The sequence below is a fragment of the Sandaracinus amylolyticus genome, assembly GCF_000737325.1.
Taxonomy (GTDB): Bacteria; Myxococcota_A; Polyangia; order Polyangiales; family Sandaracinaceae; genus Sandaracinus; species Sandaracinus amylolyticus.
The window spans coordinates 5,108,142-5,165,812 of the sequence record NZ_CP011125.1 but is presented as its reverse complement, the minus strand read 5'-3'; the positions used below and the strand labels follow the sequence as shown (position 1 = coordinate 5,165,812).

The following is a 57,671-nucleotide window of genomic DNA, read 5'->3' as shown; positions in this document are numbered from 1 at the left end:
CCAGCGAGGCGGCAGAACCGCGGTACCGGGCGTGTGGTGGTGGGTCCGACGCGCTCGTGCGACGGGGGCTCGCAGACGTCGACCACGGAGTGTTCGAAGCATCGCGGCAGAGCGCGAAGCGCGCGCCGCGATGCGATCACCGACTCCCGACGCTCACGCCCTCTCGAACGGCAGCCCGCGAGCACCCGCGCGGCGGACCCACCACCACGCGCCTCTCGCCGAAGCCTTCTCAGTCGGAGGAGTTCGACAAGACGCCGCGCACCGAGCCCATCACGTGGCGGAACGCGTCCTTGACGTCTTCACCGCCGTCGATGCGCTCTCGGATGCGCTGGGCGAGCAGCACGTGCGTGAGCTTCTCGCCGTGATCCTCGCCCTCGACGCGGAACGGTGGATCCTGCTCCTCCGCCAGCGCCTCCGCCGCGTGCCCGAGGTCGACCATCGTGTGCTCGACCGCGAGCCTTCGCGCCTCTGCGGGCTTCATTCGATGCCGCCGCCCTCGGGGCCCTTGCCGAAGTGCTGCTCGAGGCGCTCGCGGAAGCCCGCTTCCTTCGCCGTCGTGAAGCCGTCGATCAGCTTCCCGTTCTTGTAGATCCCGAAGAACGGCAGCCCGGGGATCTCGACCGTCTTGCGCGACTCCGGCGCCTTCTCTCCGTCGCACACGAAGAACTTCACGTGCGGGTACTCGTCGCTCAGCCGCGCGAACTTCGGCTTGAACATCATGCAGGGCCCACACCAGCCCGCGTAGAAGTCCACCACCGCCATGTCGGAGCCCGCGAGCTTCTGTGCGAACGTCGTGTCGTCCAGATCTTCGACCGCCATGGCCACGTTCCTGCACCCAGCACGCGGCCACGTCAACGAAGCGCACATCACGCGTGGTGATTCGCCACGTGGCGGCGGAGCACTCTCTGCTCCGCGGAACATCGCGTGAGCCGTTCTCTCGACGTCGCGGTACGAACGATGACGAAACCCGGCCCGGAGAGCCGCTACGATGCCGCCGTGCCCGACGACGTACGTCAGCGCGCCCGCGAGACCCGCGACACTTCCGACGGGGCGTCTTCGCCCCGCACGAAGTCCGGCTCGGGCCCCTCGGACGCCGCGCTCGTGGTCGCTGCGCGTGCCGGCGAAGCATGGGCTCAGGAAGCCCTCTACCGGCGGTACGCGCGCATGGTGAACGGCCTCGCGTGGCGGCTCATGCCCGGTGATCCCGACGTCGAGGATCTCGTGCAGGACGTGTTCATCCAGGCGCTCGACGCGCTCGACCGGCTCACCGAGCCCGCTGCGTTCGGGAGCTGGATCGGATCGATCACGATCCGCACCGCGCACAAGCGGCTGCGCCGCAAGCGCTTGAAGCTGCGGCTCGGCCTCGCGCGGCGCGAGCCGGTCGACGTCGACGCGGTGATCTCGTCGTCGGCGCCGCCCGACGTGCAGTCGGAGCTGCGCGCGATGTATCGATTGCTCGACGAGCTGCCGACCGAGTCGCGCATCGCGCTGGTGCTGCGGCGCGTCGAGGGGCTGCAGCTCGCGGAGATCGCGGAGCAGATGGGGCTCTCGCTGGCGACGGTGAAGCGGCGACTGGACGCCGCGGAGACGAAGCTCGGCGAGAGGCTCGCAGTGGGAGGGGAGCGATGAGCGCGCCGGAGCCGTTGCCGCCGCCGAGATCGCTGGCGAAGTGGGTCGAGCCACCGCTCGACGACGTGGTGCTCGAGAAGCAGTGGTCCGCCATCCGCGAGCGACGCGGACATCGCCGCGGGGGCCTCTGGGGTTGGTGGATCGGTGGCACGTCGGTGATCGCGATCGCCGCGGCGATCGCGGTGCTCGTGACGACGCGCGAGGCGCCGCTCGCGCCGCTGCCGAGCGTCGCGGGCGCGACCGTGTCGTCGACCCCAGGCGCGGTGATCGAGAGCGGTCCCGCGCCGATCGACGTGCGGCTCGCGGACGGCTCGCAGATCGCGCTCGATCCGTCGACGCGGCTCGAGGCGACCGAAGCCGAGGGACGCGACGTGCGGTTCGCGCTGCGCCACGGCCGCGCGACGTTCGAGGTCGCGCGCGACGAGGGGCGTCGCTTCGTGGTCGCGGCGGGCGACGTCGAGGTCGTCGTCGTCGGGACGCGGTTCTCGGTGGCGAGCGAAGCCTCGCGCGTCGCGGTGCACGTCACGCGCGGTCGCGTCGACGTGCACACCGGGCGTGCGGTGCACCAGCTCGCGGCGGGCGAGACGTGGTCCGGGGATGCCGTCGCGCGCGACGAGGACGTCGCGGTGCCGAGCGAGGACGCGGTCGAGGAGAGCCCGGATCGTGATCGCCCGCGCCGCGAAGGCCCGAGCGCGAGCGATCTGTTCGAGTCGGCGCGCGCGGCGCGTCGTGACGGGCGCGACGGCGAGGCGGCGAGCGCGTACGAGCAGCTCCTCCGCCGTCATCCGCGCGATGGCCACGCCGGGCTCGCGGCGTTCGAGCTCGCGCGCATCCGCATGGACTCGCTGGGCGACGAGCGCGGCGCGATCGAGCCGCTCGAGCGCGCGATCTCCGCGGGCGTGTTCCGCGAGGACGCGATGGCGAGGCTGGTCCGCGCGTACGACGAGACCGGTCAGGACGCGCGCTGTCGCGCGGCGCGCGAGCGCTACCTGCGCGCGTACCCCGAGGGCGTGCACCGCGCGCAGGTCGAGGGTCGCTGCGCCGAGTAGCGTGCCGGCGCGCTCGCTCATCGTGGCCACGGCGCTGGCGATCCATGCGATCGCCGGCGCGGTCGCGTCTGCGCAGGATGCGCCGCTGGAGCCGGCGCCGCGCGTCGAGCTCGGCCTCGAGGGCGAGTGGCCCGACGCGCTGCGGCTCGCGGTGCGCGCCGATCTCGACGCGGCGCTGCGCGCGCAAGGGCTCGAGCTGGTGCACGCCGAGGACGGCGCCGAGCGCGTGGTCGCGACGGTGCGCGTGACCGCGCCGAGCGACGGCGCGCCCGCGTGCCTCGTGCGCATCGACGACGTGATCACCGGCAAGCACGTCGAGCGCGCGATCGATCTCACGCGCGTGCCGAGCGACGGATGGAGCGTCGCGATCGCGGCGGGCGCCGACGAGCTCCTGCGCGCGAGCTGGGCCGAGCTCGCGATCGCCGACGCGCCGCCGCCGGCGATCGAGCCGCCGCCCGCGGTCGAGGCGTACGTCGAGCAGCGTGTCGTCGCGCCGATCGTCGACGAGCGCCTCGCGGCCGCGCTCTCTCCGACGCTCCCGCGTCCCGCCCTCTCGCTCGGCGCGCGCGGGGCGGTCGAGGGCTACCTCGGCGGGCTCACGCTCGTCGGCGGCGATCTCACGGTGCGGCTCTATCTCGCGGAGCGCGTCGGGCTCGAGCTCGGTCTCGGCGCGCGCGTCGGGCTCGACGAGGAGAGCGCGCGTGGCGTGGTGCGCAGCTGGATGCTCGGCGGCGAGCTCGGTCCGGTGTTCTTGCTCGTGTCCGCACCGAGCCCGGTGCGGCTCGAGGCGTTCGTCGTCGCGCGCGCCGGATGGCTGAGCTTCGAGGCCGACGCGAACGGCGGATCGCTCGCACGGGACGACGCCGGCGCGGTGGTGATGGCGCGCGCGGGGCTGCGCGCGGCGCTCGCGATCGATCGCAGCGAGCTCGGCGTCGCGCTCGGGCTCGGCGTGCCGATCCTCGGTCGCGAGGCGCGCGACGATCGCGGGGTCGTCGTCGGGCTCACCGGGCTCGAGATCCACGCCGCCCTGAGCTTCGCGCTGGAGGTGCTGCCGTGAGGTGGTACGCGCTCGTGCTGCTGCTCGTCGGGTGCGTCGAGTCCGCGCAGGTGCTCGGGCCCGACGACGCCGGCATCGTCCCGCCCGAGAGCGACGCGCAGATCGACGCGCAGGTGCCGCGCGACGACGGGCGCATGCCGATGCCGGGCGTCAGCGACGTCTCGGCGGGCGGCGCGCACTCGTGCGCGATCGTGGGGGGCGCGCTCTCGTGCTGGGGCGACGGCACCGAAGGCGCGCTCGGCACCGGCCCGAGCGGCGATCGCCTGGTGCCCGCGCGCGTCGGCACGGCGAGCGACTGGCGCGCGATCGAGGCCGGGCAGGGCATGACCTGCGGGCTGCGCGACGGCGCGGTGTGGTGCTGGGGCACGAACGAGCTCGGCCAGCTCGGGCTCGGCGATCGCGAGCCGCGTCGCTCGCCCGCCGAGGTCACGCTGCCCGGCGCGGCGACGCTGGTGCGCGCGTCGCGCGAGTTCGTCTGCGCGATCCTCGAGGGCGGCGAGCTGCTCTGCTGGGGCGCGAACATCGAGGGTCAGCTCGCGCGCGCCGATGCGTATCCGGGCGCCGACGGGCTCACGCCGCAGCGCATCGCGTCGGAGCTGCGCTTCCGCGACGTGTGCACCGGCCAGGGCCACGGCTGCGCGATCGCGACCGACGGATCGCTCTGGTGCTGGGGCCGCAACACCGAGGGCCAGCTCGGGCTCGGCCCCGACGTGCCGCGGCAGCTGCGCGAGCCGATGCGCGTCGGCACCGACGTCGACTGGGCCTCGCTCGCGTGCGGCATGAGCCACACCTGCGGGCTCCGGCAGGACGGCACGCTGTGGTGCTGGGGTGACGACTTCTCGGGTCAGATCGGCATCACGCGCGGCTCGCGCTTCGACGTGCCCACGCGCGTCGGCGAGGACGCGGGATGGAGCGAGATCGCGACCTACGTCTTCCACACCTGCGGCGTGAAGGACGACGGAACGCTCTGGTGCTGGGGCCGCGGCATCGAGGGCCAGCTCGGCCTCGGCGACATCGACGATCGCAACCGCCCGACGCGCGTCGACGATCGCACCGACTGGGCGCGCGTGTCGGTCGGTTGGTTCCACACGTGCGCGCAGCGCACCGACGGCAGCGTGTGGTGCACCGGCGAGAACGGCGACGGACGCCTCGGCGTGGGCGATCCCGATCGCCGCGACGTCTTCACCGAGGTGCAGGGCATCGGCGTGGAGTGAGTGCTTGCCGGAGTGCTCGTCCCGCCGGTCCCGGACGGGAGCGCGCGCAGCGCGCGGACGGCAGGGCCCGGCGGGCGAGCCGATTTCGTCGCTCGTGAGCCCTCGCTCTTGAGCGCAGGATCGCGGCTCGATACCGTCCGCGCGTGCCGGACGTCATCCATCCCGCTTCGCTCGCGCCGCCGCGCGGGTACTCCAACGGCCTGCTCTTTCCCGCGAACGGCCGCGTGCTCTTCGTCGCGGGGCAGATCGGCTGGGATCGCGAAGGTCGCTTCCCGAGCGACGAGCTCGCGGCCCAATTCGATCTCGCGCTCGCGAACGTGCTCGACGTGGTGCGCGAAGCCGGCGGCGCGCCCGAGCACGTCGGGCGCCTCACGATCTACGTGACCGACAAGCACGAGTACATCGCAGCGGCGAAGACGATCGGCGCGTCGTACCGTGCGCGCATGGGCAAGCACTACCCCGCGATGGCGCTCGTGCAGGTCGCCGCGCTGCTCGAGGATCGCGCGAAGGTCGAGATCGAAGCGACGGCGGTGATCCCGTGACGACCATCGATCAGCTGAAGCAAGAGGGCTTCCGCCTCGCGCTCGAGGACGGAGTGCTCACCGTCACCCTCGATCGTCCCGATCGCATCAACGCGCTCACCTTCGCGAGCTACGCCGCGCTGCGCGACGCGTTCCGCGCGTTCTCGGAGATGCGCGAGGTGCGCGCGATCCTCCTCCACGGCGAAGGCCCCCGCGGCTTCTGCTCGGGCGGCGACGTGCGCGACATCATCGGCGAGCTCTTCTCGCGCGACATGCGCGGCTTGCTCGAGTTCACGCGCATGACCGGCGCGCTCGTCGCCGCGATCCACCAGTGCCGCGCGCCCGTGATCGCCGCGCTCCACGGCGTCGTGTGCGGCGCCGGCGCCGTCATCGCGATCGCGTCCGACGTGCGCATCGCCGCGCCCGACGCGCGCATCGCGTTCCTCTTCCCGAAGGTCGGCCTCAGCGGCGCCGACATGGGCGCGTCGTGGCTGCTCCCGCGCATCGTCGGCTACGGCCGCGCGAGCGAGCTGCTCCTCACCGGCGAGTTCGTCGACGCCGAGCGCGCCGAGCGCATCGGGCTCTTCAACCGCGTCAGCACCGACGTGCTCGCCGACGCGAAGAAGCTCGCGCGCACCATCGCCGACGGCCCCGCCTTCGCCCACGCGATGACCAAGAAGATGCTCGACTACGAGGCCCACGTGGACTTCGCGACGGGCATCGAGGCCGAGGCGCAGGCCCAGGCGATCTGCATGCAGCACCCGGACTTCCGCGAGGCCTACGACGCGTGGGTCGAGAAGCGCGCGCCTCGGTTCGAAAGGTGAACGAACATGGTCCGCGTCCCGATCTGCAGTGACGAGGTCCTCGAGCGCGCGTTCGTCGACGCCGACGTCATCGCGCAGGCGTGGTCGAGCGCGGGCTCGCTGGTCGACGACGCGGTCGCGACCGAGCTCCGTGCGAAGGATCCCAGCACCGCGCTGGTCGCGATCGTGCGCCTGCTCGGCGCGCGTGGCCTGCTCGGGCTCACCGTGCCCGGCGACTTCGGCGGCACCTACGAGCGCGTGCGCTCCGACGCGCTCTGCCTCGCGCGCGAGCGCCTCGGTCACGCCTCGCCGCTCGTCGAGCTCGCGTTCGCGATGCAGGGCCTCGGCAGCTACCCGATCGTCGCGCGCGGCTCGGACGCGCTGCGCGCCGCGTGGCTCCCCAAGGTCGCCGCGGGCGAGGCCATCGCCGCGTTCGCGCTCACCGAGGAAGACGCGGGCTCGGACCTCGGCGGCATCGCCACCACCGCGCGCCTCGACGGCGACGCGTACGTGCTCGACGGCACGAAGGTCTTCATCTCGAACGCCGGGATCGCCGACTTCTACACGCTCTTCGCCGCCACCGCGCCGCCCGGCGCGAAGCGCCGCCTCAGCGCGTTCGTCGTGCCCGCCGCGATCCCCGGCGTGCAGACGCGCCCCATGCACGTGCTCGGCGGCCACCCGATCGGCGCGCTCGAGCTGCGCGGCGCGCGCATCCCCGTCGCGAGCCGCATCGGCGAGGAGGGCGACGGCCTCGCGGTCGCGCTCGAGACGCTCCACAAGTTCCGCCCCACCGTGGGCGCCGCCGCGCTCGGCTTCGCGCAGCGCGCGCTCGACGAGTCGGTCGCGCACGTGAAGACGCGCAAGCAGTTCGGCGCGCCGCTCGCCGAGCTCCAGGCGGTGCAGCTCCAGATCGCCGACATGGCGTGCGACCTCGAGCCCGCGCGCCTGCTCGTCTATCGCGCCGCCATCCAGTCCGATCTCGCCGCGCGCCTCAAGGCCGAGCTGGGCGTCGACGACGCGGATCAGCGCAGCCGCGTCGCGCGCACCGGCAGCATGGCGAAGCTCGCGGCGACCGAGGCCGCGTTCCGCGTGATCGATCGCGCGGTGCAGCTCCACGGCGGGCGCGGCGTGATGCACGGCTCGATCGTCACGCGCCTCTACGAGGACGTGCGCGCGCTGCGCATCTACGAGGGCGCCTCCGACGTGCAGCGCCTGCTCGTCGCGCGCGAGGTCCTGCGGTGAGCTGGATCCGCGCGGTGCGCGACGCGGGCCCCTTGCTCGCCGCGGCCGAGCGCTTCCTCGCGCGCGAGCGCGACCTCGCCGAGCCGCCACTTCCACGCGGCGCGGCCGCGCTCGCATGGCTCGCGCGCCGCGTCGATCGCTTCGCCGAGCGCGACGACGCGAGCGCGCGCGACGAGAGCGCGTTCGTCGAGGGCGCGGGCGCGCTCCTCGCGCTCGTCCTCCTCGACCACGTCGGCGAGGGCGGCCACGTCGCGCGCGACGGCTCCCACCGCGTGCGCGTCGGCGCGCGCGGCTTCTTCGATCCCTTCGCCGCGATCGAGGCCGCGCTCGACGCGCCCGCCGCGCGCGACGTGCTGATCGCCGAGGTCGCCCGCGCCGAGCGCGAGGCCCGCGGCGAGGACGGCGTCGGCCGCGCCGCGCTCGTCTTCGAGCGCCTGCTCGAGACCAAGCGCCCCGAGCTCCGGGTGCGCGATCGCTTCGATCGCCGGCTCTTCCTCTCCGACGACATCGAGGTCGATCTCGCGCGCGCGATCGACGCGACCGAAGGGCAGGGCGCTGCCGCGGTCGAGCAGTCGGTCGCGAAGCTCGTCTCGATGCTGCCCGGCGGCGAGGGCACGACCGTCGATCGCGAAGAGGCCGCCGCGCGCCTCCTGCCGCGCGTCGTCGCCCCCGATCTCGCCGCCGACGTGAGCGCCGCGCTCTTCTCGCGCGTGCTCCCCAACGACGTGCGCCTCTCGCTCGTGCTCGCGTACGAAGGGCGCTCGCGCTTCGTTCGCGCCCGCGAGATCGACGGCTGGGGCCTCGGCGACGACGACGCGGTGCGCCTCGCGCTCGAGAACCTCGCCGCGCGCTCCGCGTCCGCGCGCTTCGCGCGCGTCGACACCGCCGAGGGCGCGATGGTGATCGCGCGCACCGGCGACGGCCTCGACTCCGCGCGCCTGCTGCTGCCCACGCTGCACGACGTGCTCGCCCCCGAGCTCGGCTCGCCGTTCCTGGCCGCGATCCCCCACCGCGACGCGCTCTACGCCGCGACACCGAGCGCCCGCGCCGCGCTCGCCGCGCGCGCCGCCGACGAAGCCGCGCGCGCACCGCACCGCATCACCCCCGCGCTCTTCCTCGTCACCGCCCAGGGCCTCCGCGCCGCGCCGTGAATCGCGGGCACACGCCCCGCGCGAATCCCCACGAAATCGCGCGGGCACACGGCATGCTGAGCGCATCGCCGTGCGCCCCTCGTTGTGCATGCTCGTGCTGCTCTCCGGCTGCTACGCGTCGCACCAGCACGCCGGCGACGGCGGCACCACCACCTGCGATCCCGCGACGCGCCCGACCTGCGTGACCCGCGCCGCGCCCTGCGATCCGCTCCAGCTCGCGGCCCCGCTCTGCGACGCGCTCGCGTGGCGCTGCCCCGAGGGCGCGCGCGAGCACGTCGCGCCGTGGCCCGACGATCGCTGCCTCCCGCTCGAGGGCGACGCCGACATCGTCCACGAAGCGCCGATCGCGATCCCGCTCGACGATCGCTGCGCGTGGCTGCTCCCGGCGCTCGAGCACGACGGCGCGCCGCGCGCGCACGTGCGGGTCGACGTCGCGCGGACCTGCGACGCGCTCGCGCTGCCGGCGTCGCTCGAGCCGGTGATCACGACGCCCGACGGCGCCGACCTCGTCGGCGCGCAGGCCGCGGTCGACGGACGCGTGCTGGTGCGCGGCTGGGCCTTCGATCCCGACGCGGGCTTCGGCGTGCGCGCGCTCGGCGTCGGGCTCGCGCGCCGCGAGGGCGAGCGCTTCGTCGTCCCCGACTGGCTCTTCGACCCCGACACCGAGGACTTCGGCGACGCGGCGATCGTCTTCGAGGATCACCTCTACGCGTACGGCTGCCCCGGCCCGCCGGAGTGGCTCGAAGAGGACTGCTTCGTCGCGCGCGCGCCGCTCGACGCCGTCGACGATCGCGACGCGTGGCAGGTCCTCGGTGAGCGCGGATGGGGCGAGGGCGCGCCGCGCCGGGTGTTCGGCAGCGGCCCGCACCGCGGCCCGGTGGTGCGCGATCCCCGCGGGCCCGGCCTCCTGCACGTCTACGCGATCGGCTTCGGCGAGCGCCTCGAGATCCAGCGCGCCGATCGCCCCGAGGGCCCGTGGTCCGCGCCGCGCCCGCTGATCGACTGCGAGCTCCCCGAGGGCGACCCCGAGGCGTACTGCGCGGGCCCCGGCATCCACGTCGAGCTGTTCGACCCGCTGCGTCCCGACGCGCTCGTCGTGAGCTACTCGATCGGCACGCTCGCGCCCGACGGCCCGGAGCGCCGCGCGCGCGACCCCCGCGCGTATCACGCGCGCGTCGTCCGCGCGTCGCGGCCCTGACCCAGCGCGTCGCGGAGCGCGATCGAACGCTTCGAGTCGTCGCCCGTGACGCCCGCGGCGCCCGATCCACGCGCTCGAGCCGCCGTCCCGAGGGCCCGCGGAGCCCGATCGACGCGCTCGAGCCGGCTCCGGCGACGCCCCGGGCGCGCGATCCGGGCGTTCGAGCGCCCATCTCGACGGTCGCGGAGCCGGATCCACGCGCCGGATCCGGCTCCGCGGACGTCACGGCCGCACCTTCGAGGCGTTCGATCGCCCTCCGCGACGGCCACGACGCCTCGTGGGGGCCTCCCCGCGACGCCCGGCGACGTGAAAGGCGCCCATGTTCGCCGCGTCGGGCCCGCTCCAGGACGGGCACGGAGCCCTCGGGGGCCCGCGGCCGGCTCACTCCCGATACGCGGGATGCCTGGTCGCAGGCTCGGAGCGGTCAGCGGCCGCGCCGGCGGCCGCCGTCGAACAGGCTCGGATCGAGCGGCGCCGCGCCGAAGTCGGACTCGTTCGCGGTCTCGGCGAGGGTGTCGAGCTCCGCGAGGAAGTTCGGCGCGGGCGGCAGCACGGTCTTCGTCGGCTTCGGGGGCTCGGTCGCGAGCTGGAGCCCGACCACCAGCGCGACGTCCCGCGCCGACACCTTCGGGTCGAGCCACTGGATCAGCTCGTCGAGCGCGCTCGCGAGCGCGCCTGCGCCCGCCGTGCGCTTCGCGGGATCACGCGCGAGCACGCCGATCACCAGGCGATCGACCTCGCGCGGGATGCGCGGGTTGATCGCGGAGGGCCGCGGCACCTCGCACGCCGCGACCGCGCGCACCGTCGCGCCGTCGTCGTCGCGCTGGAAGAGCCGCCGCCCGCACAGCATCTCCCACAGCACGATCCCCGCGGCGAACACGTCGATCTGCGGCGTGGTCGGCTGCTGCTGGATGATCTCCGGCGCGAGGTAGCCGAGCTTGCCGCCCATCATCCCGCCGCCGAGCTGCGTCTCGTGCACGTTCGCGTCGGCGAGCCCGAAGTCCGCGAGCTTCACCGCGCCGTCCTTGCCGAGCAGCAGGTTGTGCGGCGAGACGTCGCGATGGACGATCTGCAGCGGGCGTCCCGTCGCGTCCTGCGCCTCGTGCGCATAAGCGAGCGCCCGCGCGAGCTCGCGCGTGATCCAGAGCGCGGTCGCGACCGGCATGCACGCGCCGCGTGCGTGCGCGCGATCGAGCACCGCCTTGAGCGTCGTCCCCTCGACGAGCTCCATCACCATGATCAGCGAGCCCTGCACCTCGCGCGCGTCGTAGACCCGCACGATGTTGCGGTGGCGCAGCTGCATGCCGAGGCGCGCCTCGTCCATGAACATCGAGCGGTAGAGCTCCTGCGCCGCGAGCTCGGGCAGGACGCGCTTGAGCGCGACGGGATACGAGTCGCCGCCCTCGAAGTGCGCGAGCCCCTTCCACACCTCGGCCATGCCGCCCGCGGCGATGCGCTGCGTCGGCACGTAGCGCGTGGGCGCGCGCCGCAGCTTCGTCGAGATGCGCGAGTTGTCGGCGGGCACGCGCCGAGCGTCACTCCGGCACCCTCGCGCGTCAATCCGCCCGGGCTGTGCTCATCGGTGTCATCGCAGTCCGAGGATCGCCACCGTGCCCTCCGCGCGTCGGCTGCTCGCGAAGGCGACCCGCTCCGAGCGCGGCGTCGATCCTCGGACTGCTGTGCTCCTCGGTGTCATCGCAGTCCGAGGATCGCCACCGTGCCCTCCGCGCGTCGGCTGCTCGCGAAGGCGACCCGCTCCGAGCGCGGCGTCGATCCTCGGACTGCTGTGCTCATCGGTGTCATCGCAGTCCGAGGATCGCCACCGTGCCCTCCGCGCGTCGGCTGCTCGCGAAGGCGACCCGCTCCGAGCGCGGCGTCGATCCTCGGACTGCTGTGCTCCTCGGTGTCATCGCAGTCCGAGGATCGCCACCGTGCCCTCCGCGCGTCGGCTGCTCGCGAAGGCGACCCGCTCCGAGCGCGGCGTCGATCCTCGGACTGCTATGCTGCGCGCCCCATGAGCGACCCCGTCTCCGCCGAGCACTTCCGCCGCGCCCAGGAGCGCTTCCCCGGTGGCGTGAATTCCCCCGTGCGCGCGTTCCGCGCGGTGGGTGGTACGCCCGTCTTCGTCGACCGCGCCGAGGGCGCGTACCTGTGGGGCGCGGACGGCAAGAAGTACGTCGACTACGTCGGCTCGTGGGGCCCGATGATCGTCGGGCACGCGCACCCCGACGTGGTGAGCGCGGTGCAGCACGCGATGACGCGCGGCGCGAGCTACGGCGCGCCGACTGCGCAGGAGACGGACCTCGCGGACCTGATCGCGAAGATGGTCCCGTCGATCTCGATGATGCGCTTCACGTCGAGCGGCACCGAGGCGGTGATGGGCGCGCTGCGGGTGGCGCGCGGGTTCACGGGGCGCGACCTCGTCGTGAAGTTCGAGGGCTGTTACCACGGCGGCGCGGACTACCTGCTGGTGAAGGCGGGCAGCGGGCTCGCGACGTTCGGCGTGCCGACGAGCGCGGGTGTGCCGGCGGCGATCGCGAGCACGTGCACGGTGCTCCCGTACAACGACGTGACGGCGCTGCACGAGCTCTTCGCGGCGCGCGGCAGCGAGATCGCGGCGGTGATCCTCGAGCCGGTGGTCGGGAACATGGGGACGGTGCCGCCGGACCGCGCGTTCCTCGACGCGCTGCGCGCGCTGACGACGAAGCACGGCGCGCTGCTGGTGTTCGACGAGGTGATGACGGGCTTCCGCCTCGCGAAGGGCGGCGCGCAGGAGCGCTTCGGGATCACGCCGGACCTCACGACGCTGGGCAAGATCGTCGGCGGTGGCCTGCCGGTCGGCGTGTACGGCGGGCGGCGCGAGATCATGGAGAAGGTCTCGCCGATCGGGCCGGTCTACCAGGCGGGCACGCTGAGCGGGAACCCGCTCGCGGTGGCGGCGGGCCTGGCGACGCTGCGCATCCTCGACGGCGACGCGGGCTTCTACGATCGCCTCGAGGCCGCGAGCGCCGAGCTCGAAGCGGTGCTGGTGGAGGCGTCGAAGGCGTCGAAGGTGCCGGTGCGGGTGCAGCGCACGGGCTCGATGATCACGCCGTTCTTCTGCGAGGGCGAGGTGCGCTCGTGGGAGGACGCGGCGCGCTGCGACACGGCGGCGTTCGGTCGATGGCACCACGCGATGCTGGACGCGGGCGTGATGTGGCCCCCTGCTCAGTACGAGGCCGGGTTCGTGAGCAGTGCCCACGACCAGGCCACCCTGCGGCACACCGCGGCGGCCGCTCGGGCTGCGTTCGCGGCGGTGTAACTGGCGGTTATCACAGCGCAAAATGGTCGGGTTGGCGCGCGCCTGACCATCCTTGCACCCCCGAAAACGCCATGCTACATGGCGCGCGCCGTCGGGCCTGAGGGAGTTTGTTGGGACCCGAGCAGCGCAAGCAGCTGAAGACGGCGGGGCGTGTCGGCTCCGTCGGGCTCGAGCTCGTGATCGCCACGATGCTCGGGTACTTCGGAGGCACCTGGCTCGACGGATACTTCGGAACCAGCCCCATTCTCACCTACGTCGGATTGGCCCTCGGCATCTTCGCCGGCTTCAAGGGCCTCTACGACCTCGCGAAGAGAACCAACCTCGACGAGCTCTGACGCTCGCAGCACCGGAACACATCCTTGGAACACCGCATCGTCGACACGATCACGCGCTGGGTGGGAGCGAGCACGCTTCCTCTCGTGGTGATCGCGTTCGTGGGCGGTGGGCTCGAGCGTGGTCTCGGTGCGATCGCGGGCGCGTCGCTCGCGATGCTCAACTGGCTGGTGATCCGCTGGGTCGTGATGGCGATCGTGCGTCGTGGTGATCGCGGCTTCGGCCTCACCTCGGTGCTCGTCGCGAAGATCGGCTTCGTCCTCGCGGGCGCGGCGATCCTGCTCCGCATCTTCGACGCCACGGGGTTGATCCTCGGCGTCAGTGCGCTCGTCACCGGCTTGTTCGGTGGGGCGCTGCATCTCCACTTCAACGGCTCGCTGAACGCGCAGGACGAAGGCGTCCTCGGCGCCGGCGAGAGGGACTGAGCGAGCGATGCCGCACGGCGAGTCGTGGTTCACGCTGGCGTTCCGAGGGACGACGCTCTGGGACAACGTCGTCAACCTCGTCATGGTCATCAACAACCTGATGACGGGCGAGAGTGACTCGATCCTCGCGAACGAGACCGGTCACGTCGGTCACGTGTTCGGCGCGCTCTTCATCCTCCTGCTCATCGCGGTGATCGCGTTCGTCGCGAACACGAAGGTGAAGGACACGAAGGCGGCCATCGTGCCGGAGGACCGGCTCACGCCGCGCACCTTCGTCGAGCTCTTCGTGGGCGCGGCCTACTCGATGATGTCGGACATCATGGGGCCGAAGCCGGCGCGCTACTTCCTGCCGCTGATCGGCACCTGCGCGTTCTTCATCCTCTTCTCGAACCTGCTCGGTCTCGTCCCCGGCTTCACGCCGCCGACCGACAACCTGAACACGACGCTCGCGATGGCGCTCGTCATCTTCCTCGCGACGCACGTCTACGGCATCAAGGAGAACGGCTTCAACCACGTGAAGCACCTCTTCGGGCCGATCGTCGCGTGGTACGCGCTGCCGCTGATGCTCCTGATGTTCTGCATCGAGGTCATCAGCCACATCGCGCGCCCCATCTCGCTCTCGATTCGTCTCATGGCGAACATGGTCGCCGACCACCTGGTCGTCGGCGCGTTCCTCACCGTGTTCGCGTTCCTCGTTCCCGTGCCCGTCATGGTGCTCGGAACGCTCGTCTGCATCGTGCAGACGCTGGTGTTCTGCATCCTCTCGACGGTCTACATCGGCCTCGCGATCCAGCACGACGAAGGCCACCACTGAAAGAGCTCGGCCGCTCTCCCGAGCGGCTCGTTCGGAGAGAAGCAAGGCAACCCGTTTTCCGGTCGGCTAGCCGCGGCTGTGCAGCCTCGTCATCGAGGCACGGTGCCCGCCGGGGTTCGCAGGAGGCACGTTCGTCATGAAGAAGAATCTGCTCGGTCTCACCACGTTCCTGTCCATCCTCGCGATCACCTCGACGGCGTTCGCGCAGGACGCGGGGACCAACCAGTACGACGTCCAGATGTGGAAGGCGATCGCGGCGGGCTTCGCGATCTCGATCGCGGCGCTCGGCGGCGCGCTCGGTCAGGGCCGCGCGGCGGCGGCGGCGCTCGAGGGCATCGCGCGCAACCCGAACGCGTCGGGCAAGCTGTTCGTCCCGATGATCCTCGGCCTCGCCCTCATCGAGTCGCTCGTGATCTACGCCCTCCTCATCGCGGGCGGCTTCATCGGGCCGCTCGGCGGGTGATCCTCGAGCGCCGGTGACGGCGCCCGAGCTCGCTCATCGAAGCTCGAACGACGGGCCGGCGCTCTTCGGAGCGTCGGCTCGTCGTGCTTCCGTCGTCCGCACTGTGCATGCGCGCGCGATGTTTCGGCTCGTCCACCGGGCCTTCCGTCCGCGCGCTTCGCGCCGTCTCTCCCGTCCGGGACCGGCGGGACGAACACTCCTGCAAAGTTTGACGTCGCGACGCGCATCTCGATATATTCGCGAGCGTTTCGGAGCTCGGGGGGGCGCCGAGCGCGAGCCGCCCCTGCATGCCCGAACAACGTCGCCAGCGTCGCTACGACCTCCGTCGCCGCCTTTGGTGCGAGGGGGAGCGCTACACCGTCGCGCTGCAGACGGTGAACGCGAGCGAGGGCGGCGTGCAGCTGCGGACGTCGATCCCCCCACCGCCGGGGACGAAGCTGCGCATCTCGCTCGAGGAGCCGGGACGCGGCCGCGTGGTGATCGACGCCGAGGTCGTGTGGGCGCAGGCGGGGCGCGGGCGCGGCGCGATGGGCCTGCGTTTCGTGCAGTTCTGCGAGGGACGCGACGTCTGGAGCGGGCTCCTCCACGACCTCGACGGCACGCCGAAGACGGCGGAGTAGCTGGCCGAGGCGCGAGCACCGCCACATACTCGGACTCGCATGGACGCCCGCGACGAGACCGAGGACCTGCTCGAGCGTGCGAAGGCCGGCGCCGATGCGCCCGTGGCGGTGTCTCCGCGCGGCGACGCACCCGGCGAGAAGCCGACGCCCGCGTGGGTGCGCGTCGTGGCGCTCGCCACGGTGTTCGCGGTCGGCGCGGGCGCGGTCGGGTGGCTGCTGAGCGGCGAGGACACGTTCGTGTACTCGGAGACGATCGAAGAGGTCGTCGCCGAGCCGAGCGAGCACCTGGGTCGCACGCTGCGCGTCGAGGGCGCCCTGACGAACGGCTCGGTGCAGTTCCGCGAGGAGCCGTGCGAGTGGCGCTTCGTGCTCGAGAGCGGCGAGCGCCGGATGCCCGTCGAGTTCCCGCAGTGCGTGGTGCCCGACACGTTCCGCGACGGCATGGGGATCTCGGTGACGGTCGAAGGGCGCCTGCGCGAGGACGGCTCGTTCCTCGCGAGCCAGGTGATCCCGAAGTGCCCGTCGCGCTACGAGATGGACCAGCGGCAGCAGGCCGGTGAGGCGATGCCGCACGCGGCGCCGCCGGAGACGTCGGCGGTCGGGATGCCGCGACCCCCGTCGTGAGCGATCTGCTCGAGACGCTCGCGTCGCGGATGACGCTGGGCGACCTGCTCGAGGCGGTGCGTCGTCTGTGCGGCGGGTACGATCTCGTGCAGCACCACACGCAGGGCGAGTTCCACCACGACGTGGTGCTGCGCGTCCACGACGCGCGGGCGCTGCCCGGCGCGTTCCTCGTGGTCTCGACGAACTGCAACGGCGGTGTGAAGGAAGTGCTGTGCACCGCCGAGGCGCCGGAGATCGAAGGCGTGTGGCGGTGGCGGTGCCCCGAGAACGACGAGTTCCGGGGCACGATGCCGGCGATCCTCGGGGTCGCGCGCACGCTGCACTGGTTCGATCCGTGTGAGCTGCTCGCCGAGGACGCGCGCAGCGAGCTGCGCCCCGAGCACCGCGAGCGCCAGCCCGGCGGCGGCTGGCGCATGTGCGGCAAGACCTCGCGCAGCTGACGCCCGCGCATTGACGACGCGGGATCCCCGCGCGTAGAACACGCCGCCGATGCAGCCGGGCGAGACCGTCATGGACGCGGAGTCGATCGCGCGGACGGTGCGTCGGCTCGCGCACGAGATCGTCGAGCGCGCCGGGGGAACCGAGCGGCTCGCGCTGGTCGGCGTGCGACGAGGCGGCGTGCCGATCGCGGAGCGCGTCGCGCGTGCGATCGAAGAGGCCGAGAAGCGCGTGGTGCCGGTGGGCAGCGTCGAGATCGCGCTCTATCGCGACGACGCCGCGACCGCGCTGCCCGACCCGAAGATCGGTCCGAGCCGGATCGACTTCGACGTGAACGCACGCGAGGTCGTGCTGATCGACGACGTGATGCAGACGGGCCGCACGATCCGCGCGGCGATCGACTGCCTGCTCGACTACGGAAGGCCGCGCCGGGTGTGGCTCGCGGTGCTGCTCGATCGCGGCGGGCGCGAGCTGCCGATCGCGCCCGACTTCGTGGGCCGCGTGGTCCAGGTGCCCGATGGCGCGCGCCTCGAGGTGAAGCTCGACGACGTCGGGTTCGAGCGTGCGATCTGCGTGAGGAGCGCGACGACGTGACGAGGCCGTTCAGGCACACGCATCTGCTGGGGATCGAAGGGCTCGAGGCGAGCGACGTCGCGCAGATCCTCGATGCGGCCGAGGTGTTCTACGAGGTGTCGCGGCGCCCGGTGCGCAAGGTTCCGACGCTGCGCGGCAAGAGCGTCATCAACCTGTTCTTCGAGGCGAGCACGCGGACGCGCACGAGCTTCGAGCTCGCGGGCAAGCGACTCAGCGCGGACGTCGTGAACATCTCGACGTCGACGTCGAGCGTGACGAAGGGCGAGACGCTGCTCGACACGGTGCAGACGCTGCAGGCGATGCACCCCGACGTCGTCGTGATCCGGCACTCCGCGTCGGGCGCGCCGCACTACGTCAGCGAGCGCGTCGGGTGCAGCATCGTCAACGCGGGCGACGGCGCGCACGAGCACCCCACGCAGGCGCTGCTCGACGCGTTCACGATCCGCCGCGCGAAGGGCACGCTGTCGAAGCTGGTCGTGACGATCTGCGGGGACGTCGCGCACTCGCGCGTCGCGCGCAGCAACGCGCTCCTCCTGCGGCTCTTCGGGAGCGAGGTGCGCGTGGTCGGGCCGCGCACGCTGATGCCCAGCGAGGTCGAATCGTTGGGGGTCAAAGTATTCGATCGGCTCGAGCCCGCGCTCGAAGGCGCCGACGTCGTGATGGTGCTCCGCATCCAGCGCGAGCGGCTCGAGGGCGCGCTCCTCCCGAGCATGCGCGAGTACAGCCGCACGTTCGGCATCTCGCCGCGCACGCTGGGCTACGCGAAGCCGGACGCGATCGTCATGCACCCCGGGCCGATGAACCGCGGCGTCGAGATCTCGCCGGAGGTCGCGGATCACGCGCGCAGCGCGATCCTCGATCAGGTCGAGGCCGGCGTCGCGGTGCGCATGGCGGTGCTCTATCTGCTCGCGGGTGAAGCGGGCGCCGGCCCGGGCACGCAGGGGTGACGCGCACCGGGCTGGAGCGCGTCGCGCGCGGAGAGGTGACGTCGCTGCGCGGGCGGCGCGTCGGGCTCGTCGCGCATCCGGCGAGCGTGACGTCGACGTTCGAGCATGCGTCGAGCGTGCTGACGCGCGCAGGCGCGGAGATCGTCGCGTACTTCGGGCCGGAGCACGGCTTCGGCGGCGAGGCGCAGGACATGATCGGCGTGGGTGATGCGCGCGCGCCGGACGGTGCGCCGATCCACACGCTCTACGGGGACAGCTTCGCGTCGCTCTCGCCGACGCCGGCGCAGCTCGCGGGCATCGACGCGCTCGTCATCGATCTGCAGGACGTCGGGAGTCGCTACTACACGTTCGTGTGGACCGCGGCGCTGTGTCTCGAGGCCGCGAGCGCGCTCGGGATCACGACGGTGATCCTCGATCGTCCCAACCCGCTCGGCGGCGTCGTGATGGAGGGCGCGCCGCAGCGCGCGGGATATCGCTCGTTCGTGGGCCTCCACGACGTGCCGGTGCGGCACGCGATGACGATCGGTGAGATCGTCACGATGGTCGCGTCGCTGCGCGGCATCGACGCGCTCGAGGTCGTGACGATGGACGGCTGGGACGCGACGCGCGGGTGGGAGCTGCCGTGGGTGCTGCCGTCGCCGAACATGCCGACGCTCGACACCGCGCGCGTGTATCCCGGTGGCTGTCTGATCGAGGGCACGAACCTCAGCGAAGGGCGCGGGACGACGCGGCCGTTCGAGATCTTCGGCGCGCCGTTCGTGGACGGGCGCGCGCTCGCGCGCGACGTGGTGATCGAGGGCGCGGTCCTGCGCCCGCTGACGTTCTCGCCGACGTTCCACAAGCACGCGAAGATGGTGTGCGGCGGCGTGCAGGTGCACGTGACCGACGAGGCGCGCTTCGCGCCGTACGCGGCGTACGTGCGGATGCTCGCCGCGATCGCGCGCGCCCATCGCGGGGACTTCGCGTGGCGCACCGAGCGCTACGAGTTCGTCGATCACGTGCCGGCGATCGATCTGCTGTGCGGTGGGCCCGAGGTGCGCGAGGCGATCGACGCGGGCGCCGATGTCGACGCGATCCTCGACGCGGAGCGCGATGCGGTGGCGCGCTTCGGCGAGGAGCGCCGCGCGTGGCTGCTGTACCCGAGGTGACGAAGCCCGCGCGCGTGCAGGGCATCGACGTCGCTCGCGGGATCGCGTCGATGTTGATGGTGCAGGGGCACGCTTTCGACGCATGGACCTCGCCCGAGGCGCGCGAGACGACGTGGTACGCGATCGAGCGCGTCTTCCTGCAGACCCTCGCGCTCCCGGCGTTCCTCGTGCTCGCGGGCGCGTCGCTCGCGCTGCGGGTCGAGGCCGCGGCCGTGAAGGGCGAGCGCGCCGCGGACGTGCGTCGCGCGGTGCTGTCGCGCGCGCTGCAGATCGTCGTGGTGGGCTACGCGCTCAATGCGTTCTCCGCGATCGTCGACGGCTCCGAAGGGATCGTCACGTGGCTGCGCGCGGACGTGCTCCACGTCATCGGGCTCTCGCTCGCGTCGCTCGCGCTCGCGATCCGCGGTGAGCGGGTGCGCGCGGAGGTGGTGACGCGCGTCGCGATCGGGATCGCGATCGTGCCGATCGTGATCTGTCCGTGGGTGACGCGGTGGTCGCGCACCGTCGAGGGGCCGATCGGCTGGGTGCTCGGGCTCTTCGCCGACGTGCCGGGGATCACGCGGATGCCGTGGATCCCGCTCGCGTCGTGGGCCGCGATCGGGTTCCTCGTCGCGCGCGCGATGATCGTGCGCAACCGCGACGTGAGGAGCGCCGCGGGGGCGCCGACATCCTTCGTGATCGCGATGGGCGTGACCGCGAGCGTCGTGATCGTCGCGGGGACGTGGGCGCAGCACGCGCTCGTCGACGCGCTCGGGGGACCGCTCGATCGCGCGCACGTCGCGGTGATCGCGAACGCGGTGCAGCTCGTCGCGCGCGGCATCCTGGTGCTCGCGGTCGGTGCGCTGATCGCGCCGCGCTTGCCCGAGCGTGTGCGCTGGGCCGTGGTGGTGATGGGGCAGGGGTCGCTGTGGGCGTACGCGTTCCACGTGCCGCTCTGCTACGGGCGCTTCGCCGAGGTCTCGCGGCTGCGCGAAGGGCTCTCGATCGGTGCGTGCGCGCTCGCCGCGACGCTCTTGGTGATCGCCAGCTGGGGCGCCGCAGGTCTCAAGCGAATCAAGGATCGACGGTGGGCGAATTCGTGAATCGTCGTCCGATGTTGCGCATGTCGCACCGACGCGTGAGCCGGGCCGGGGGTATCACGAGTTCCTTGTGATCGACCCGTCGTTCGTGCCGTGATCGCACGTCGATGAGCAAGGTGAAGATCATGATCGTCGATGACAGCCCGCTGATCATCGAGGTCGTGGGATCGGTGCTGCGCGGCGCAGGGTACGAGGTCGTCGCGCGATCGGTCGCGGTCGGAGCGAGCGCCGCGATCTTACGAGAGCGACCCGCGTTGGTGCTGATGGACGTCTCGATGCCGCTCGTGACGGGCACCGAGATATCGCAGTCACTCCGCGGTAGCCGCACGACACACGACAGCGTGATCGTGTTGCACTCGGATCGTCCGGCGGACGAGCTCGTCACGCTCGTGAAGGAGTGCGGGGCCGACGGCTTCGTGCGCAAGACGGGCAACCCGCGCGAGCTGCTCGCGGAGGTGTCGCGCTGGCTCGCGCACGGTGCGCGCAAGGCGCGCGGGCGCGCGGCCGGTGTGCTCGTCGCGGCGAGCAGCGCGACGCAGGCGCTGGTGCGTGACGCGATCGGCACGCGCGCGACGGTGCAGGCGACGGACTCGGGGACCGAGGCGCTGCGCGTGCTCTACGCGCGTGATGCGCTGCGCAGCGTCGTGCTCGGGAGCGCGCTGCGCGATCTCAGCGCGGCGACGTTGTGGCGCAAGGCGCTCGAGGTCGACGCGCGGCTGCGCGGGCGCATCGTCGTCGTCGACGAAGGAGGGCGCGAGGAGCGCGTGTGGCCGCCCGACGTGGTGTGGTGGACGCGCGCGGATCGTGTGGAGCGACTGGTCGAGGCGCTCGCGCTCGACGGCGTCGAGGGCTGACGCGTGGGGCAGCAGGTGGTGCGCTTCCGGGTGGCGACCGCGCAGCTCGCGATCGCCGCGGAGCACGTCGACGAGATCGTGCCGTGCGACGCGCCGACGATCGTGCCGGGCGTGCCCGCGCACGTCGCGGGGATCGTCGCGGTGCGCGGTGATGCGGTCCCGCTGCTCGATCTGCGGATCTTCCTCGGGCTCGGTGACGCGGTGCGGTCGGAGGATCGTGAGCCGCGCGTGCTCGTGGTGCGCGCCGCGGGCTATCGGGTCGGGCTGATCTGCGACGTCGTCGTGGGCGTCCGCGCGATCGACGAGGAGAGCCTCGCGCCGCCAGCGAGCGTGCAGCCGCCCGAGCTGCGCGAGCACGCGCAGGCGCAGCTCGATCTCGGCGACGCGATCGCGGTGGTGCTCGACGTCGAGCGGATGCTGGAGGCGGCGCGTGCGTGAGCTCGCGACGTCGGTCGTGGTGGTGCCGCTCGCGGCGGTGCGGCTCGTCGTCGACGCGCGGCGCGTGAGCGCGATCGAGGACGCATCGCGCGCGGAGGGCGTGACGCACGATCTCGCGGCGCGGATGGGCGTCGCGCTCGACGCGCAGAGCGTCGCCGAGCTCGGCCGGCGCGCGCTGCAGGTCGACGGAGGCGCGTGGCTCGTGGCGGCAGAGCGCGTGCTCGTGCGATCGCTGCGCGTCGAGGCGTTCCGGCCATTGCCGAGCTGGTTGGGATCGCTGCACGAGCGGCTCGGCATCGCCGCGCTGGTCGCGTTCGACGACGGCTTCGGGTTCGAGCTCGACGTCGATCGCGTCGCGGGAGGGAGCACGTGAGCTCGTTCCAGGCGCGCTTCCGCGTGCTCGCGCGCGAGAGGCTCGTCGTGATCCGCGCGCACCTCGCGGCGCTCGGTCGGGGAGACGACGTCGCGGAGCGTGGCGCGGAGCTGCGCCGCGAGGTCCACACGATGAAGGGCGAGGCGCGCATCGTCGGCGAGGGCGACGTCGCGAACGCGCTGCACGAGGTGGAAGAAGCGCTCGCGGCCGCAGGCGAGGGCGCGCTCTCGGGCGAGCAGGTCGCGTCGTTGCTCGCGCGCCTCGACGCGATCGAGGTCGCGGTCGACGACGACGCCCCGCGAGGCGAAGGCGGCGACGACTGGGCCGAGCGTCTCGCGCGGAGCGCGGGCGGTGCGGTGCTGCGCGTCGACGTCGGCGCGGTCTCGCGCATCGCGCGCACCGTCGGCGAGCTGCGGATCGGCGAGAGCGATCTCCAGCGCGCGATCGAAGGGCTCTCGGACATCGCCGATGCGATCCGGACGCGCGGCGACGACGCGACTGCGCGGGCGCGCGCCGCGGCCGATCTGCGTCGGCTCGTCGTCGCGATGAGGCAGCTCGCGTTCGATCAGCACGTGCGCATCGATCAGCTCGTCTCGCACGTGCGCGAGGTGCGGATGGTCCCGCTCGGAACGTTGTTCGAGCGCTTCCCGCGCGCGGCGCAGCAGCTCGCGAGGGAGCTCGGCAAGGAGCTGCGCGTCGAGGTGCGCGGCGCCGACGTGCAGGTCGATCGACAGGTGCTCGACGTGATCGCGGAGCCGATGCTGCACCTCGTGCGCAACGCGGTCGATCACGGGCTCGAGCCGCCCGACGTGCGGCGCGATCACGGCAAGAACCGCGAGGGCACGCTCGAGCTCGACGCGAGCACCGAGGGCTCGCTGGTGCGCATCGAGGTGCGCGACGACGGGCGCGGCGTCGACGTGCTCGCGCTCCAGGCCGCGCTCCGCGAGCGTGGCATCGGCGCAGCCGAGGACGTGACGACGCTCGACGACGAGGAGATCCTCGAGCGGCTGTGCCGTCGCGGGCTCAGCACGCGACGCACGGTCAGCGACGTGTCGGGGCGCGGTGTGGGCCTCGACGTGGTGAAGCGGCGCGTCGAGTCGGTGGGCGGGCGGCTCGGTCTGCGCACGATCGCGGGCGCGGGCGCGACGTTCTCGATCGAGGTGCCGATGTCGGCGCTGCTCGCGCCGATGCTCTGCGCGATGGCGGACGACGCGCGCTACGCGCTCGCTCCGCAGGACGTCGAGCGGCTCGAGGAGATGGTCGCGTCGAGCGTGGAGACGGTGGGTCGCGGGCTCGCGCTGCGCGTCGACGGCGCGCCGGTTCCGCTCTTCGATCTCGCGACGCTCCTCGGGCGCGCGCGGCGCGATCCGCGGGAGCGATCGAGCGCGCTCGTGATCGCGCACGGCGGGCGGCGCGTCGCGGTCGCGGTCGATCGCGTCGTGGGCACGCTGCCGGTGCTGCAGCACCGGCTCGATCCGTTCCTCGAGGGGGCGACGCTGGTGCGCAGCGTGGCCTTGCTCGCGAACGGCGAGCTCGCGGTGGCGCTCGACGTGGGCGAGCTGTTCCGTCGCGCGGACGCGGGGCGCGCGATCGCGGGCGCCGCGGACAGCGAGCGCGCGCGAGCGCGGAGCAAGCGCGTGCTGGTCGCGGACGACTCCGAGCTCACGCGCGATGTCGTGGTGTCCATCCTCCGCGAGATGCAGCTCGAGGTGATCGAGGCGGTCGACGGACGATCGGCGCTGGAGCTCATCGCGTCGTCGAAGCCCGACCTCGTGCTCACCGATCTCGACATGCCCGTCGTCGACGGGTTCGAGCTGCTGCGGCGCGTGCGCGCCGAGCCCGCTTGGTCGTCGCTGCCCGTGATCGTGCTCTCGACGCGATGGGCGCCCGCGGACCTGCAGCGCGCATCCGAGCTCGGCGCGGACGCGTACCTCGTGAAGAACCGGATCGAGCTCGACGAGGTCCGACGAGTGGTCGGCGCGCACCTGGCGACGCCGCGGCGAGAGGGCGAGCGCTCGTGACGGCACGCGCGATCCGGGTGCTCGTCGCCGACGACTCACCGCTCTGTGCGGAGGCGTTGCGCACGGTGATCGACGCGGATCCGCGGATGCGCGTGGTGGGGATCGCGCACGACGGGTTGCGCGCGATCGAGCTGGCGGCGGCGCTGCGTCCGACCGTGATCACGATGGACGTGCACATGCCGCGGCTCGACGGGCTCGCGGCGATCGCGCGCATCCGCGCGGCGCAGGCGGCGCGCATCCTCGTCGTGACCCGCGACGACGCGCGTGGGCTCGCGTTCGAGGCGATGCGGCGCGGCGCGGCCGACGTGGTGCGGCGGCCGCATCCGCGGCAGGGCTGGAGCGCGGGGGAGCACGACGACCTGCGGCGTCGGATCGTGGCGCTCGCGCAGGTGCCGATGATGACGTCGCCGAGCGCGCCGCCGCCGCGGCTGCGTCACGAGGTCGCGACGTCGGGCGCGCGCGTGGAGATCGTCGGCATCGCCGCGTCGACCGGAGGACCGGTCGCGATCGCGACGGTGCTCGCGTCGCTGCCGAAGACGTTCGCCGCGCCGATCGTGATCGTGCAGCACCTCGCGCCGGGGTTGGCCGAGGGGCTGGCGCGGTGGCTCGACGACGCGTGCGCGCTGCGGGTGCGGCTCGCGCGCGAGGGCGAGGTGCTGCGCGCCGGCGACGTGCGCATCGCGCCCGACGACGTGCACGTCGCCGTCGAGCGCGGCGCGCGGGTGCGCTTCGATCGCGACGCGGCGATCGAAGGGCATCGTCCCTCCGCGACGCGCTTGTTCTCGTCGCTCGCGTCGACCGGCGCGCGCGCCGCAGGCGTGGTGCTCAGCGGCATGGGGCGCGATGGAGCGAGCGGCCTGGTGTCGCTGCGGCGCGCCGGCGGCGTGGCCATCGCGCAGGACGAGGCGACGAGCACCGTGTTCGGGATGCCGCGTGCGGCGCGCGACGCGGGCGCGGAGACGCTGGCGATCGAGCGCATCGGCCCCCGGCTCGACGCGCTGGTCGCGGCGCGCGAGGTCGCGTCGTGAGCTTCGCGGAGCGGCTCGCGCCGGTGATCGCGCGGCGGCTCGGTCTGCGGCCTTCGCTGCGATCGAACGACGCGGAGCTCGCGACGCTCATCGAGGCGCGCCGTCGCACGCTCGGCCTGCCGAGCGCGGCCGCGTACGTCGAGCACGTGTCGCGCGCGCCCGAGCCCGAGCTCGCGCACCTCGCTGCCGCGTTCACGAACGGATGGACGTGGTTCTTCCGCGATCACGACGCGATCGTCGCGCTCGCCGAGCGGCTGCGCGCGAGCGCCGTCGGCGGGCCGGCGCGCGTGTGGGTCGCGGGGTGCTCGACCGGCGAGGAGGCGTACGGCGTGGCGATCGCGTGCGCGGAGCGCGGCGTCGACGTGCGGGTGACGGCGACCGACGTGGATGCGGCGCGCATCGAGATCGCGCGACGCGCGGAGTACGGCGCGCATGCGCTACGGCGCGTGCCCCCGGCGACGATCGCGCGGTGGTTCGAGATGCGCGGCGATCGCGCACGCGTCGCGGTCGAGCTGCGCGCGCGCGTGACGCTCCGCGTGCACAACCTGCTCGACCCGCCGCTGATCGCGCCAGGAGGCGGCGGTTGGGACGCGATCGTGTGCCGCAACGTGCTGCTCCACTGCACCGACGATTCGTCGTCGCGCATCGCGGATCAGCTCGCGAGCTCGATCGCGTCGCACGGCGTCGTGCTCTTCGGGCCCGGTGACGCGCGGCCGAGCGCGCCGATCGTGATCCCGCAGCGCGCCGCGCCGCGCGCGCGCTCGACGCCGCCGCCGCGCGAGCCGAGCGCCGACGAGCTCTGGGCGGAGGCTCGCGAGCGCATCGCGCGCGGCGCGTACGCCGCGGCAGCGGGCGCGCTCGAGCGTCTCGTCGCGCGCGCGCCCGATCGTGTCGAGGCGTGGCTCGCGCTCGGGAACGTGCGGCTCGCGACGCACGATCTCGCGGGCGCGGAGGACGCGTATCGCGCGGCGGAGCGGATCGACCCGCTCTCGGCGGAGCTGTGCTTCCTGTGGGGCGCGCTCCATCGCAAGCGTGGCGCGTGGGACGACGCGACGCGCGCGCTGCGTCGCGCGCTCTTCCTCGACGCCGATCTGTGGCCCGCGCGTTATCTGCTCGCGGGCGCGTGGGATCGCGCGGGGGAGCACGAGCGCGCGCGCGCTGCGCTCGACGCGACGTGGCGATCGCTCGCGCGGCGCCCGGAGATCCGGTGGCGCTCGTGCGTGGACGACATCGAGGCGCTGGCGTGCCCCGCCGAGATGGTGCGCGCGATCTGCGCGCAGCGAGTGGATTCGAAGGAGGAGGTCGGGTGATGGAAGGCGGCGAACGGTCGATCGTGTCGGAGCTCGACGCGCGCACGCGCGCGTTCGAGGTCCGCTTCCTGCGCACCGCGAGCGCGGGGCTCGCGACGGTGATGGTCGCGGCGCTCAGCGCGATCTCGTACTTCCAGCCCTCGCTCGTCTCCGTCGCGTGCCTCGGGATCATCGTCATCGCGACGAGCAGCGCGTTCGGGCTCACGTTCACGCCGTACCGCCGCTCGGCGGCGGCCGTGCTGCTCTTCGGCACGTCGTGTGGCGCGCTGCTCGCGGTCGCGTTCGACGGCACCGGCACGCTCGGCTCGGGCGCGCTGCAGGCGCTGCTGATCAACGTCGCGCTCTCGCCGTTCCTGCTCCCGCGCAGCGGCGTGATCGCGCTGGTCGCGTTCAACGCGGGCGCGGGGATGCTCGCGCACCTGAAGGTCGGCGTCGTCGACGGCGGCGCGCCGGCGGACCTCGTGCCCGCGGCGGTGGGCTCGGCGCTGGTGCTCGGCGTCGCGGCGCTCTCGATCTCGTCGTTCGTGGGTCAGGCGAAGGAGCACCAGGAGTCGCTGCGCCAGCGGCTTCACGACATCGACATCGTGATGGAGCGCGCGCGGCGCATCGCGAAGGGCGACCTCGCGGGCGAGATCCAGGGCGACAGCGACGTCTCGCGCGTGATCGCGTCGATGCTCGGCGGGCTGCGCGGGCTGGTCGAGCAGATCCAGAAGGACGCGGCGCAGCTCACGCACGCGAGCAACGAGATCGCCGCGATGGCGCAGCAGCAGGAGCGCAGCGCGATCGAGCAGGGCGGCGCGATCGAGGAGACGCGGCGCACGGTGGGGACGCTGCTCCAGGGCTCGCGCTCGATCGCGGGGGCGGCGCGCGGCGTGACCGACAACGCGAGCGCGACGCTGCAGAACGCCGAGCTCATCAGCGATCGCATCCGGACGCTGACCGAGCACGCGCAGCGCATCACCGAGCTGCTCGAGCTGATCCGCGACGTCGCGAACAAGTCGGAGCTGCTCGCGCTCAACGCGGCGCTCGAGGGCGCCAAGGCGGGCGAGGCGGGGCGCGGCTTCTCGCTCGTCGCGAACCAGATGCAGCGGCTCGCGGAGAGCGTGATGGAGTCGGTGAAGATCGTGAAGGAGCTCACCGGCGACATCCGCAAGGCGACGCAGGCGACCGCGCTGGCGACGGAGGACGCGACGAAGCTCGCGCGCGACACGACCGACGCCGCGCGGCGCATCGGCGTGATCACCGAGGAGCAGGAGTCGAGCACGGAGCAGGTGACGCGCGCGATGGACGAGATCGCCGACGCGACGCACCAGAGCGCGGCGGGCACGAACCAGACGCTGCAAGCGGTGCGCGAGCTCTCGCAGATCGCGGAGCGACTGCACCACTACACGTCGCAGTTCCAGCTCTAGTACGGAGCGGGCGTCGTAAGGAGCTCGGCGCGGGAGCGAACGACGCTCGGCGCAGCCGCCGAGCGTGTGCCCCGCTCAGCTCGCGAGCGCTGCGCCGCGCGGCATCGGGAACACCGCGGGCTCGAAGCGCGCGGTCGGAGGCGTGGTGGCGCGACGCGCCTCGATCGCGCCGCGCGACGCGCGGAAGTCCACGCGCGCGAACGCCATGCCCGGCTCGGGATCGTGGCGCGGCGGCGGGATCGTCGGGACGCGCGCCGGGGTCATCGTCGGGCGGCCGAGCCACGAGATGAGGTCGTCGACGATGGCGGCGGCTGCATCGGGGCGGCCTTCCTCGCGCGCGGCGGCGGCCATCGCGCGGCGGCGCGTGGGATCGTCGAGCAGCGCGCGCACGTCGCTCGCGAGGTGGTCGATGGTCAAGCTCTCTTGACGAATCGCGATCGCGGCGCCGGCGCGCTCGAGCGCCTCGGCGTTGCGCGCCTGGTGATCGTCGGCCGCGTGCGGGTAGGGCACCAGGATCGACGGGCGCCCGATCGCGCAGATCTCCGCGAGCGTCGTCGCGCCCGCGCGCGCGATGACGAGCGTCGAGCTCGCGTACGCGCGCGCCATGTCGTCGATGAACGACACGACCTCGGCCTTCACGCCGAGCGCCTCGTAGCGCGCTGCGACCTCGGCCTGCATCGCCGCGCCCGTCTGGTGCACGACCTCGATCCCGCGCTCGGTCACGCCTGCCGCGGCGAGCGCCTCGGGCACCGTCTCGTTGAGCGCCTTCGCGCCCTGCGATCCGCCGAGCACGAGGATGCGGCGCGCGCGCAGCTCGAACGCCTCGGGATCGCTCAGCGCGAGGCGCGCCGCGTCGACGAACGCGCGGCGCACCGGGTTGCCCACCACGCGCGCCTTCTCGCCGAAGTGCGACACGGTCACGTCGTACGTGAGGTACGCGCGGCCGACGACCGGCGCGAGCATGCGGTTCGTGAGGCCGACGTGCGCGTTCTGCTCCATCAGCGCGCACGGGATGCCGAGGCTCGCCGCCGCGACGAGCATCGGGCCCGACGAGTACCCGCCGACGCCGATCACGACCTCGGGCTCGACGTCGCGCAGGATCGAGATCGCGTGCCCCCACGCGCCCGGGAGCTTCAGCAAGGACTTCATGAAGCCCGACGGATCCGTGCCCTTCAGCGGGCGCACGTCGAGCGTCTCGAAGCGCTCGCGCATCGCCGGGATCACGCGCGCCTCGATGCCGCGCTCGGTCCCGACGTACGCGACGTCGAGGTCGTGGTTGCGACGACGCAGCTCCTCGACCACCGCGATCCCCGGGAAGAGGTGCCCTCCCGTACCGCCCCCCGCGATGACGACGCGCTCGATCATGCTGCGCCTCCTTCGATCGTCCTGAAGCCGCTCGGCGCGCTCGCCCGCGCGTTGCCGGTCTGGGTGGACTCGCTGGTCGCGGTCTCGTCGCCCTCGCGGGGCCGCGACACGTTGAGCAGGAGCCCCATCGCCGCCGCGTTCACGAGCAGCGCCGATCCGCCGTAGCTCACGAAGGGCAGCACGAGGCCCTTCGTCGGCACCATGCCCATCGCGACCGCGAGGTTCGTGAACGCCTGGAGGCCCACGAACATCGTCACGCCGATGGCGAGGAACGAGCCGTAGTCGTCGGCCGCGCGGAACGCGACGCGCACGCCGCGCACCACGATGAGCACGAACGCGAGGACGAGCAGCGCGATGCCGACGAAGCCGAGCTCCTCGCCGATGATCGCGCTGACGAAGTCGGTGTGCGCCTCGGGCAGGAAGAAGAGCTTCTGCCGCGAGTCGCCGATGCCCACGCCGGTCGCGCCGCCCGAGCCGAACGCGATGATCGACTCCGCGACCTGGTAGCCCGCGTCCTGACGATGGCCGAAGGGATCGAGGAACGCCTCGACGCGCCGCATGCGGTACGGCGAGCTGATGACGAGCAGCACCGCGAGCCCGGCGCCCGCGAGCACCATCGAGAGGATCGGCCCGACCTTCGCGCCCGCGGCGAAGAGCAGCACGAACGTGATCACGCAGATCATCACCGCGCTGCCGAAGTCGGGCTGGCGCAGGCAGAGCAGCGCGAGGAAGCCCATCACGAGCAGGTGCGGGAGGATGCCGACCTTGAACGTGCGGATCGCCTCCTGCTTTTTCGAGAGCGAGTAGGCGAGCCAGAGGATCATCGCGACCTTCGCGACCTCCGCGGGCTGCACGTGGAACGGGCCGATCGCGATCCAGCGCGCCGCGCCGCCGGCGCTGTGACCGAAGCCGAGCGCGACGTAGACGAGCAGCGCGATCGTGACGCCGAGGATCGGATAGGTGAGCGGGCGGAGCAGGTGATAGTCGATGCGCGAGACGACGATCATCACGGGCAGCGCGATCCCCGCGAAGATCGCCTGACGCACCAGGAAGAAGTGGCCGTCGTGGAAGCGCTGCGAGGCGAACACCGCGCTCGCGCTGAACGTCATCACGACGCCGAATGCGATCAGCGCGAGCACGATGCCGAGCAGTACCGGATCGCTCGGGCCGATCGCCTTGGGCCACCCGCCGAGCAGCGAGGGCGCGGGGGCTGGAACCGACGCGCGCGGCACGTCGGCCACGCGAAGCGGCATCTCGCTCTTGCGGAATCGCGCCGCGATCCAGCTGCGGATCATGCCCATGTCAGATCGCCTCCGGCAGGGCGCGCACGGCGCGCGCGAACTCGTCACCGCGATGCGCGTACGAGCGGAACATGTCGAAGCTCGCGCATGCGGGCGCGAGCAGCACCGCATCACCCGCACGCGCGACCGCGCGCGCCTTGGCGACCGCGTCGTCGATCGTCGTCGCGGCGATGCGCTCGATCGGCGAGCCCTCGAACGCGCTCGAGATCAGCGGCGCGGCCTCGCCGATGAGGACCAGCGCGCGGCCGATGCGCTCCATGCGCTCGCGCACCGGCGCGTAGGAGCCGCCCTTGTCGACGCCGCCCGCGATCAACACGACGCGGCCCTCGAGATCCGCGAGGCCGTCGAGCGCGGCGACCGTCGCGCCGACGTTCGTCGCCTTGCTGTCGTCGTAGTACACGACGCCGTCGAGATCGCGCACGTGGACCATGCGGTGGGGCAGGCCCGCGAAGCGCGCGAGCACGTCCTCGATCGCCTCGCGCGGCACGCCTGCGAGGCGCGCGGCGAGCGCGGCGGCGCACGCGTTCGCCTGGTTGTGAAGGCCGCGGATGCGCAGCTTCGCGACCGGGAAGCGTAGCCCGCTGACGGTGTCGACGAGCACGCCGTCCTCGACGCGCACCTCGCCGTCGGCGCCGCCGAACGTGTGCAGCTTCGCCGCGCCGGCCCGCGCGAGCGCGATGCAGAGCTCGTCGCCCGCGGGGACGATCGCGTGGTCGTCCGTGGTCTGCGTGAGGAAGATGCGTCCCTTCGCGGCGGCGTACGCCGCGAACGTGCCGTGGCGATCGAGGTGATCCTCGGTGACGTTGAGGCACGCCGCGATGTGGCAGCGCATCGTCTCGATGCGCTCGAGCTGGAAGCTCGAGAGCTCCGCGACCACGAGCCCCTTCTTGCTCTCCGCGGCCTCGGTGCCGACCGCGAGCGCGAGCGCGTCGCCGAGGTTGCCACCGGTGAACGAAGGACGGCCGCTCGCCGCGCACATCTCGCCGACGAGCGTGGTCACCGTGCTCTTGCCGTTGCTGCCGGTGATGCCGATCAGCGTTCCACGGAGGAAGTGCGCGGCGAGCTCGACCTCGGGGATCACCTTCGCGCCGCGCTTCTCCGCGGCGTCGACCACCGCCAGCGAGGGCACGCCGGGCGAGAGCACGATCACGTCGGCCGCCGCGAAGAGCGACTCGGGGTGTCCGCCGAGCACGACGTCGACGTCGATCGCGCGCGCGTCGGCGACGAGCGCCGAGGCCTCGGCCTCGCTCTTCTTGTCGTTGATCGTGACGCGCGCGCCGGCTTTCGCGGCGAGACGCGCCGCCGCGAGACCGCTCTTGCCGCCGCCGACGACCACGAGACGCTTGCCTGCGAGATCCAGCACGCTCACCTCAGCTTCAGCGTCGCGAGGCTCGCGAGCGCCAGCATGATGCTGATGATCCAGAACCGGACGATGACCTTCGGCTCGGGCCACCCCTTCTTCTCGAAGTGGTGGTGGATCGGGGCCATCAGGAAGATGCGCTTCTTGAACAGCTTGAAGCTCGCGACCTGACCGATGACGCTCACGCCTTCGATCACGAAGATCCCGCCGAGCAGCACCGAGAGCAGCTCGTTCTTCGTGAGCACCGCGAGCGTGCCGAGGCCGCCGCCGAGCGCGAGCGAGCCCACGTCGCCCATGAAGACCTGCGCGGGGTACGTGTTGAACCAGAGGAAGCCGAACCCCGCGCCGATCATCGCGCCGCAGTAGACGCTGAGATCGCTCGCGCTCTCGAGCGACGGGATCTGCAGGTAGTCCGCGAGGTCCTCGCCGAAGAACGTGACGCCCGCGAGGTACGCGAGGATCGCGTAGGTGCCGGCGTTGATCATCACCGGGCCGATCGCGAGCCCGTCGAGGCCGTCGGTGAGGTTCACGCAGTTCGAGGTCGCGACGATCACGAACGCGCCGAACATCACGTACGCCCACGGGGGCAGGGCGATCTGCACGCGATCGAACGCGATGAACGGGACCGCGAGGCGGTTGCGGATCGCGAGCCAGTCCTCGCCGAGCCCGGCCTCGCCGTACCAGAGGTAGGCGCACACCGCGATCGCGACCGAGAACTGCAGCACGAGCTTGCCGCGCGCGCTGAGGCCGCCGGTGTTGTTCTTCCGGACCTTGCGCGCGTCGTCGATGTAGCCGACGACGCCGTACGCCGCGGTGACCGCGAGCGTGAGCCACACCGGCGTGTTCGTCGGATCGGCCCAGAGCACCGTCGACGCGACCAGCGCGAGCAGGATGAGCGCGCCGCCCATCGTCGGCGTGCCCGCCTTGCTGAGGTGGCTCTGCGGGCCTTCCTTGCGGACGACCTGCCCGATCTGTCGCGACTGCAGGCGACGGATGAACCACGGGTAGAGCCCGAACGTGAGCAGCATCGCGGTCATCGTCGCCGCGAGGACGCGGAACGGGACGTACCGCAGGACGTTCAGGAACCCGATGCGATCGCTGTACGGGTAGAGGAGGTAGTAGATCATCGCGGCGCCTCTTCACTGCCGGGGGCGATGATGCCGGGCGCGGTGCTTCCGAACGCGTCCACTTCGCGCAGCCCTTCGACCACGCGCTCCATGCGCATCGAGCGCGATCCCTTCACGAGGATGACGTCGTTCGGCTCGACGAACGCGCGCACCAGCGAGATCGCCTCGGTGGGATCGTCGAGGCGCTCGATGCGGATGCCGCTCACGCCGCTCGCCATGCCCGCGGTGAGCGCGCCGCGCGCGGCCGCGCGCATCTCGGGGCCGCAGCAGACGAGCAGCGCGATGCCGCTCGCGACCGCCGCTTCACCGACGCTCTCGTGCAGGCGCTCGCTCTCGACGCCGAGCTCGAGCATGTCGCCGAGCACCGCGATCGCGCGCCCGCCGCGAGCGCGCGCGAGCTCGTAGCAGGTGCGCAGCGCGAGCTCGGTCGAGCGCGGGCTCGCGTTGTAGGCGTCGTCGAGGATGACGGTGCCGCCCACGCCGTGGATCGGACGCGCGCGGCCTTCGCCGGGCGCGACGCGCTGGATGCCCTCGAGCGCCGCGGGCACCGCGTCGGCGCCGCGGAGCGCGACGATCGCGGCGAGCGCGGCCGCGCCGCAGCGCGCGGGACCTTCGCCGATCAGCGCGAGCTTCGCGTTCACGAACTCGTTGAGGCCCTGCACGACGTAGATGCAGCGCGTTCCGTCGAGCGCGATCTGGACGTCCGCGACGCGCACGTCCGATCCCTCTGCGAGCCCGAACGAGAGCTTCGTGCGCGCGGGGCTGCGCTCGGCGTAGGGCGCGAGGATCCCGTCGTCCGCGGTGAACACGGCCGCCGCGTCGGCGCCGAGCCCGAGCAGGAGCGCGCCCTTCTCGCGCGCGACGCCCTCGATGCCGCCCACGCCCTCGGTGTGCACCTCGGCGACCGCGGTGACGACGCCGACGCTCGGCATCGCGATCTCGGTGAGCCGCGCGATCTCGCCGGGCACGTTCATGCCCATCTCGATCACCGCGACGTCGTCATCGGCGCCGAGCGTCAGCAGGGTCATGGGCACGCCGATGCGGTTGTTGAGGTTGCCCGCGCTGCGCAGCACGCGCAGGCCGAGCGCCTCGAGGCCCGCGGCGGTGAGCTCCTTGGTCGTCGTCTTGCCGACCGATCCGGTGACGGCCACGAGCGCGACGGGGAAGCGACGGCGATGCGCATGCGCGAGATCACCGAGCGCGCGGAGCGTGTCGGGGACGATCACCACCGCGACGCCGGGGGGCGCGCTCACCGGCTGCGAGACGACGAGCGCGCCCGCGCCCGCGGCGATGACGGCGGGCACGAAGTCGTGCGCGTCGTGCTTCGCGCCGCGCAGCGCGACGAAGATGCATCCGGGCGTGACGGCGCGAGAGTCGGTGACGACGCCGACGAGCGGGCGATCGGTGCTCGCGGCGACGGTGCCGCGCGTCGCGACGGCGAGCTCGTCGATCGAGAATCGCGCGGAGTTCGCGGGAATCGGCGTGGCCATCAGCGCGCGCCTCCCGCCTCGAGCGCGCGCGCGATGGCGCGACGCGCCTCGACGCGATCGTCGAAGTCGATCTTGGTGGTGCCGACGATCTGGTAGTCCTCGTGGCCCTTGCCCGCGATGAGCACGGTGTCTCCCGGGCGCGCCGCGGCGAGCGCGAGATCGATCGCACGGCGGCGATCGACCTCGACCACGTGACCGCGCGCCGACGACGCGAGCGCGTCGGGCGTGATCGCGGGCAGCGCGACGACACCGGGCACGATCATGTCGACGATCGCGCGCGGATCTTCGGTGCGCGGGTTGTCGCTGGTGATCACGACGAGATCGGCGCGCGTCGCCGCGGCCTCGCCCATCTTCGGGCGCTTGCCGCGATCGCGATCGCCACCGCAGCCGAACACGCAGACGAGGCGTCCCGGCGTGAGCGGGCGGAGCGCGTCGAGCACGTTCGCGAGCGCGTCGGGCGAGTGCGCGTAATCGACGAGCACCGCGACGTCGCGCGGATCCTCGACGCGCTCGAGGCGTCCCGGGGCGCCCTTCGCGGCGCCGAGCGCGCGCGACACATCGGACGGCGCGAAGCCGGCCGCGAGCAGACAGCCCGCCGCGACCAGCAGGTTGTCGAGGTTGTGCGCGCCGAGCAGCGCGCTCTCGATGCGCAGCGCGCCCCACGGCGTGCTCACGTCGCAGCGCGCTCCGTCGCGATCGACGGCGACGTTCGTCGCGCGGATCGACGCGTCGCGATGACGCGAGAGCGTGTGCACCTGCGTGCGCGACGGGATGCGGCGCGCGAGCTCGACGCCCATCGGATCGTCGGTGCGCACGACCGCGTGGCGCGGCGCGAGCTCGGTGAAGAGCCGCGCCTTCGCCTCGAAGTACGCGTCCATCGAGCCGTGGAAGTCGAGGTGATCCTGGGTGAGGTTCGTGAACGCCGCGACCTCGAAGCGGATCCCGTCGGCGCGGTGCAGCGCGAGCGCGTGGCTCGAGACCTCCATCACGAGGTGCGTCGCGCTCGCGTCGACCATGCGGCGCGCGAAGCGCGCGATCGCGTCGGCCTCGGGCGTGGTGAACGCGCTCTGCTCGCGGAAGCCCGGGCCGCGCGTCTCGACCGTGCCGAGCAGGGCAGGGCGCTGCGCGAGCGCGGTGAGCGCCTCGTCGATCAGCCACGTCGTCGTGGTCTTGCCGTTCGTGCCGGTGACGCCGATGCACGCGAGCGACGCGGTCGGATCGCCGTACACGAGGTGCGACGCGATCGCGAGCGCACGGCGCGCATCGGACACGCGCAGCTGCGGCGCGTCGACGTCGACGAGCTGCTCGGTGATCACCGCGACCGCGCCGCGGGCGAGCGCGGCCGCCGCGAACTCGCTGCCGCGCGCCTTCTGCCCGGCGATCGCGACGAACACGTCACCGGCCTCGACCGCGCGCGAGTCGTGGCGCACGCCGCGCGCGACGATGCTCGCATCGCCACGGAGCTCCGCGCCCAGCGCGCGCTGCAGCTCGCCGAGCGTCGTCATCGACGAGCCCTCGGGCGTGCCGGCGCGCTGATCACGATCGCGCCCGTCGCTGCGGCTGCGTCGGTCGCCGCCTCGGCGGTCTCGGTCTCTTCCTCGATCATCGCCGGCTCGTGCCACACCGGGGCCTCGAGCACGACCCGGACGCGCGCGCCGCGCGCCACGATCCCGCCCGCGGCCGGCGCCTGCGCTGCGACGACGCCCGTGCCCTCGATCTGCGCCTCGAGCCCCGCCTCGGCGAGCATCACGAGCGCGCGCCGCGCGCCGGCGCCGCGCAGATCGGGCACCAGCACCTCGCCCTCGGCGGGGGCGCGGACCTCGACCTCGGGCGCCGCCGCGAGCTCCTCGGTCGGCTGCTCCTCGCGCGCACGCTGGCGCTCTTCACGCGCACGCTGGCGCTCCTCGCGCACACGGCGGCGACCTTCGCGCTCGATGTCCGCGAGCACCTCGCCGCCGCCCGACGCAGGCACGCCGAGGTGACGCAGCGTCGCGTCTCCGACGCGCCGGAACACCGGGCCCGCGACCACGCCGCCGTAGTGATCGATCATCGGCTCGTCGATCACGACGGCGATCACCACGCGCGGCGCGTCGGCGGGCGCGAAGCCCACGAACGACGCGGTGTAGAGCCCCGCTTCGTAGCCGCCGCGGCGGTAGTCCGCCTTCTGCGCGGTGCCGGTCTTGCCCGCGACGAGGTAGCCGTCGATCGCGGCCTCGAGGCCCGTGCCCTCTTCGCCGGTGACGCCGGTGAGCATGTCGCTCACGAGACGCGCGGTGGCGCGCGGCACGACCTGACGGCGCACGCGCGGGCTCGCCTCCTCGACGACCTCGCTGCGCGCGTCGACGACGCGGCGGATCAGCGTGGGCTCCATCAGGCGCCCGCCGTTCGCGACCGCGCTCATCGCGGTGGCGAGCTGGATGGTGGTGATCGACATGCCCTGCCCGAACGAGATCGTGGCGAGATCCATGTCGTACCAGCGCTGGTGGTGCCGCAGGATCCCGCCCGTTTCGCCGGGGAGCGGCAGGCCGGTCGGCTCGCCGAACCCGAAGCGACGCAGGCCGCGGTAGAGCCCGCTGCGGCCGAGCGACATGCCGATCAGCGTCGCGCCGATGTTGCTCGAGTGCGCGAGGATCTCGGCGGGCGTGAGCACGCCGTAGTCGCGCCCGTGATCGCCGATCGAGTTGCCCTCGCTGTCGATCACGAGGCGGTGGCGCTCGTCGCCGCTGCAGTCGAACTCCTGGCTCGGCCGCACCACACCTGCCGCGAGGGCCGCCGCGACGGTGAACGTCTTGATCGTCGAGCCCGGCTCGAAGCGATCGGTGATCGCGCGGTTGCGCCGGTGCGACGCGGGCGACGCGCCGGCGTCGTTGGGGTCGAACGTCGGAAAGTTCGCGAGCGCGAGGATCTCGCCGTTCGCCGGATCCATCACGACGACGCTGCCCGACTGCGCCTCGAACGTGCGCACGGCGAGCGCGAGCTCGCGCTCCGCGACGTGCTGGATGGTCTTGTCGATCGTGAGGTAGAGGTCGTCGCCCTGCGCCGCGCGATCGTCGAGCAGCGTCTCGCTGAACACGACGCGACCGCGGCGATCGACCGTGGCGGGCACGCTCTCGGTCGAGCCGTGGAGGCGCTCCTCCATCGAGAGCTCGAGGCCCTCGATGCCGACGCCGTCGACGTTCGCGAAGCCCAGCAGGTGCGCCGCGAGATCGTGGTTCGGATAGAACCGGCGCGACTCGCGCGTGAGCTCGATGCCCGGGATCGCCATCGCGCGCACCGAGGCTGCTTCTTGCGGCGTGACCTGGCGCTCGATCCACGCGAAGTAGCGATCGCTCGACAGGCGCGAGAGCACGCGCTCGCGGTCGACGCCGAGCGCCGCCGAGAGCCGGATCGCCGCGCTCTCGACGTCGACGTGCTCGCGCCGCATCTGGCGCGGGTTCGCGTACACGCTCTCGACGTCGACGCTCACCGCGAGCTCGGCGCCGTGGCGGTCGTAGATGGTCCCGCGCTTGGGCGCGAGCCGCACGTCGCGCAGCTGCTGCTCGTCGGCCTCGCGGCGCAGCTCCGCTCCCTGCGAGATCTGCAGGTCGTACGCGCGATGCAGCACCGCGCTCGCGCCGACCATCAAGAGGAGCGCGAGCAGCGCGATGCGCACCTTCACCCAACGGCGGCGCGACGGATCGAGGTTCCTCATCGCATCCTCCCCGAGGGCCGGCGCCCGCTGCGCTGTCCGATCGAGACCACGCGCGAGGGATCGGGCACGTCCATCGCGAGCGTGCCGCGCGCCACGGCCTCGACGCGCTCGGGCTCGCGCAGTGTCGCCGCCTCGATCGAGAGCAGACGCCGCTGCTCGATGAGGCGCCGCTGCTCGCGGCGCGCCTGACCGACGTCGTAGCCGAGGCGCACGGTCTCGAGCCGCAGCGAGAGGTGCGCGACGAACGCCGCCGCGGTCGCGAGCACCGCCGCCGCCCAGAGCACGAGGAAGCGCGTCTTCATCGCGTTCATCGCGCCTCCTCCCCGCGCGACAGCCTCCTCGCTGCGCGCAGCTTCGCGCTGCGCGCGCGCGGGTTGCGATCGTTCTCCTCGTCGGTCGCGACGATCGGCTTCTTCGTCGTCGGCTCGAGGCGCTCGTCGCCGCGGAACGCGCGCTTGACCGCGCGATCCTCGAGCGAGTGGAAGCTGATGATCGCGGCGACGCCACCGTCGACCAGCACGTCGGGCACCGCCGCGAGCAGCGCGTCGAGCTGCTCGAGCTCGCCGTTCACCGCGAGGCGCAGCGCCTGGAACGTGCGCGTCGCGGGATCGATCCCACCGGTCCGACGCGGCCCGAGCACCGACACGGTCGCGCGGCGCAGATCGCCCGTCGTGTTCATCTCGCCGCTCGCCTCGAGCCGCTTGATGGCGCGCGCGATCGGACGGCTGCGACGCTCCTCGCCGAGCCGGAAGATCAGGTTCGCGAGCTCCTGCTCGTCGGTCTCCGCGATCAGCTCGCGCGCGCTGAGCCCGCGCGTCGGATCCATGCGCATGTCGAGCGGGCCCTCGGCGCGGAACGAGAAGCCGCGCGTCGCGTCGTCGAGCTGCGGCGAGCTCACGCCGAGATCCGCGAGCAGCCCGTCGACGCGCTCGTCGCCGAGCACGTTCTGCAGCTCCGCGAACGCCGCGTGCACGAGCTTCACGCGATCGCCGAACCGCGCGAGGCGCGGCGCGGTCTCCTCGAGCGCGCGCGGATCCCGATCGATGCCGATCAGGCGGCCGTCGGGCGCGCTCGCCTCGAGGATCGCCTCCGAGTGCCCGCCGCGACCGAGCGTCGCGTCGACGTAGAGCCCGCCGCTCTTCGGCGCGAGCTGCGCGAGCACCTCCGCGAGGAGCACCGGCGCGTGCGTGTAGACCTGCTCGCTCACAGCCCCAGCTCCGCGAGGCGCTCGGCCATCTTCTGCTTCGCGCTCTCGTCCGCGAGCACCTGCGCGCGCAGACCGGCGAAGCGCTCCTTCGACCACAGCTCGATGTGCTTGCCCATGCCGGCCCAGAGCGCCTCGCGCTCGAGCTCGGCGAGCTCGCGCAGCGTCTGCGGGATCAGCAGGCGACCGACCTTGTCGAGCTCGACCTCGACCGCGCCCGAGACGTAGAGACGGCGGATCATCGCGACGCTCGGATCGAATCGTGGAAGCTGCGAGAGCCGCTCCTCGAACGCGATCCACTCCTTCATCGGATAGGCGACGAGGCAGGGGTCGACGCCGGCGGTGATCACGAGGCGCGACTCGCCCTGCGCCGCGAGGATCTCGCGGAAGCGCGAGGGGACGGAGGTCCGCCCCTTCTCGTCGATCGCATGCGCGTATTGCCCTCGGAACAAGCCGCGTCGTCCTCGGGGCAGTCTCGCGGTGCCGCCGGCTGGCACCGCTTACCACTGCTTCCCACCGAGGCCGAACCTACGGGAGCGATCCCGGCGCTGTCAACTTCGCACCGGACACGGATCGCACCATTTCGTCGATGATCGCAGCTCCCGTCGGCGAGGTGGTAGAAAGTGGATCGAAACCCCGCTCCACCGATCTGATCGTCCGTTCATGTCGGAGGCGCGCGCGGGACCCGGATAGAGTCGACGCACATGGACGAGGACCTCGAGCGCGCGTGGAACGACGTGCTCGCCGCGTGGGACGACGGCGATCGGCACAAGCGCTTCCTCGTGCTCGCGGAGACGACCGATCGCCTCGCGGAGGCGGGGCGTCGGTATCGCGAGGTGAAGGAGCACGATCCCGAGCGGCGCGCCGAGGCGGAGCGGCGCATCGACGAGATCCTCGGGCGCGCGATGGCGCGCATGAAGGTGATCGAGCAGCGCGACGAGAAGCCCTCGCGCAGCAAGCTCGAGTGGGTCGCGTTCGGCGTGAGCGCCGCGCTGATCGCGGCCGCGCTGTACCAGCTGCTCGGTCGCTGACCGCGCACCTGCGCGATCTCCGTGATTGCGCGCGGACGCAGCGTGCGCGTAGCCTGGTCGCCCGCGCCATGCAGCTCGATTTCAAGGCACGCGAGCTGACCGTCAAGCTCGTCTACTACGGGCCGGCGCTCAGCGGAAAGACCACGAACCTCCAGGCGATCCACGAGCTCGTCTCGCCGCAGGCGCGTGGTCGTCTGATGACGCTCGAGACGAAGGACGACCGCACGCTCTTCTTCGATCTGCTGCCGCTCTCGGTGCAGGCCGGGCGGGGCCTCTCGGTGCGGATCAAGCTCTTCACCGTTCCCGGTCAGGTCATCCACAACGCGACGCGACGGCTGGTGCTGCAGGGCGCCGACGGCGTCGCGTTCATCGCGGACTCGCAGCGCGCCGAGACCAAGGCGAACGCCGCGGCGTTCGTGAACCTGCGCCAGAACCTCGTCGAGAACGGGATCGATCCGGCGTCGATGCCGCTCGTGATCCAGTTCAACAAGCGCGACATGCCCGACGTGCGCACCGACGTCGAGATCGACGCGCTCGCGGCGAAGGGCAAGGAGCCGGTCTACAAGGCGATCGCGCTGCGCGGGCACGGCGTGCTCGAGACGCTGATCGGCCTCTTCGAGATCACGTGGGGCAAGCTCGAGCGCGAGCACCAGCTCGCCGAGAAGTTCGGCGTGCAGGGCGCGGATCTGCTCGGCGAGGTGCGCACGAAGCTCGGCATCGACGCGGCGCGCGGGGAGGTGGCCCCGTGAGCACGGCGGTGGACACCGAGCTGAGCCTCGCGGACGTCGCGCGCCTCGAGGACGTGGTCGATCGCGCCGCGCTCGCGGAGGTGTGTCGCTCGTTCTTCGAGCTCTTCTCGCTGCCCGTGCGCGTGTTCTCGCGCGACGGGACGCTGCTGAGCGACGTGCACGAGGAGCAGGCGATCTGCCGCTACGTGAACGGCTTCGCGCCGGGTCGCGCGGCGTGCAGCGCGCTCGTGGGCGAGGTGCGCGCGCTCGACCCCGAGGGCGGGCCGGTCGAGCACCCGTGCTTCACCGGCGCGTGTTATCGCGTCGTGCCGATCCACTACCAGGGCCGTCGGCTGGGCCGCTTCGTCGTCGGTCCGTACATGCCCGCGGAGCGACGCGAGGTGCCGCGCTCGCTGCTGGTGCTCGACGATCGCATCGATCCGCGCGCCGCGCGCGACGCCCTCGGCGAGATGCCGCGGGTGCGCCAGGAGACGATCGAGCGGATCACCGAGCACCTGCGTCGCGTGCTCGATCTGATCCTCTTCTCGGGCCACCGCGCGTACCTCACGAGCCAGATGCACGTCGCGAGCGTGCGCGAGAGCTACCGCGAGCTCACCGAGAAGACGCAGCGCCTGCAGGAGGCCTACGATCGACTCAAGGAGCTCGATCGCCTGAAGTCGAACTTCCTCGCGACGGTGAGCCACGAGCTGCGCACGCCGCTGACGTCGATCATCGGCTACAGCGACATGCTGGCGTCGGGGATCGCAGGCGAGCTGAACGGCGAGCAGCAGGAGTTCGTCGAGACGATCCGCAGCAAGGGCGATCACCTGCTCGCGCTGATCACGAGCCTGCTCGATCTGAACAAGCTCGAGCAGGGGAACCTCCCGCTGCGTCGCGAGCCGGTCGCGCCCTCGGCGCTGATCGACGATCTCGCGAAGACGGTGCTCCCGCAGGCGCAGAAGAAGGGCGTGAAGGTCGAGGTCGACGTGCAGGGCGCACGCGACCCGATGCCGCTCGACCCGGTGCGCATCAAGCAGGTGCTGTTCAACCTCGCGGAGAACGCGATCAAGTTCACGCCGAAGGGCGGCAGCGTGCGCTTCGGCGTGCGCGCGACCGAGATGGTCGACGGCGCCGACGACGAGGGCGCGCTCGGGCTCGTGCTGATGGCCGCGCCGCGGCGCGCGGTCGAGTTCTGGATCAGCGACTCGGGGATCGGGATCCCGTCGTCGGAGCACCAGAAGATCTTCGACGCGTTCTATCAGGTCGACGGCAGCTCGACGCGCGAGCACGGAGGGACCGGCCTCGGCCTCTCGATCGTGAAGCGGCTCGTCGACGCGCACGGCGGTCGCGTGTGGGTCGAGAGCAAGCCGGGCGAGGGCGCGACGTTCCGCGTCGCGATCCCCGAGCCCGACGAGCTCGCGTGAGCGGCGAGTTCGATCGCGTCGCGAGGCTGCGCGCGATCTTCGCGGGCGCGCATCGCGGTGTGATCCTCGGCATCGGCGACGACGCGGCGATCCTCGCGGGCGATGTGCTCGCGACGGGCGCGGTGCTCTCGACGGACGCGGCGATCGAGGACGTGCACTTCCGGCGCGCGTGGATCGGGCAGGGCGTGACGTGGCGCGACGTCGCGTACCGCGCGGCCGCGGCGGCGCTGAGCGATCTCGCGGCGATGGGCGCGGAGCCGCGCGCGATGCTCACGTCGTGGGCGTTCCCGCGCGACGTGGGCGACGACGTCGTGGACGAGATCGCGCGCGGGTTCCGCGACGCGGCGGACGTCTACGGCGCGCCGGTGATCGGCGGGAACCTCGCGCGGGCGAGAGAGATCGGGCTGACGACCACGGTGATCGGCGCTGCGCCGGCGCGGGCGCCGCGTCGTGACGGTGCGCAGGCCGGCGACGTGCTGTGGGCGACGGGCGCGCTCGGCGAGGCGGCGCTCGGGCTCGCTGCGCTCGAGGCCGGGATCGCGCGCGAGCCCGACGCAGCGGCGTTCGTGTCGCGCTTCGTGCGGCCGCCCTCGCGCATCGATGCGGGTCGCGCCGCTGCCCAGAGCGCGCACGCGATGATCGACGTGTCCGACGGACTGCTGCAGGACCTCGGACACCTCTGCGACGCGAGCGGCGTGGGCGCGCGGCTCGATGCGCTCGCACCGACGCGCGAAGCGGACGCGCTGGCGCGGAGGCTCGGCGTCGACGCGCGCGCGCTGCTCGAGTCGGGCGGGGACGACTACGAGCTCTTGATCACGGCAGCGCCGGGCGTCGATCTCTCGCGGATCGCGCATCCGATCGGCGAGATCACGCGTGAGCCGGGGATCGTGGGCGCGACCACGGCGCGCACCGGGTTCGATCACTTCGGCTGATCGAGCGCGAGGCGCTTCAGCATCTTCTGCAGCCCGAAGCGCGAGAGCCCGAGCGCCTTCGCGGCGCGCGTCTGGTTGCCGCCGTGCACCTCGAGCGCGCGCTCGACGAGCCGTCGCTCGAGCGCCTCGGTCTGCGCCTTGAGGTCGAGCTCGGCGTGCGTCGTGTCGTCGCCGCGCAGCGCGGGTGAGAGGTGCTCGAGCGCGATCGTGTCGCCCGCGACGAGGAGCGCGCGGCGAAGCTCGTTCTCGAGCTCGCGCACGTTGCCCGGCCAGGCGTAGCCGCGCATCGCGGTGAGCGCCGCGTCGTCGATGCGCACCCGGCGATTCGGTGCGTGTCGCGCGAGCAGCGCGGCGGCGAGCGGCGCGACGTCGGCGGGTCGCTCGCGCAGCGCGGGCACCTCGATCGTGACGACCGCGATGCGGTAGTAGAGGTCCTCGCGGAAGCGACCGTCGCGCACCAGCGACGCGAGATCGGCGCGGCTCGCCGCGATCAGTCGCACGTCGACGCGCCGGACGCGCTCGCTGCCGACGCTGCGGATCTCGCCTTCCTGCAGCACGCGCAGCAGCTTCGCCTGCATCGCGGGGCTCGTCTCCGCGATCTCGTCGAGGAAGAGCGTGCCCTCGTGCGCGATCTCGAAGAGCCCACGCCGCGCGCGGTCGGCGCCGGTGAACGCGCCGCGCACGTGCCCGAAGAGCGTGCTCTCGAGCAGCGTCTCGGGGATCGCCGCGCAGCTCTCGCCGACGAACGTCGCGCCCACGCGCGCGCTCGCCGCGTGGATGGCGCGCGCGAGGAGCTCCTTGCCGGTGCCGCTCTCGCCGACGAGGAGGACGGGCACGCCGCTCGTCGCGACGCGCGAGGCGAGGGCGATCACGCGGCGCATCGGCTCGCTCACCGAGACGATCGACGCGAAGGGGCCCTCGCCGCGATCCGCGTCGCGGAAGGTGCGCAGCTCCTCGCCGCGCGCCTCGAGCGTCTGCTCGAGCGAGCGGGCGCGACGGGCCCAGAGGCGCGCGTCACGGCGTGCGTCGTGCGCGCGCTCCGCGGCGGCGAGCGCGGCCGCACCGAGCTCCGCGAGCGCCGCGACGTCGGCGACCGTGCCCTCGTCGAACGCGCCCGGCCGCAGCCGATCGTCGAGACAGAGCGCGAGCGTGCTCCCGTCCGGCGCGGGCAGCGGGACCGCGAGCACGCTCCGGAGCGCCATCGCGTGCACGCTGGCCGCGCCGTCCCAGCGTGCGTCGCCCTGGGCGTCGACGCTGACCATCGGGCGCCGCTCGTCGATCACGCGCGCCGCGATCGAGCGCGACGCGCGGTGCTCGGGGCCGAGCGCGCCGGTGAGGCCCACCGCGCAGCGGACCGTCGTCGCGCCGCTCTCGCGACGGCTCAGCACGAACGCGCGCTCCGCGCCGGCGAGCTCGAGCGCGGCGCCCGCGAGCGTCTCGAGCACACGCGCCGGACGTCGCTCCGCTGCGACGCGGCGCGCCAGCGAGATCACGGCGCGCGCATCGCGCGCCGGTGCGCTGGTGGTCGTCGCCGCGTGCGGCGCAGTCGCGAGCGCGCGCTGGTACGAGGGCACGGCGCGCAGGCGCGCGCGCGCTTCGGGCGAGAGGCCCGCCGCTGCGCGATCGAGGAGCGCACGCGCGGTCGCGAGGCGCGCCGCGGCTTCGGCGCGACGGCCCTCGAGCTCCGCGGCCTCGGCACCGACCAGCGCAGCGCGCACCCGCGTCTCGAACGTCCGCGCCGAGGCGCTCGCCTCCATCGCGCGCGCCTCGGCGATCGGGCTCTCGCCTGCTGCGAGCGCGACCCGCGCCTCGGCGAGCAGCACCTCGACCTCGGCGAGCGATCCCTCCGGCGCGTTCGCGCGCGCAGAGCGTGCACGCGCGTGCGCGTGATCGATCTCGCCCAGCGCCGCGTGCGCGATCGCGAGCCGTGCATCGACGATGGGGAGCATCGCCCCGTCCGCTTCGATGCCCTCGAGCGCGCGGATCGCGCCGCGCACCCGGCCTGCGCGGAGCTCGAGATCCGCGAGGACGATCGCCGCGTGATCCGACGCGTCGCGATCGCCGCTCTCGCGCGCAGCGTCGCGGGCACGCTCGGCCGCGAGCTGCGCGAGCGCGTCGTCGCCCGCGAGGAACGCGGCGTTCGCCAGGTTGAACAGCGCGCGCCCGAGCTCGTGCGGCCGTCGCAGCGTGGCGAGCCGTCGCGCGCCCTCGCGCAGCGCGTCGATCGCCGGGCCGAGCCGGCCTGCATCGAGGCGCGCGAGCCCGAGGTTCACGGTCGCGCTCGCCGCGCCGTGTCGCTCGCCGGCGCGCTCCGCGTGCTCGGCCGCGCGCTCGTACGCGTCGATCGCGAGCTCGATCGCGCCGCTCGCGAGCGCCGCAGATCCGGCGATCGACGCCGCGCGGGCACGGGTGGCGAGCGCGATGTCGCGCGGTGCGCGCGCCGCGACGCGCTCGAGCTCGGCGGCGAGCGACGAGGCCGTCTCGCGCTCTCCACGCGACATCGCGACGAGCGTCTCGACCTCGAGCGCGCGCGCGAGCGGCGCGACGCGATCGCCTGCGACGTCGCGCACCGAGCGCGCGAGCTCCGACGCGCGGTCGAGCTCGCCGCGGCCCCACGCGATGCGGGCCGCGGTGAAGCGCGCCGCGAGGCCCGCGGCGTCGGTCTCGGAGATCAGCGAGAGCGCGCCGCGCTCCGCGGCCTCGACGTCGCCGCGCAGTCGCGCGAGCTCGGCCGCGAGCGCCCGCGCGTCACGCGTCTCGGCGTCGTCGAGCGCCTCGCGCGCCGCGGTCTCTTCTCCTGCGGCGCGCAGCGCTTCGGCGAGCGCGAGCGTGATCGGCTCGGGCGTCGACGACAGCCGCTCGCGCGCGATCCTCAGCACGTCGGCGGCCGCGAGCGGATCGCCGGCCGCGCGCGCCTCGGCCGCGATCCCGAGGAATGCGTCGCGCGCAGCGTCGGGCCGGTCGAGCGCGGCGTCGACGCACGCGCGCGCCAGCCCGCGCACCGCCGCGCGATCGAGCGTGCGCGCGATCGCCTTGCGCCGCGCGCCGCCCAGATCGCGGGTGATCGAGCGGACGCGATCCGCGCGCAGCACGAGGCCCGTCGCGTCGAAGGTCGCGAGCCCCGAGCCCGCCAGCAGCGCCCCCGCGCGCGCCGGATCGTTCCCCAGCGCCATCCGCGCCTCGTCCGCGCGCAGTGTACCGCCTGCGATCGCCAGGGCCTCGGCGAGGGGTCGTGCGACCTCGGGCACGGCGAGCGCTGCGCCTTCGTCGCGGCCGAGGCTGCGCATCACGTCGGGGCGCGACGGATCGCGCCCCTGCGCGAACGCGCTCGCGACGATGCGACACAGCCGTCCCGGCAGGCCCGAGCTCGCGGCGCGCGACGCGCTCTGCAGCGCTGCGCTCGCGCCGCGGATCGCGAGCACGTCTGCCAGCAGCGCGCCGAGCGACGCGTCGTCGATCGGCCCGAGCGTGACCCGCTTGATCCCCGGCGCGTCGATCACCTCGGCGCGCTCGAGGATCACGACGAGCGACGCCCCCTCGAGCTCGGCCGCGCGCACCGCCGCGCGCGCCCGCTCGATCGAGATCGCGCCGCTGCCGTCGTGGACCACGCACGCGTGGCCGACGCGCGAAGGCAGCGCGTCGTCGATCCACGTCGGCACCTCCGCGCCTTCGCGCGCCCGATCGGCTTGGAGCGCGCGGACCGCCTCTCGCGCGAGCCGCGTTCGGCCCGAGCCGGGCGGACCGATCACCGCGATCACCCCGGGCGCGTCGATCGCCGCGCGCAGCGCGGAGAGCTCGCGCGCTCGACCGTGCAGCCGCGCGACCGCCGCGCGTCGTGCGCGCTCGTCGTGGCTCGGCTCGTCCAGCAACGTGCTCGCCGCGCCGTCGGGATCGAGCCGTCGCGCGACCTCGCGCGCGCTCGCCGGGCGCTCCTCGGGCGCATCGCGCAGGAGCTCCTCGATCAGCGCGCGCAGCGGAGCCGGCGCGTCGGTCGGCAGCGTCGGCGCGCGGTGCACGTCGCGCAGCGGCTCGGAGCTGCGCGCGCCGGTGCCCGCGTCGTCGTCGTCGCCCGCGACCCATCGCGCGAGCGTCACGCCGAGCGCGAACAGATCCGACGAGGGCGAGCGCGCGCCGAGCCACGCCTCGGGCGCGAGGAACCCGGGAGTGCCCATCACCGGCCCGAGCCCCGGCGCGCCCGCGAGCCCGAGATCGACGAGCCGCGCCGCCCCGGGATCCCCCGCGACGACGACGTTCGCGGGCTTCACGTCGCCGTGGACCAGCCCCGCCGCGTGCAGCGCGGCGAGCGCGCGCGCGACCGCGGCGCCAGCGATCGACGCGAAGCGCGCCCGCGAGGCGACGCCCGCGAGCCCGCGCACGACCTCGCCCGAAGGACGCCCCGCCGCGAGCTCCTCGACGAGCACCCACGCGCCCGGCTCGAGCGCGAACGGCTCGCCGAGCGCGCCCTCGACGCGCAGCAGCTCGTGCACGGCCGCGAGCCCGGCGTGCGAGATCGACGTGAGCAGCGCGAGCTCCCACTGCAGCCGCTCGCCGTGCGCCGCCGAGACGATCTTCGCGGCGCGCGCGCCGCCCGCGATCGTGTCCTCGACCTCGACGACGCGTCCGATCGCGCCGCGCCCGAGCTCGCGCACGTGGCGGTAGCGCCCGCCGAGCAGCGGACCGGCTGCCAACGTCGTTGCGGGTGTGTCGGCGCCCAAGGTGCCGTGATTCTCGTGCAATTCGCCGCGTGTGACAACTCCGTTGGCGGCATCCGTGGCGTGGGTCGAGGGCTGGGGAGACGGCCGCGAGGAGACACGCGATCCCGGCTCCCGCGGATCGGTGGCAGAATCGGTGGATGGCCAAGGGCACGCTCCGCCAGGCGATCGCCGACGCCGCGTGCGTGCTCACCGGCCATCGCTTCGTGGTCTGGGCGCGAACCTGCGAGCCCACCGCGCGGCACCCGCACCTCGGCGCGTGGACGCGCTGCGCGCGCTGCGGACACGAGCGCGACTGGCGCATCGGCGGAGGCAGCCTCGACGAGCGCGTGCTCGACCTCGTGCACGGCGTGGTGCGACCGCTCCGAGACGTGCAGGCGATCGCGCGCGGCGAGCGCGCGCACGAGCTGCCGAAGCCCGTCGCCGCGCCCGTCCCTCCCAAGCACCCGACGCCGCCGCTACGCCCGATGCGCCGCCGATCGAGCGAGGGGCGCGGCTCGAGCCGCCGCTCGCCACGCGCGCCGACGCCGCGCGATCACGATCCGCGCGATCGCTGACGCGTGGTGCGCGCCGCGGCCTTCGTCGTGCGCGTCAGGGCGCGCGCCGGGGCGCGTGCCTCGTGCATCAGCTCGAGGAAGCGCCGCGCGTTCGTGATCGCGTGGCCGTGCCAGTCGTTGTTGAACGCGACGTACACGTCGCGACGATCGAGCTGCGGCGCGAGGCGCTCGACCCACGGCGCGAGCTCGTCGTCGCGGTAGTCGTAGAGGTACGGCTTCTCGCCGAGCCCGTGGAAGCGGAGGTAGACGAGGTCGCTCGTCTCGACGACGTCGGCGGGCAGCGCGGGATGGCTCACGCAGCAGAACGCGACGTGGTGCTTCGAGAGCAGCGCGCGCACCTCGTCGCTCCACCACCACGGATCGCGCGGCTCGAAGACGTGACGCAGCCGGTGCCCGGCGTGCTCGCGCGGCAGGAGCGCGAGGAAGCGATCGACGCGCTCGAGATCGCGCGGTGCCGCCGCGGGGAGCTGCCACAGCACGACCTGCATCGCGGTGAGCGGCGCGAGCGGCGCGAAGAAGCGCTCCAGCGCGCCCTCGCAATTCTTGAGCTTCAGCCGGTGCGTGATGAACTGCGAGCCCTTCGCGACGAAGACGAACCCCTCGGGCACCGTCGCCTGCCACGCCGCCGCGGCGCGCTCGCTCGCGAGCCGGTAGTGCGTCGCGTTGATCTCGACCATGTCGAAGTGGCTCGCGTAGTGCGCGAGGCGATCGCGCGCCGGCAGGCCCTCCGGGTAGAACACGCCGTTCCAGTCCTTGTAGACCCAGCCCGACGTGCCGACCCGCAGCTCGCGACGCCGCATGATCGAGAGCTAGTCCCTGGAGGGCCGCGCCCCAACGAAGGACGGCTGCGTGATAGGCTCGCGCCGTGCTGCGCCGGCTTGCTCTTCTCGCGATCCTCACGTCGCTCGCCCTCGTCTCGTGTGCCGATGCCGGCGATCCACCCGACCTCCGGATGCGCGTGCGATGGAGCCTCACCGAGCCCTCCGCGCTGCCGTCCGACGTCGATCGGATCAGCATCGACGTGTTCGTCGGCGACGACACGACGCCCGACAACTCGATCCACACGGTCGCGAACCTCGAGGACTCCGACGACAACGGGCGCCTCGATCTGATCCGCGGCGGGCTCCCGACGAACGTGCCGATCCGAATGCGCATCGTCGGCGAGGTCGGCGGCGTGCCGGCGTACGTCGGGCACGTCGGTCCGATCGTCCTGCGCGCGGGTGAGCGGCGCTACGTCGAGCCCGCGATGTACCGCGTGGGCGCGTCCACCTCGGTCGCGGCGAGCGGCGTGCGAGGGCGCGTGCTGCACAGCGCGACCGCGCTTCCCGATGGGCGCGTGCTCGTCGCGGGCGGCTTCGGCGTGAGCACGACGGCGTGCCCCGATGGTCAGCCGGAGGGCACGCGGTGCTTCGCGCTGGCAGCGAGCGACGACGCGTACGTGTTCGATCCCGCCGAGGGTCGCTTCCACGCGGTCGACGGTGGTCTGCTCGCGGCGCGCGGCGGGCACACCGCGACGGCGCTCCCCGACGGGCGCGTGCTGCTCGCGGGCGGCGCGAGCGACGCGCTGATGCTGATGACGCCGCAGGGCGCGGCGACCTCGGGCACGTACCTGATCTCGATCGTGCCCGGAGAGGACGCGTCGCTCGCGTCGTTCGAGATCTTCGATCCCGAGCTGAGCCCGGAGGTCGAGGACGTCGATGCCGACGGCGATCCCGGTCGCGGCGCGTTCGTCGGCGCCGCGGACGCGCCCACCACGCCGGGTCGCCTCGACGTCCCGCGCTTCCTCGCGACCGCATCGGCGATCCCGGGCACGGAGCGCGTGCTGATCGCGGGCGGCGAGGGGGCCGGGGCGAGCACGAGCTTCGCCGTGTTCGATGCCGATCGCGCGGGCGGCTACGGCGTGCTCGCGGCGGAGGAGGACGACGAGCTCGCGGCGTCGCGCGTCGCGGCGGGCAGCGCGGGTGTCGGCAGCGGCGCGTCGGCGGCGGTGTGGATCCTCGGCGGCAACGAAGCGCGCAGCGACGCGGACCTCGCGGAGGTGTGGTCGGGCGCGGCCGACGACGCGACGGGCGCGAGCGCGCCGGCGAACGCCGAGCCGCTGCTCTTCCCGCAGGCGATGGCGGGCGTCGCGGTGTCGCGGCCCGAGTGGAGCTTCGTGCGGCCGATCGTCGAGACGGTCGCCGGCGGGGAGCGCGTAGTCGTGATCGGCTGGTATGGCGCGCTCTGCGAGGCGGGCACGATGAACCCGGTGTTCGCGGGCGGCGCGGGCGCGGTCGAGCGGTGCGGCGGCGCACGCCGCAGCGTCACGATCGACGTCGAGACCGGCCTCGCCACGCCGGGGATGACGAACAACCCGCACGCGTTCGGCGCGAGCGCGCGGCTCGACGATGGCCGGGTGATCGTCACGGGCGGCATCGGCGCGCTCGTCTGGAGCGTGAACAACACCGTCGACGTGCTCACCGGCACGGTGGACGCGACGGGCGCCGCGGTCGTGAGCCCGACGCCGCTCCAGCTCGCCGAGGGGCGCGCGCTGCACACGACCACCGCGCTGCCCGAGGGCGGCGCGCTCACGGTGGGCGGTCTGCGCTTCGACGCGTCGGTGATGAACGCGTCGCTGCCGCAGCCCGAGGTCATCTACCTCGCGGCGCAGTGATCGATCACTCGGACGCGGTGAGCACGTAGCGCGTTCGCTTGCCCGTGCCGTCGCGGGTGATCGCGCCCGACGCGACGAGCGCGCGCAGGCGTCGTAGCGCGGTCGCTTCGGACACGCGCAGCCGCTCGGCGAGCTCGGTCGAGCGCAGCGGGCGCTCCGCGAGGAGCGCGAGGATCGGATCGCGCTCCTCGCGCTCGGGCTGCTCCGGCTCCGACGTCGTGCTCGCGACCGGCGCGTCGTGCCCTGCGTCGTCGAGGCGCACGACGCGCACGCCGCTCTGGAGCGCGTAGCCCTGCGGGGTCGTGCGGATCCACTCCGCGAGCGGGCCGAGCGTGCGGCGCAGGCGCGCGATCGCGGTGTGGATCACCGCGTCGTGGTGCTGCGGCGAGTAACGCGCGACGCGCCACACCTCGTTGATCAGCGCTTCTTTGGTGCGCTCGCCCGCGCCCAGCGCGGCCAGGAGCTCGCGCGCGTGGCCCGGGAGCTTCGTCGCGTGCACCACCGTGCCGTGATCCGCCGCGACGAGCGCGTCCGACGTGAACACGAGATCGCGCCCCGGCTCCCGCGCGATCAAGAGCGGCACGAGCCCGAGCCAGCCGCGTCGCAGCGCGACCGCGACGCGCGCCGCGTGCGGCGCATCGCTCGCGAGCAGCGCCCAGAGCGGCGACTCGTTCGCGACCGCGCTGCCGAGCGTGCGCCCGCCGTCCATCGCCTCGAGCGCGCGCGCGACGAGCCCGTCGGTGAGCCGCGCGAGCGACTCGGAGCGCGCGAGATCCGGCTCGAAGAGCCCGGTGCCGAGCACGCGATCCCACGCGATCAGCTCGGCGAGGAGGCTCCGATCGTGTCCCGCCTCGAGCGCGCGCCGGGCATCGTCGAGCGCTTCGCGCGCGTCGTCGAGCGAGCGATCGAGCCGCGCCAGCAGCGCGAGGGTGATCGAGAAGCGCGCGCGACCGCGATGGTCCGACTCGGGGATCGTGTGCTCCGCGGCGCGATCGAGCGCCTCGCGGCCGCGCTCGGCATCCCCGGAGAGCGCGCTGCGGAACGCGAGCTCGAGCCACGCCGAGCGCAGCGCGTACACGTTGCCCATGCTCGCGATCGCGACCTGGGTGAGCGCGCTCTCGACCTCGGCGTCGCGCCGCCCGTGACGGTTCTCGTAGGCGAGGCGCGCGCACTCGATCGACACGCGATGCCCCTCGAAGCCGAGCGCCATCGCGAGCTTCTCCGCCTGATCGAGCACGCGCAGCCCGGCGTTCACCTCGCCGCGCTGCACCAGCACGTGGCCGCGGAGATCGAGCGCGAGCAGGCGTCCGTACTGGAACCGCGCGCGCACCGCCTCGCGCAGCGCGCGCCGCGACGCGAGCCGCGCGCGCCCGATCCGACCGACGAAGTAGCGGAACAGCGCGATGCCCTGGAAGACGAAGAAGCGCGTCCTGGGATCGCTCGCGCCAGCGTAGCGGAGGTTGCTGCGCGCGCGGCTCTCGGCGTCCGCGTAGCGCCCCGCGTGGCAGAGCCCGACGATCGCGAAGAACTGCGACTCGACCACGATCGCGTCGGTCGACGTCGGATCGGCGCGCACGTCGTCGGCGAGCGCGAGCGCCTCGTCGATGCGACCGAGCAGCGCGAGCGACCCGACGACGCACGGAGCGTCGTCGGGCTCGAACGCCGCATCCGGAGCGTCCCACGCGCGCGCGAGCACTTCGTGGTGGAGCCCGGAGCGGAACGTCGCGCGCAAGTCGCGTCCGACCACGCGCGCAAGATTCGGCGAGCCTCGCTCGCGACGCAAGGCTCGCGTGATCAGTCGTGCTCTTCGTGATCGTCGTCGTCGTCGCCGCCGCTCGGCTCGAGCGCGGTCGCGAGATCGAACACGACGATGCCGATCGGATCCGAGACGAACGCATCGACCACGGCGCGGCGCGCGAGCGCTTCCTCGGCGTTCGCCGCGCCCGCCTCGACGGCGGTGAGCGCGGCGGCGTAGTCGATCGGGAGCGCCGTGAAGATCTCGGTGCATCGCGCCACACCCGCCGCGTCGACGGTGCACGTGCCGGTGCCGACCGCGTCGCTCAGCGTCGTGCCCTCGATCTCACGGCCCGCCACGGGGCCGACGGGGCCGCGCAGCGTCACGGTCTGATCCTCGACGCCGCTCAGATCCGGCGGGAAATCGTAGGTGAGCGTGACCTCGCCCGCGGCGACGATCACGTGCACGTCGGGCACGAAGAAGAGCGCGTGCGGCGCGAGCGCAGGATCCGCGACCGGCACCTCGTAGTAGGGCAGCGGCAGCGGCGGCGTCACGATCGCGCCGGCGTCGCCGGTCGTCTCGCGCGCCGCGTCCGGCGTGGCGCCACGGCTCTCGGAGCACGCCGAGAGCGCGAGCCCGGCGCTCATCATCCACAGCCACTTCTTCGTCCGCCGCACCCGAACCTCCGACATCGCACTGGGTGGAGAGAAGACCGTTGCGGCTCGATGCGCAACGGTTCAGCGATCGAACGGATCAGATCCCGTCGTCGTCGTCGTCACCGCCGCCACCGTGCGGCTTGCAGTACGTGACGCCGTGCTCGACCTCGCACTCCTGTCCGGACGGGCAGTCCGCGTCGCTCGTGCACGCCGCGCCCGACGGCGCGCCGTCGTCGTCGCCGCCGTGCGCCTTGCAGAACGCGACGCCGTGCTCGATCTCGCACTCCTCGCCGGACGGGCAGTCGGTGTCGACGGCGCACGTCACGCCCGAGCCGGTCGCGTCGCCGAGCGGTCGGCACACCGGGCCGCCGTCCTCGGGCTCGCACGCGTGGCGCGCGGGACAATCCGCGTGGGTGTCGCATGCGAGCGGTGCGACGGATCCCTCGGGGCCCTCCGGCGCACATCCGACGAGCATCAGCGAGCCGACGAACAGAGCACGAACGATCGAGCGCATGGTTCCTCCGTGCGACGCCGGGGAGCTCCCGAGCTGCCGCGCTCACGTGAAGGTGACCGCGCTTGCGCGTCACGCCGCTGACGGGGTCTGACCTGCGCTGACGGGAAAAACGCGGCGCGATTCCCGTCAAAACGCGTCAGCGCTCGTCAGCGGCGTGACGCGCATCCACGCGCAGCATGGGCTGCGTGGACGGCCTGGGACGGCCGTGCGTGGAGGTGGGATTGGATCAGCGCTCGTCACGGGCCCGTCGTGCCCTCGGCTTCATCGCGGCCGCTCTCGCGATCATCGCGTGCGACGACGCGCGGCCGGCGGTGGGCGACGTCGCCGACGGCGGTCCGTCGACCGACGCCGCGATGGGCAGCGAGGACGCGGCGACGCCCGAAGAGGCGCCGGGGCTCGCGGTGTACCCGGTGCGCCCGGTCGCGATCGTCGACACGCGCGCCGAGGCCGCGCCGTGCGGTGCGCACGCGGCGCTCGACGCGACGCACTCGCGCATCGACGTCTCGCTCGACGCGTGCGCCGGCCTCGAGCTCCCGCCCGGCGCGGCCGCGATCGCCGCGACGCTCACGCTCGTCCCGCGCGAGCCCGGCGCGACCATCGAGGTGCGCGCGGGCGCGCCCCAGTCCATCTCGTCGCAGCCCGTCATGCGCGCGGGCCCGCACGACGCGTGGACCAGCGGGCTGCTCACGATGCTCGGCGCGTCGCGCACGCTCCGCATCGAGTCGAGCAACGGCGCCGCGGCCGACGTGATCGTCGAGCTCACCGCGGTGCTCGCTCCGCCGGGGCCGGGCGCGCGCGGCGTGCGCTTCCTCGAACGTCCGGTGCGGCTCTACACGGCGCGATGGGACGAGGCGGGCGTGTGGCACGGCCCGACCTCGGCCGACGTCGACGAGCGGCTCGCGCTCAACGAGATCGCCGAAGAGCCGCTCGGCGCGCTTCCCGGCGACGTCGTCGGCCTGATCGGCGTGGCGCACGTCGGGCCCGACGGGCTCTGCGACGAGGGCGCGTTCGTCTCGCTCGGTCCGGCGCGCGCCGAGGGCGACACCCGCGGCCTCGCGCGCATCGCGACCTGCGCGCCCGAGTCGACGTTCCCCAGCCGCGCGAGCACCGCGTTCGTGATCGGCGCCAGCGCGTCGCAGCAGCTCGTGCTGCGCGCCGAGCGCGCCGACGCGCTCGTCTACCTCGACGTCGCCGCGTACCTCGTGCCCTACCGCGAGGGCGACGCGCTCTATCACCCGCTCGCGTCGCGCATCGGCGCGGAGATCGAGCTCGGCGTCGCGCCGCGCCAGGTCGCGTCGTCGCTCGCAGCGGGCGCGATCGCCGCGTCGGGACGCATCAGCGCGTGGAGCGCGGGCCGCGGGAGCCTCGCCGCGGGCGCCGAGCCCACCACCGACGCGCCGAGCGGTCCGCACACGACGCTCGAGCTGCGCGACGGGACGAGCACCACCGCGTTCACCACGCGCCTCGACGCGAACGGCGCGTTCGTCCTCGAGGCCGACGTCGAGGCGCGGCTCGCGCTCGCCGTCGACGCGTACTGGGCGCCCTGACGCTTCCTTCCACCGGAGACCTCCGATGATGCGACCTGCGTTCTCGTTCCTCGTGCTCTTCCTCATCGCGATCCCCGCGCGCGCTCTCGCTGCGCCGCCGTGGATCGACAGCTTCGACGTGCTCGAGGCGCCGCGCGGCGCGCGCGTGCGCATCGTCGGGAGCGACCTCGGTGATCCCGCGACGTCGCGCGTCGAGATCGGCGGCAGGCCCGCGCCGACGGCGAGGTGGACCTCGACCGGGATCACCGCGTACGTGCCCGTCGGCGCACGGATCGGTGAGACGTCGGTGCGCGTCGTGACGCCCGAAGGCGCCGATGCACGCCTGATCACGATCCTGCCGAGCACGCCCGTCGACGATCGCATCGCGTGGCGCGTGACCGGCGACGGCAGCGGCGCGGGGCACCACGCGCCGGGCGTGCGTCGCGACGGCACCGTGATCGTCGGTGACGGCGGGGGCTTCGTGTACGCGATCGATCGCGAAGGCGTCGTGCGGTGGATCGTCGACGCGGCGCGCGCCCTCGACGTCGAGTGGGCCGCCGCGGATCGTGGGCCGATCGCGGTCGGCCACGACGACGTGGCCTACGTCGCGATCACGTCGGGCACCGAGGAGCACGTGCTCGCGATCGATCGCGACGGCGCGACGGCGTGGGCGCGCACGTTCGAGAGCGGCTTCCTCAGCGCGGGCCCGAGCATCGGGCCCGAGGGCGACGTCTACGTCCTGAACTCGGCGAGCTGGGTCGTGAGCACGGATCCGCCCGGGCCGAGCAGCGGGATGATGCGCCTTCGTCACGACGACGGCGCGACCGTCTGGGCGACCCGCGGCGACCCCGTGATCACGCAGGTGCCCTTCGAGGGCGCGCCGATCGTGTTCGGCGCGTCGACGCCGGGCGGCGCGATCGACCGTGCGTTCGTCTTCGCCGAGCAGGGCGCGCTCTCGACCTCGCCGGGCGATCCCCAGCGCGATGCGCTGCGCGGGTTCGCGCTCGACGACGGTCGCGAGACCTTCGTCGCGCTCACGCTCGCGCCGTCGGGCAGCGCGTCGCCGCTCCAGGTGTGGCCCGCGGTGCGCGACGACGGAGCGGTGCTCGTGTCGAGCTTCGTGTCGTCGTCGGTCGGCCAGCGCGTGCGCTTCGCCGCTCCTTCGAGCGGTGCGTTCGTCGGCATGACGAGCGTCGAGCAGGGCGGCGGGCTCGGATCGCCGCTCGCGGGGCGCGACGGCCGCACGTTCGTGATCCGCGATCAGTCGTGGCTCGACGCGTTCGACGTCGAGGGACGGCTCGTGTGGGAGCGTCGCGTCGCGGGCGGCCCGCGCCCGAATCGTCTGGTGTTCGGCGCGGATCGGAGCGCGATCTGGATCGCGTCGCCGGGGCGCGCGATCGCGGTGTCGGCCGAGGACGGCGCGCTCGTCGACGACGTCTCGGTGCCTGCGTCGAGCGGCACGGAGACCCCGGTCGGCTGCGCGCTCGGCACCGACGACGTGCTCCGGCGCGTCTACTACGTCGGCTGCTTCGCGACCGAGGGCGCGGGGTGGGAGCTCTCGGCGATCCAGATGCTCGACGAG

Annotated in this window: 54 protein-coding genes (1 of these 54 only partly in view); 36 read left to right on the top strand and 18 right to left on the bottom strand. The window is 73.3% G+C overall.

The window, feature by feature from the left end; genetic code table 11:
• Positions 1-229: 229 nt before the first annotated feature.
• A complete protein-coding gene (locus DB32_RS21950; protein ID WP_075097587.1) occupies positions 230-481 on the bottom strand; it encodes a DUF6952 family protein in 252 nt (83 codons plus the stop codon).
• Positions 478-819: a thioredoxin family protein gene (locus tag DB32_RS21945; RefSeq protein WP_053234607.1), complete on the bottom strand. Its 342-nt coding sequence runs from the start codon at positions 817-819 to the stop codon at positions 478-480. The genes DB32_RS21950 and DB32_RS21945 overlap by 4 nt, the downstream gene beginning before the upstream one ends.
• Before the next feature lie 138 nt (positions 820-957).
• On the opposite strand from DB32_RS21945, the gene DB32_RS21940 reads away from it, so the two are divergent.
• The 9 genes from DB32_RS21940 to DB32_RS21900 all read left to right on the top strand — a co-directional run bounded on the left by DB32_RS21940 (position 958) and on the right by DB32_RS21900 (position 9,864).
• On the top strand, positions 958-1,629 hold the full coding sequence (locus DB32_RS21940; protein ID WP_075097586.1) for an RNA polymerase sigma factor: 672 nt from the start codon (positions 958-960) through the stop codon (positions 1,627-1,629).
• Entirely contained in the window at positions 1,626-2,678 is a 1,053-nt protein-coding gene (locus DB32_RS21935; protein ID WP_053234605.1) for a FecR domain-containing protein, read from the top strand. The genes DB32_RS21940 and DB32_RS21935 overlap by 4 nt, the downstream gene beginning before the upstream one ends.
• Positions 2,679-2,700: 22 nt before the next feature.
• The gene (locus tag DB32_RS48410; protein ID WP_169791511.1) at positions 2,701-3,735 is read left to right on the top strand and encodes a hypothetical protein; all 1,035 of its coding nucleotides are present in this window, start codon (positions 2,701-2,703) and stop codon (positions 3,733-3,735) included.
• The gene (locus DB32_RS48405) at positions 3,732-4,949 is read left to right on the top strand and encodes an RCC1 domain-containing protein (RefSeq protein WP_053234603.1); all 1,218 of its coding nucleotides are present in this window, start codon (positions 3,732-3,734) and stop codon (positions 4,947-4,949) included. The genes DB32_RS48410 and DB32_RS48405 overlap by 4 nt, the downstream gene beginning before the upstream one ends.
• Before the next feature lie 143 nt (positions 4,950-5,092).
• Positions 5,093-5,491, top strand: coding sequence for a RidA family protein (locus DB32_RS21920; protein WP_053234602.1), 399 nt, complete (start codon positions 5,093-5,095; stop codon positions 5,489-5,491).
• Complete coding sequence (locus tag DB32_RS21915; RefSeq protein WP_053234601.1) at positions 5,488-6,294, top strand: enoyl-CoA hydratase family protein; 807 nt, start codon at positions 5,488-5,490, stop codon at positions 6,292-6,294. The genes DB32_RS21920 and DB32_RS21915 overlap by 4 nt, the downstream gene beginning before the upstream one ends.
• 6 nt (positions 6,295-6,300) lie before the next feature.
• The gene (locus DB32_RS21910; RefSeq protein ID WP_053234600.1) at positions 6,301-7,515 is read left to right on the top strand and encodes an acyl-CoA dehydrogenase family protein; all 1,215 of its coding nucleotides are present in this window, start codon (positions 6,301-6,303) and stop codon (positions 7,513-7,515) included.
• Positions 7,512-8,666: a DUF1444 domain-containing protein gene (locus DB32_RS21905; RefSeq protein ID WP_053234599.1), complete on the top strand. Its 1,155-nt coding sequence runs from the start codon at positions 7,512-7,514 to the stop codon at positions 8,664-8,666. Before DB32_RS21910 ends, DB32_RS21905 begins: the two co-directional genes overlap by 4 nt.
• A gap of 70 nt (positions 8,667-8,736) precedes the next feature.
• Entirely contained in the window at positions 8,737-9,864 is a 1,128-nt protein-coding gene (locus DB32_RS21900; protein WP_157069271.1) for a hypothetical protein, read from the top strand.
• A 424-nt stretch (positions 9,865-10,288) separates the two neighbouring features.
• Here DB32_RS21900 and DB32_RS21890 read toward each other — a convergent pair whose 3' ends face one another.
• Positions 10,289-11,389 carry a serine/threonine-protein kinase gene (locus tag DB32_RS21890; RefSeq protein ID WP_053234596.1) on the bottom strand — a complete coding sequence of 367 codons (1,101 nt, stop codon included), beginning with the start codon at positions 11,387-11,389 and terminating at the stop codon, positions 10,289-10,291.
• 489 nt (positions 11,390-11,878) lie between these two features.
• Between DB32_RS21890 and hemL the strand changes: the two genes are divergently transcribed.
• From hemL to DB32_RS21795, 19 genes are all read left to right on the top strand, one after another.
• Positions 11,879-13,165, top strand: coding sequence for a glutamate-1-semialdehyde 2,1-aminomutase (gene hemL / locus DB32_RS21885; RefSeq protein WP_053234595.1), 1,287 nt, complete (start codon positions 11,879-11,881; stop codon positions 13,163-13,165).
• A 110-nt stretch (positions 13,166-13,275) separates the two neighbouring features.
• Complete coding sequence (locus tag DB32_RS21880; protein WP_053234594.1) at positions 13,276-13,500, top strand: AtpZ/AtpI family protein; 225 nt, start codon at positions 13,276-13,278, stop codon at positions 13,498-13,500.
• 24 nt (positions 13,501-13,524) lie between these two features.
• Positions 13,525-13,923 carry a hypothetical protein gene (locus tag DB32_RS21875; protein ID WP_053234593.1) on the top strand — a complete coding sequence of 133 codons (399 nt, stop codon included), beginning with the start codon at positions 13,525-13,527 and terminating at the stop codon, positions 13,921-13,923.
• Positions 13,924-13,930: 7 nt separating this feature from the next.
• Positions 13,931-14,737, top strand: a complete 807-nt coding sequence (atpB, locus tag DB32_RS21870; protein WP_053234592.1) for a F0F1 ATP synthase subunit A — start codon at positions 13,931-13,933, stop codon at positions 14,735-14,737.
• Positions 14,738-14,873: 136 nt separating this feature from the next.
• Positions 14,874-15,200, top strand: a complete 327-nt coding sequence (locus DB32_RS21865) for an ATP synthase F0 subunit C (protein ID WP_053234591.1) — start codon at positions 14,874-14,876, stop codon at positions 15,198-15,200.
• Between the two features lie 287 nt (positions 15,201-15,487).
• Positions 15,488-15,820 (top strand): PilZ domain-containing protein, encoded by a 333-nt coding sequence (locus DB32_RS21860; RefSeq protein ID WP_053234590.1) that lies wholly within the window; start codon positions 15,488-15,490, stop codon positions 15,818-15,820.
• Between the two features lie 39 nt (positions 15,821-15,859).
• Positions 15,860-16,444, top strand: coding sequence for a cytochrome c maturation protein CcmE (locus tag DB32_RS21855; protein ID WP_053234589.1), 585 nt, complete (start codon positions 15,860-15,862; stop codon positions 16,442-16,444).
• Positions 16,441-16,884: a hypothetical protein gene (locus DB32_RS21850; RefSeq protein ID WP_240481234.1), complete on the top strand. Its 444-nt coding sequence runs from the start codon at positions 16,441-16,443 to the stop codon at positions 16,882-16,884. The genes DB32_RS21855 and DB32_RS21850 overlap by 4 nt, the downstream gene beginning before the upstream one ends.
• Before the next feature lie 49 nt (positions 16,885-16,933).
• Positions 16,934-17,476, top strand: coding sequence for a bifunctional pyr operon transcriptional regulator/uracil phosphoribosyltransferase PyrR (gene pyrR, locus DB32_RS21845; RefSeq protein WP_075097585.1), 543 nt, complete (start codon positions 16,934-16,936; stop codon positions 17,474-17,476).
• Positions 17,473-18,423, top strand: coding sequence for an aspartate carbamoyltransferase catalytic subunit (locus DB32_RS21840; RefSeq protein ID WP_053234588.1), 951 nt, complete (start codon positions 17,473-17,475; stop codon positions 18,421-18,423). The genes pyrR and DB32_RS21840 overlap by 4 nt, the downstream gene beginning before the upstream one ends.
• Positions 18,420-19,571, top strand: coding sequence for an exo-beta-N-acetylmuramidase NamZ family protein (locus DB32_RS21835; RefSeq protein WP_053234587.1), 1,152 nt, complete (start codon positions 18,420-18,422; stop codon positions 19,569-19,571). Before DB32_RS21840 ends, DB32_RS21835 begins: the two co-directional genes overlap by 4 nt.
• Positions 19,550-20,653 carry an acyltransferase family protein gene (locus tag DB32_RS21830; RefSeq protein WP_157069270.1) on the top strand — a complete coding sequence of 368 codons (1,104 nt, stop codon included), beginning with the start codon at positions 19,550-19,552 and terminating at the stop codon, positions 20,651-20,653. The genes DB32_RS21835 and DB32_RS21830 overlap by 22 nt, the downstream gene beginning before the upstream one ends.
• Before the next feature lie 104 nt (positions 20,654-20,757).
• On the top strand, positions 20,758-21,504 hold the full coding sequence (locus tag DB32_RS21825; RefSeq protein ID WP_053234585.1) for a response regulator: 747 nt from the start codon (positions 20,758-20,760) through the stop codon (positions 21,502-21,504).
• Positions 21,505-21,507: 3 nt separating this feature from the next.
• Positions 21,508-21,942 (top strand): chemotaxis protein CheW, encoded by a 435-nt coding sequence (locus DB32_RS21820; RefSeq protein WP_053234584.1) that lies wholly within the window; start codon positions 21,508-21,510, stop codon positions 21,940-21,942.
• The gene (locus tag DB32_RS46940; RefSeq protein ID WP_053234583.1) at positions 21,935-22,315 is read left to right on the top strand and encodes a hypothetical protein; all 381 of its coding nucleotides are present in this window, start codon (positions 21,935-21,937) and stop codon (positions 22,313-22,315) included. The genes DB32_RS21820 and DB32_RS46940 overlap by 8 nt, the downstream gene beginning before the upstream one ends.
• Complete coding sequence (locus tag DB32_RS21810) at positions 22,312-24,336, top strand: hybrid sensor histidine kinase/response regulator (RefSeq protein WP_053234582.1); 2,025 nt, start codon at positions 22,312-22,314, stop codon at positions 24,334-24,336. The genes DB32_RS46940 and DB32_RS21810 overlap by 4 nt, the downstream gene beginning before the upstream one ends.
• Positions 24,333-25,364, top strand: coding sequence for a chemotaxis protein CheB (locus tag DB32_RS21805; RefSeq protein ID WP_053234581.1), 1,032 nt, complete (start codon positions 24,333-24,335; stop codon positions 25,362-25,364). Before DB32_RS21810 ends, DB32_RS21805 begins: the two co-directional genes overlap by 4 nt.
• The gene (locus DB32_RS21800) at positions 25,361-26,674 is read left to right on the top strand and encodes a CheR family methyltransferase (protein WP_053234580.1); all 1,314 of its coding nucleotides are present in this window, start codon (positions 25,361-25,363) and stop codon (positions 26,672-26,674) included. The genes DB32_RS21805 and DB32_RS21800 overlap by 4 nt, the downstream gene beginning before the upstream one ends.
• Positions 26,674-28,083, top strand: a complete 1,410-nt coding sequence (locus DB32_RS21795; RefSeq protein WP_053234579.1) for a methyl-accepting chemotaxis protein — start codon at positions 26,674-26,676, stop codon at positions 28,081-28,083. Before DB32_RS21800 ends, DB32_RS21795 begins: the two co-directional genes overlap by 1 nt.
• Positions 28,084-28,158: 75 nt before the next feature.
• On the opposite strand, the gene murG is transcribed toward DB32_RS21795, so the two are convergent.
• From murG to mraZ, 10 genes are read right to left on the bottom strand one after another with little or no spacing between them, the layout of a single operon-like run.
• On the bottom strand, positions 28,159-29,448 hold the full coding sequence (murG, locus tag DB32_RS21790) for an undecaprenyldiphospho-muramoylpentapeptide beta-N-acetylglucosaminyltransferase (protein ID WP_053234578.1): 1,290 nt from the start codon (positions 29,446-29,448) through the stop codon (positions 28,159-28,161).
• A complete protein-coding gene (ftsW, locus tag DB32_RS21785) occupies positions 29,445-30,743 on the bottom strand; it encodes a putative lipid II flippase FtsW (RefSeq protein WP_169791510.1) in 1,299 nt (432 codons plus the stop codon). Before ftsW ends, murG begins: the two co-directional genes overlap by 4 nt.
• A 7-nt stretch (positions 30,744-30,750) precedes the next feature.
• Positions 30,751-32,112: a UDP-N-acetylmuramoyl-L-alanine--D-glutamate ligase gene (murD, locus tag DB32_RS21780; protein ID WP_083458537.1), complete on the bottom strand. Its 1,362-nt coding sequence runs from the start codon at positions 32,110-32,112 to the stop codon at positions 30,751-30,753.
• A gap of 2 nt (positions 32,113-32,114) precedes the next feature.
• Entirely contained in the window at positions 32,115-33,236 is a 1,122-nt protein-coding gene (gene mraY / locus DB32_RS21775) for a phospho-N-acetylmuramoyl-pentapeptide-transferase (protein ID WP_053234577.1), read from the bottom strand.
• Positions 33,233-34,726, bottom strand: coding sequence for a UDP-N-acetylmuramoyl-tripeptide--D-alanyl-D-alanine ligase (locus DB32_RS21770; RefSeq protein ID WP_053234576.1), 1,494 nt, complete (start codon positions 34,724-34,726; stop codon positions 33,233-33,235). Before DB32_RS21770 ends, mraY begins: the two co-directional genes overlap by 4 nt.
• Positions 34,726-36,231: a UDP-N-acetylmuramoyl-L-alanyl-D-glutamate--2,6-diaminopimelate ligase gene (locus tag DB32_RS21765; protein ID WP_053238896.1), complete on the bottom strand. Its 1,506-nt coding sequence runs from the start codon at positions 36,229-36,231 to the stop codon at positions 34,726-34,728. The genes DB32_RS21770 and DB32_RS21765 overlap by 1 nt, the downstream gene beginning before the upstream one ends.
• Positions 36,228-38,417, bottom strand: a complete 2,190-nt coding sequence (locus DB32_RS21760; protein ID WP_083457603.1) for a penicillin-binding protein — start codon at positions 38,415-38,417, stop codon at positions 36,228-36,230. The genes DB32_RS21765 and DB32_RS21760 overlap by 4 nt, the downstream gene beginning before the upstream one ends.
• Complete coding sequence (locus tag DB32_RS21755; RefSeq protein WP_053234574.1) at positions 38,414-38,728, bottom strand: cell division protein FtsL; 315 nt, start codon at positions 38,726-38,728, stop codon at positions 38,414-38,416. Before DB32_RS21755 ends, DB32_RS21760 begins: the two co-directional genes overlap by 4 nt.
• Positions 38,725-39,624 (bottom strand): 16S rRNA (cytosine(1402)-N(4))-methyltransferase RsmH, encoded by a 900-nt coding sequence (gene rsmH, locus DB32_RS21750; RefSeq protein ID WP_053234573.1) that lies wholly within the window; start codon positions 39,622-39,624, stop codon positions 38,725-38,727. Before rsmH ends, DB32_RS21755 begins: the two co-directional genes overlap by 4 nt.
• A complete protein-coding gene (gene mraZ / locus DB32_RS21745; protein ID WP_053234572.1) occupies positions 39,621-40,073 on the bottom strand; it encodes a division/cell wall cluster transcriptional repressor MraZ in 453 nt (150 codons plus the stop codon). The genes rsmH and mraZ overlap by 4 nt, the downstream gene beginning before the upstream one ends.
• 252 nt (positions 40,074-40,325) lie before the next feature.
• On the opposite strand from mraZ, the gene DB32_RS21740 reads away from it, so the two are divergent.
• From DB32_RS21740 to thiL, 4 genes are all read left to right on the top strand, one after another.
• On the top strand, positions 40,326-40,652 hold the full coding sequence (locus DB32_RS21740) for a hypothetical protein (protein WP_053234571.1): 327 nt from the start codon (positions 40,326-40,328) through the stop codon (positions 40,650-40,652).
• A 68-nt stretch (positions 40,653-40,720) separates the two neighbouring features.
• Positions 40,721-41,401 carry a GTP-binding protein gene (locus DB32_RS21735; protein WP_053234570.1) on the top strand — a complete coding sequence of 227 codons (681 nt, stop codon included), beginning with the start codon at positions 40,721-40,723 and terminating at the stop codon, positions 41,399-41,401.
• Positions 41,398-42,804 (top strand): ATP-binding protein, encoded by a 1,407-nt coding sequence (locus DB32_RS21730; protein ID WP_053234569.1) that lies wholly within the window; start codon positions 41,398-41,400, stop codon positions 42,802-42,804. The genes DB32_RS21735 and DB32_RS21730 overlap by 4 nt, the downstream gene beginning before the upstream one ends.
• Entirely contained in the window at positions 42,801-43,736 is a 936-nt protein-coding gene (thiL, locus tag DB32_RS21725) for a thiamine-phosphate kinase (protein ID WP_053234568.1), read from the top strand. The genes DB32_RS21730 and thiL overlap by 4 nt, the downstream gene beginning before the upstream one ends.
• Here thiL and DB32_RS21720 read toward each other — a convergent pair.
• Positions 43,724-48,424, bottom strand: coding sequence for a sigma-54-dependent Fis family transcriptional regulator (locus DB32_RS21720; protein ID WP_053234567.1), 4,701 nt, complete (start codon positions 48,422-48,424; stop codon positions 43,724-43,726). The two genes, thiL and DB32_RS21720, sit on opposite strands and share 13 nt — an antisense overlap.
• A 164-nt stretch (positions 48,425-48,588) precedes the next feature.
• On the opposite strand from DB32_RS21720, the gene DB32_RS21715 reads away from it, so the two are divergent.
• Complete coding sequence (locus tag DB32_RS21715; protein ID WP_053234566.1) at positions 48,589-49,005, top strand: hypothetical protein; 417 nt, start codon at positions 48,589-48,591, stop codon at positions 49,003-49,005.
• Here DB32_RS21715 and DB32_RS21710 read toward each other — a convergent pair.
• On the bottom strand, positions 48,984-49,805 hold the full coding sequence (locus DB32_RS21710) for a DUF72 domain-containing protein (RefSeq protein WP_053234565.1): 822 nt from the start codon (positions 49,803-49,805) through the stop codon (positions 48,984-48,986). The two genes, DB32_RS21715 and DB32_RS21710, sit on opposite strands and share 22 nt — an antisense overlap.
• Positions 49,806-49,870: 65 nt before the next feature.
• Here DB32_RS21710 and DB32_RS21705 point away from each other — a divergent pair, with 65 nt between their 5' ends.
• A complete protein-coding gene (locus DB32_RS21705) occupies positions 49,871-51,658 on the top strand; it encodes a Kelch repeat-containing protein (protein WP_053234564.1) in 1,788 nt (595 codons plus the stop codon).
• Positions 51,659-51,662: 4 nt separating this feature from the next.
• Here the strand turns inward: DB32_RS21705 and DB32_RS21700 are convergent, their stop codons facing one another.
• The 3 genes from DB32_RS21700 to DB32_RS21690 all read right to left on the bottom strand — a co-directional run bounded on the left by DB32_RS21700 (position 51,663) and on the right by DB32_RS21690 (position 54,563).
• Entirely contained in the window at positions 51,663-53,405 is a 1,743-nt protein-coding gene (locus tag DB32_RS21700) for an ArsR family transcriptional regulator (protein ID WP_053234563.1), read from the bottom strand.
• Between the two features lie 47 nt (positions 53,406-53,452).
• Positions 53,453-54,070, bottom strand: a complete 618-nt coding sequence (locus DB32_RS48400; protein ID WP_169791509.1) for a hypothetical protein — start codon at positions 54,068-54,070, stop codon at positions 53,453-53,455.
• Between the two features lie 76 nt (positions 54,071-54,146).
• Positions 54,147-54,563: a hypothetical protein gene (locus DB32_RS21690; protein ID WP_053234561.1), complete on the bottom strand. Its 417-nt coding sequence runs from the start codon at positions 54,561-54,563 to the stop codon at positions 54,147-54,149.
• 221 nt (positions 54,564-54,784) lie between these two features.
• Between DB32_RS21690 and DB32_RS21685 the strand changes: the two genes are divergently transcribed.
• Positions 54,785-56,110 carry a hypothetical protein gene (locus DB32_RS21685; RefSeq protein WP_157069266.1) on the top strand — a complete coding sequence of 442 codons (1,326 nt, stop codon included), beginning with the start codon at positions 54,785-54,787 and terminating at the stop codon, positions 56,108-56,110.
• 25 nt (positions 56,111-56,135) lie between these two features.
• On the top strand, positions 56,136-57,671 hold the 5' portion of the coding sequence (locus DB32_RS21680; protein WP_053234559.1) for an IPT/TIG domain-containing protein. It continues 210 nt past the right edge of the window; 1,536 of the gene's 1,746 nt are visible here — the first part of the coding sequence; its start codon is at positions 56,136-56,138; the stop codon falls past the right edge of the window.

Excerpts from the sequence above, each read along its gene's own strand:
- DB32_RS21760 (WP_083457603.1), bottom strand. The coding sequence starts at position 38,417 with ATGAGGAACCTCGATCCGTCGCGCCGCCGTTGGGTGAAGGTGCGCATC.
- DB32_RS21755 (WP_053234574.1), bottom strand. The coding sequence starts at position 38,728 with ATGAACGCGATGAAGACGCGCTTCCTCGTGCTCTGGGCGGCGGCGGTG.
- hemL (WP_053234595.1), top strand. The coding sequence starts at position 11,879 with ATGAGCGACCCCGTCTCCGCCGAGCACTTCCGCCGCGCCCAGGAGCGC.
- mraY (WP_053234577.1), bottom strand. The coding sequence starts at position 33,236 with ATGATCTACTACCTCCTCTACCCGTACAGCGATCGCATCGGGTTCCTG.
- DB32_RS21740 (WP_053234571.1), top strand. The coding sequence starts at position 40,326 with ATGGACGAGGACCTCGAGCGCGCGTGGAACGACGTGCTCGCCGCGTGG.
- DB32_RS21950 (WP_075097587.1), bottom strand. The coding sequence starts at position 481 with ATGAAGCCCGCAGAGGCGCGAAGGCTCGCGGTCGAGCACACGATGGTC.
- DB32_RS21940 (WP_075097586.1), top strand. The coding sequence starts at position 958 with ATGACGAAACCCGGCCCGGAGAGCCGCTACGATGCCGCCGTGCCCGAC.
- DB32_RS21735 (WP_053234570.1), top strand. The coding sequence starts at position 40,721 with ATGCAGCTCGATTTCAAGGCACGCGAGCTGACCGTCAAGCTCGTCTAC.
- DB32_RS21865 (WP_053234591.1), top strand. The coding sequence starts at position 14,874 with ATGAAGAAGAATCTGCTCGGTCTCACCACGTTCCTGTCCATCCTCGCG.
- ftsW (WP_169791510.1), bottom strand. The coding sequence starts at position 30,743 with ATGATCCGCAGCTGGATCGCGGCGCGATTCCGCAAGAGCGAGATGCCG.
- DB32_RS21860 (WP_053234590.1), top strand. The coding sequence starts at position 15,488 with ATGCCCGAACAACGTCGCCAGCGTCGCTACGACCTCCGTCGCCGCCTT.
- DB32_RS21945 (WP_053234607.1), bottom strand. The coding sequence starts at position 819 with ATGGCGGTCGAAGATCTGGACGACACGACGTTCGCACAGAAGCTCGCG.
- DB32_RS21690 (WP_053234561.1), bottom strand. The coding sequence starts at position 54,563 with ATGCGCTCGATCGTTCGTGCTCTGTTCGTCGGCTCGCTGATGCTCGTC.
- DB32_RS21795 (WP_053234579.1), top strand. The coding sequence starts at position 26,674 with ATGGAAGGCGGCGAACGGTCGATCGTGTCGGAGCTCGACGCGCGCACG.
- DB32_RS21910 (WP_053234600.1), top strand. The coding sequence starts at position 6,301 with ATGGTCCGCGTCCCGATCTGCAGTGACGAGGTCCTCGAGCGCGCGTTC.
- pyrR (WP_075097585.1), top strand. The coding sequence starts at position 16,934 with ATGCAGCCGGGCGAGACCGTCATGGACGCGGAGTCGATCGCGCGGACG.
- atpB (WP_053234592.1), top strand. The coding sequence starts at position 13,931 with ATGCCGCACGGCGAGTCGTGGTTCACGCTGGCGTTCCGAGGGACGACG.
- DB32_RS21765 (WP_053238896.1), bottom strand. The coding sequence starts at position 36,231 with ATGACGACGCTCGGCGAGCTGCAGCGCGCGCTGGGCGCGGAGCTCCGT.
- DB32_RS21770 (WP_053234576.1), bottom strand. The coding sequence starts at position 34,726 with ATGGCCACGCCGATTCCCGCGAACTCCGCGCGATTCTCGATCGACGAG.
- DB32_RS21855 (WP_053234589.1), top strand. The coding sequence starts at position 15,860 with ATGGACGCCCGCGACGAGACCGAGGACCTGCTCGAGCGTGCGAAGGCC.
- DB32_RS21710 (WP_053234565.1), bottom strand. The coding sequence starts at position 49,805 with ATGCGGCGTCGCGAGCTGCGGGTCGGCACGTCGGGCTGGGTCTACAAG.
- DB32_RS21715 (WP_053234566.1), top strand. The coding sequence starts at position 48,589 with ATGGCCAAGGGCACGCTCCGCCAGGCGATCGCCGACGCCGCGTGCGTG.
- murG (WP_053234578.1), bottom strand. The coding sequence starts at position 29,448 with ATGATCGAGCGCGTCGTCATCGCGGGGGGCGGTACGGGAGGGCACCTC.
- DB32_RS21825 (WP_053234585.1), top strand. The coding sequence starts at position 20,758 with ATGAGCAAGGTGAAGATCATGATCGTCGATGACAGCCCGCTGATCATC.
- DB32_RS21935 (WP_053234605.1), top strand. The coding sequence starts at position 1,626 with ATGAGCGCGCCGGAGCCGTTGCCGCCGCCGAGATCGCTGGCGAAGTGG.